The organism is Microbacterium sp. K2 (genome assembly GCF_051365005.1).
Taxonomy (GTDB): Bacteria; Actinomycetota; Actinomycetes; order Actinomycetales; family Microbacteriaceae; genus Microbacterium; species Microbacterium foliorum_B.
In genome coordinates this window covers 1,920,944-1,975,730 of sequence record NZ_JBLWII010000001.1, presented here as the reverse complement: position 1 = coordinate 1,975,730, position 54,787 = coordinate 1,920,944, and the positions used below count along the sequence as shown (strand labels likewise).

Annotated in this window: 58 protein-coding genes (1 of these 58 only partly in view); 32 read left to right on the top strand and 26 right to left on the bottom strand. The window is 68.7% G+C overall.

Annotated features, from left to right (window positions below; genetic code table 11):
* Window positions 1-9 precede the first annotated feature (9 nt).
* Window positions 10-282, top strand: coding sequence for a DUF1905 domain-containing protein (locus tag ACLKOY_RS09575; RefSeq protein ID WP_436453418.1), 273 nt, complete (start codon window positions 10-12; stop codon window positions 280-282).
* Window positions 283-288: 6 nt separating this feature from the next.
* On the opposite strand, the gene ACLKOY_RS09570 is transcribed toward ACLKOY_RS09575, so the two are convergent.
* The 6 genes from ACLKOY_RS09570 to ACLKOY_RS09545 form a co-directional block, all read right to left on the bottom strand.
* Window positions 289-960: a response regulator gene (locus ACLKOY_RS09570; RefSeq protein ID WP_436453417.1), complete on the bottom strand. Its 672-nt coding sequence runs from the start codon at window positions 958-960 to the stop codon at window positions 289-291.
* Window positions 957-3,494: an ATP-binding protein gene (locus tag ACLKOY_RS09565; RefSeq protein WP_436453416.1), complete on the bottom strand. Its 2,538-nt coding sequence runs from the start codon at window positions 3,492-3,494 to the stop codon at window positions 957-959. Before ACLKOY_RS09565 ends, ACLKOY_RS09570 begins: the two co-directional genes overlap by 4 nt.
* On the bottom strand, window positions 3,494-4,093 hold the full coding sequence (gene kdpC / locus ACLKOY_RS09560) for a potassium-transporting ATPase subunit KdpC (RefSeq protein WP_436453415.1): 600 nt from the start codon (window positions 4,091-4,093) through the stop codon (window positions 3,494-3,496). The genes ACLKOY_RS09565 and kdpC overlap by 1 nt, the downstream gene beginning before the upstream one ends.
* 119 nt (window positions 4,094-4,212) lie before the next feature.
* Window positions 4,213-6,357, bottom strand: coding sequence for a potassium-transporting ATPase subunit KdpB (gene kdpB, locus ACLKOY_RS09555; protein WP_436453414.1), 2,145 nt, complete (start codon window positions 6,355-6,357; stop codon window positions 4,213-4,215).
* Between the two features lies 1 nt (window position 6,358).
* A complete protein-coding gene (gene kdpA, locus ACLKOY_RS09550; RefSeq protein WP_436453413.1) occupies window positions 6,359-8,044 on the bottom strand; it encodes a potassium-transporting ATPase subunit KdpA in 1,686 nt (561 codons plus the stop codon).
* A complete protein-coding gene (locus ACLKOY_RS09545) occupies window positions 8,044-8,133 on the bottom strand; it encodes a potassium-transporting ATPase subunit F (RefSeq protein WP_056276367.1) in 90 nt (29 codons plus the stop codon). The genes kdpA and ACLKOY_RS09545 overlap by 1 nt, the downstream gene beginning before the upstream one ends.
* 289 nt (window positions 8,134-8,422) lie before the next feature.
* On the opposite strand from ACLKOY_RS09545, the gene ACLKOY_RS09540 reads away from it, so the two are divergent.
* The 6 genes from ACLKOY_RS09540 (at window position 8,423) to ACLKOY_RS09515 (ending at window position 13,264) form a co-directional block, all read left to right on the top strand.
* Complete coding sequence (locus ACLKOY_RS09540) at window positions 8,423-8,608, top strand: hypothetical protein (protein ID WP_436453412.1); 186 nt, start codon at window positions 8,423-8,425, stop codon at window positions 8,606-8,608.
* 106 nt (window positions 8,609-8,714) lie between these two features.
* On the top strand, window positions 8,715-10,013 hold the full coding sequence (locus ACLKOY_RS09535) for an RNA polymerase sigma factor (RefSeq protein ID WP_436453411.1): 1,299 nt from the start codon (window positions 8,715-8,717) through the stop codon (window positions 10,011-10,013).
* Window positions 10,010-10,363, top strand: a complete 354-nt coding sequence (locus ACLKOY_RS09530) for a YciI family protein (RefSeq protein ID WP_436453410.1) — start codon at window positions 10,010-10,012, stop codon at window positions 10,361-10,363. The genes ACLKOY_RS09535 and ACLKOY_RS09530 overlap by 4 nt, the downstream gene beginning before the upstream one ends.
* Window positions 10,364-10,434: 71 nt before the next feature.
* Window positions 10,435-11,613 (top strand): SLC13 family permease, encoded by a 1,179-nt coding sequence (locus tag ACLKOY_RS09525; protein WP_436453409.1) that lies wholly within the window; start codon window positions 10,435-10,437, stop codon window positions 11,611-11,613.
* Between the two features lie 213 nt (window positions 11,614-11,826).
* Window positions 11,827-12,561, top strand: a complete 735-nt coding sequence (locus tag ACLKOY_RS09520) for a GntR family transcriptional regulator (RefSeq protein ID WP_436453408.1) — start codon at window positions 11,827-11,829, stop codon at window positions 12,559-12,561.
* A 25-nt stretch (window positions 12,562-12,586) separates the two neighbouring features.
* Complete coding sequence (locus ACLKOY_RS09515; RefSeq protein WP_436453407.1) at window positions 12,587-13,264, top strand: GntR family transcriptional regulator; 678 nt, start codon at window positions 12,587-12,589, stop codon at window positions 13,262-13,264.
* On the opposite strand, the gene ACLKOY_RS09510 is transcribed toward ACLKOY_RS09515, so the two are convergent.
* From ACLKOY_RS09510 to ACLKOY_RS09500, 3 genes are read right to left on the bottom strand one after another with little or no spacing between them, the layout of a single operon-like run.
* On the bottom strand, window positions 13,251-13,856 hold the full coding sequence (locus tag ACLKOY_RS09510) for a GNAT family N-acetyltransferase (protein WP_436453406.1): 606 nt from the start codon (window positions 13,854-13,856) through the stop codon (window positions 13,251-13,253). The genes ACLKOY_RS09515 and ACLKOY_RS09510 overlap by 14 nt on opposite strands.
* A gap of 9 nt (window positions 13,857-13,865) precedes the next feature.
* Window positions 13,866-14,477, bottom strand: coding sequence for an FMN-binding negative transcriptional regulator (locus ACLKOY_RS09505; protein WP_436453405.1), 612 nt, complete (start codon window positions 14,475-14,477; stop codon window positions 13,866-13,868).
* Window positions 14,478-14,490: 13 nt separating this feature from the next.
* Window positions 14,491-15,426, bottom strand: a complete 936-nt coding sequence (locus ACLKOY_RS09500) for a DMT family transporter (protein ID WP_436453404.1) — start codon at window positions 15,424-15,426, stop codon at window positions 14,491-14,493.
* Here ACLKOY_RS09500 and ACLKOY_RS09495 point away from each other — a divergent pair.
* Window positions 15,425-16,831 (top strand): PLP-dependent aminotransferase family protein, encoded by a 1,407-nt coding sequence (locus tag ACLKOY_RS09495; RefSeq protein ID WP_436453403.1) that lies wholly within the window; start codon window positions 15,425-15,427, stop codon window positions 16,829-16,831. The two genes, ACLKOY_RS09500 and ACLKOY_RS09495, sit on opposite strands and share 2 nt — an antisense overlap.
* Window positions 16,832-16,837: 6 nt before the next feature.
* Here the strand turns inward: ACLKOY_RS09495 and ACLKOY_RS09490 are convergent, their stop codons facing one another.
* Together ACLKOY_RS09490 and ACLKOY_RS09485 are read right to left on the bottom strand one after the other, a co-directional pair.
* Window positions 16,838-18,925 carry an APC family permease gene (locus tag ACLKOY_RS09490; RefSeq protein ID WP_436454110.1) on the bottom strand — a complete coding sequence of 696 codons (2,088 nt, stop codon included), beginning with the start codon at window positions 18,923-18,925 and terminating at the stop codon, window positions 16,838-16,840.
* A 100-nt stretch (window positions 18,926-19,025) separates the two neighbouring features.
* Window positions 19,026-19,385, bottom strand: a complete 360-nt coding sequence (locus ACLKOY_RS09485) for a nuclear transport factor 2 family protein (RefSeq protein WP_436453402.1) — start codon at window positions 19,383-19,385, stop codon at window positions 19,026-19,028.
* Window positions 19,386-19,483: 98 nt separating this feature from the next.
* Here ACLKOY_RS09485 and ACLKOY_RS09480 point away from each other — a divergent pair, with 98 nt between their 5' ends.
* The 5 genes from ACLKOY_RS09480 to ACLKOY_RS09460 all read left to right on the top strand — a co-directional run bounded on the left by ACLKOY_RS09480 (window position 19,484) and on the right by ACLKOY_RS09460 (window position 23,208).
* A complete protein-coding gene (locus ACLKOY_RS09480) occupies window positions 19,484-20,182 on the top strand; it encodes a GTP pyrophosphokinase (protein WP_436453401.1) in 699 nt (232 codons plus the stop codon).
* A gap of 61 nt (window positions 20,183-20,243) precedes the next feature.
* On the top strand, window positions 20,244-20,516 hold the full coding sequence (locus ACLKOY_RS09475; RefSeq protein WP_436453400.1) for a hypothetical protein: 273 nt from the start codon (window positions 20,244-20,246) through the stop codon (window positions 20,514-20,516).
* Window positions 20,517-20,600: 84 nt separating this feature from the next.
* Window positions 20,601-22,241, top strand: coding sequence for a molybdopterin-dependent oxidoreductase (locus tag ACLKOY_RS09470; protein ID WP_436453399.1), 1,641 nt, complete (start codon window positions 20,601-20,603; stop codon window positions 22,239-22,241).
* Window positions 22,242-22,282: 41 nt separating this feature from the next.
* Window positions 22,283-22,771 carry a MogA/MoaB family molybdenum cofactor biosynthesis protein gene (locus ACLKOY_RS09465; protein ID WP_436453398.1) on the top strand — a complete coding sequence of 163 codons (489 nt, stop codon included), beginning with the start codon at window positions 22,283-22,285 and terminating at the stop codon, window positions 22,769-22,771.
* Window positions 22,768-23,208: a molybdenum cofactor biosynthesis protein MoaE gene (locus tag ACLKOY_RS09460; RefSeq protein ID WP_363572635.1), complete on the top strand. Its 441-nt coding sequence runs from the start codon at window positions 22,768-22,770 to the stop codon at window positions 23,206-23,208. Before ACLKOY_RS09465 ends, ACLKOY_RS09460 begins: the two co-directional genes overlap by 4 nt.
* Window positions 23,209-23,240: 32 nt before the next feature.
* On the opposite strand, the gene ACLKOY_RS09455 is transcribed toward ACLKOY_RS09460, so the two are convergent.
* The 4 genes from ACLKOY_RS09455 to ACLKOY_RS09440 are packed head-to-tail and all read right to left on the bottom strand — an operon-like array spanning window position 23,241 to window position 25,958.
* Complete coding sequence (locus ACLKOY_RS09455) at window positions 23,241-23,474, bottom strand: MoaD/ThiS family protein (RefSeq protein WP_436453397.1); 234 nt, start codon at window positions 23,472-23,474, stop codon at window positions 23,241-23,243.
* Entirely contained in the window at window positions 23,471-23,950 is a 480-nt protein-coding gene (gene moaC / locus ACLKOY_RS09450; RefSeq protein WP_436453396.1) for a cyclic pyranopterin monophosphate synthase MoaC, read from the bottom strand. The genes ACLKOY_RS09455 and moaC overlap by 4 nt, the downstream gene beginning before the upstream one ends.
* Window positions 23,947-25,194, bottom strand: coding sequence for a molybdopterin molybdotransferase MoeA (locus ACLKOY_RS09445; RefSeq protein WP_436453395.1), 1,248 nt, complete (start codon window positions 25,192-25,194; stop codon window positions 23,947-23,949). The genes moaC and ACLKOY_RS09445 overlap by 4 nt, the downstream gene beginning before the upstream one ends.
* Window positions 25,191-25,958, bottom strand: coding sequence for a HesA/MoeB/ThiF family protein (locus tag ACLKOY_RS09440; RefSeq protein WP_436453394.1), 768 nt, complete (start codon window positions 25,956-25,958; stop codon window positions 25,191-25,193). The genes ACLKOY_RS09445 and ACLKOY_RS09440 overlap by 4 nt, the downstream gene beginning before the upstream one ends.
* Before the next feature lie 150 nt (window positions 25,959-26,108).
* Here ACLKOY_RS09440 and ACLKOY_RS09435 point away from each other — a divergent pair, with 150 nt between their 5' ends.
* Genes ACLKOY_RS09435 through ACLKOY_RS09420 form a run of 4 tightly spaced genes read left to right on the top strand, consistent with a single transcriptional unit; the run spans window position 26,109 to window position 29,119 of the window.
* The gene (locus ACLKOY_RS09435; RefSeq protein WP_436453393.1) at window positions 26,109-26,501 is read left to right on the top strand and encodes a TOBE domain-containing protein; all 393 of its coding nucleotides are present in this window, start codon (window positions 26,109-26,111) and stop codon (window positions 26,499-26,501) included.
* A 1-nt stretch (window position 26,502) separates the two neighbouring features.
* The gene (gene modA / locus ACLKOY_RS09430) at window positions 26,503-27,282 is read left to right on the top strand and encodes a molybdate ABC transporter substrate-binding protein (RefSeq protein WP_436453392.1); all 780 of its coding nucleotides are present in this window, start codon (window positions 26,503-26,505) and stop codon (window positions 27,280-27,282) included.
* On the top strand, window positions 27,279-28,067 hold the full coding sequence (gene modB / locus ACLKOY_RS09425; protein ID WP_436453391.1) for a molybdate ABC transporter permease subunit: 789 nt from the start codon (window positions 27,279-27,281) through the stop codon (window positions 28,065-28,067). The genes modA and modB overlap by 4 nt, the downstream gene beginning before the upstream one ends.
* Entirely contained in the window at window positions 28,064-29,119 is a 1,056-nt protein-coding gene (locus tag ACLKOY_RS09420) for a sulfate/molybdate ABC transporter ATP-binding protein (protein WP_436453390.1), read from the top strand. Before modB ends, ACLKOY_RS09420 begins: the two co-directional genes overlap by 4 nt.
* A 45-nt stretch (window positions 29,120-29,164) precedes the next feature.
* Here the strand turns inward: ACLKOY_RS09420 and ACLKOY_RS09415 are convergent, their stop codons facing one another.
* On the bottom strand, window positions 29,165-29,695 hold the full coding sequence (locus ACLKOY_RS09415) for a hypothetical protein (RefSeq protein WP_436453389.1): 531 nt from the start codon (window positions 29,693-29,695) through the stop codon (window positions 29,165-29,167).
* Between the two features lie 299 nt (window positions 29,696-29,994).
* On the opposite strand from ACLKOY_RS09415, the gene moaA reads away from it, so the two are divergent.
* Window positions 29,995-31,080 carry a GTP 3',8-cyclase MoaA gene (moaA, locus tag ACLKOY_RS09410; protein WP_436453388.1) on the top strand — a complete coding sequence of 362 codons (1,086 nt, stop codon included), beginning with the start codon at window positions 29,995-29,997 and terminating at the stop codon, window positions 31,078-31,080.
* Window positions 31,081-31,196: 116 nt separating this feature from the next.
* Here moaA and ACLKOY_RS09405 read toward each other — a convergent pair whose 3' ends face one another.
* Together ACLKOY_RS09405 and ACLKOY_RS09400 are read right to left on the bottom strand one after the other, a co-directional pair.
* The gene (locus ACLKOY_RS09405) at window positions 31,197-32,411 is read right to left on the bottom strand and encodes an amidohydrolase (RefSeq protein ID WP_436453387.1); all 1,215 of its coding nucleotides are present in this window, start codon (window positions 32,409-32,411) and stop codon (window positions 31,197-31,199) included.
* A 10-nt stretch (window positions 32,412-32,421) separates the two neighbouring features.
* On the bottom strand, window positions 32,422-33,069 hold the full coding sequence (locus ACLKOY_RS09400; protein ID WP_140035918.1) for a TetR/AcrR family transcriptional regulator: 648 nt from the start codon (window positions 33,067-33,069) through the stop codon (window positions 32,422-32,424).
* 166 nt (window positions 33,070-33,235) lie between these two features.
* On the opposite strand from ACLKOY_RS09400, the gene ACLKOY_RS09395 reads away from it, so the two are divergent.
* The 6 genes from ACLKOY_RS09395 (at window position 33,236) to ACLKOY_RS09370 (ending at window position 41,104) form a co-directional block, all read left to right on the top strand.
* On the top strand, window positions 33,236-34,903 hold the full coding sequence (locus ACLKOY_RS09395) for an ABC transporter substrate-binding protein (protein ID WP_436453386.1): 1,668 nt from the start codon (window positions 33,236-33,238) through the stop codon (window positions 34,901-34,903).
* Between the two features lie 122 nt (window positions 34,904-35,025).
* Window positions 35,026-35,850 (top strand): ABC transporter ATP-binding protein, encoded by an 825-nt coding sequence (locus tag ACLKOY_RS09390; RefSeq protein ID WP_436453385.1) that lies wholly within the window; start codon window positions 35,026-35,028, stop codon window positions 35,848-35,850.
* Window positions 35,847-36,653 (top strand): ABC transporter ATP-binding protein, encoded by an 807-nt coding sequence (locus ACLKOY_RS09385; protein ID WP_436453384.1) that lies wholly within the window; start codon window positions 35,847-35,849, stop codon window positions 36,651-36,653. The genes ACLKOY_RS09390 and ACLKOY_RS09385 overlap by 4 nt, the downstream gene beginning before the upstream one ends.
* Entirely contained in the window at window positions 36,650-37,735 is a 1,086-nt protein-coding gene (locus tag ACLKOY_RS09380) for an ABC transporter permease (RefSeq protein WP_436453383.1), read from the top strand. Before ACLKOY_RS09385 ends, ACLKOY_RS09380 begins: the two co-directional genes overlap by 4 nt.
* Window position 37,736: 1 nt before the next feature.
* Window positions 37,737-38,858 carry an ABC transporter permease gene (locus tag ACLKOY_RS09375; RefSeq protein ID WP_436453382.1) on the top strand — a complete coding sequence of 374 codons (1,122 nt, stop codon included), beginning with the start codon at window positions 37,737-37,739 and terminating at the stop codon, window positions 38,856-38,858.
* Window positions 38,858-41,104 (top strand): glycoside hydrolase family 3 N-terminal domain-containing protein, encoded by a 2,247-nt coding sequence (locus tag ACLKOY_RS09370; protein WP_436453381.1) that lies wholly within the window; start codon window positions 38,858-38,860, stop codon window positions 41,102-41,104. Before ACLKOY_RS09375 ends, ACLKOY_RS09370 begins: the two co-directional genes overlap by 1 nt.
* Before the next feature lie 25 nt (window positions 41,105-41,129).
* On the opposite strand, the gene soxR is transcribed toward ACLKOY_RS09370, so the two are convergent.
* A complete protein-coding gene (gene soxR / locus ACLKOY_RS09365) occupies window positions 41,130-41,612 on the bottom strand; it encodes a redox-sensitive transcriptional activator SoxR (protein WP_436453380.1) in 483 nt (160 codons plus the stop codon).
* Window positions 41,613-41,691: 79 nt separating this feature from the next.
* Between soxR and fdxA the strand changes: the two genes are divergently transcribed.
* Genes fdxA through ACLKOY_RS09350 form a run of 3 tightly spaced genes read left to right on the top strand, consistent with a single transcriptional unit; the run spans window position 41,692 to window position 43,202 of the window.
* Entirely contained in the window at window positions 41,692-42,018 is a 327-nt protein-coding gene (gene fdxA / locus ACLKOY_RS09360; protein ID WP_042538086.1) for a ferredoxin, read from the top strand.
* Window positions 42,015-42,551, top strand: a complete 537-nt coding sequence (locus tag ACLKOY_RS09355) for a flavin reductase family protein (protein WP_436453379.1) — start codon at window positions 42,015-42,017, stop codon at window positions 42,549-42,551. The genes fdxA and ACLKOY_RS09355 overlap by 4 nt, the downstream gene beginning before the upstream one ends.
* A 21-nt stretch (window positions 42,552-42,572) precedes the next feature.
* Complete coding sequence (locus tag ACLKOY_RS09350; protein WP_140035927.1) at window positions 42,573-43,202, top strand: superoxide dismutase; 630 nt, start codon at window positions 42,573-42,575, stop codon at window positions 43,200-43,202.
* Window positions 43,203-43,351: 149 nt separating this feature from the next.
* On the opposite strand, the gene ACLKOY_RS09345 is transcribed toward ACLKOY_RS09350, so the two are convergent.
* The 4 genes from ACLKOY_RS09345 to ACLKOY_RS09330 form a co-directional block, all read right to left on the bottom strand.
* Window positions 43,352-44,047, bottom strand: coding sequence for a potassium channel family protein (locus ACLKOY_RS09345; protein ID WP_436453378.1), 696 nt, complete (start codon window positions 44,045-44,047; stop codon window positions 43,352-43,354).
* A 32-nt stretch (window positions 44,048-44,079) separates the two neighbouring features.
* A complete protein-coding gene (locus ACLKOY_RS09340) occupies window positions 44,080-45,435 on the bottom strand; it encodes a TrkH family potassium uptake protein (protein WP_436453377.1) in 1,356 nt (451 codons plus the stop codon).
* A 258-nt stretch (window positions 45,436-45,693) separates the two neighbouring features.
* Window positions 45,694-46,101 carry an arsenate reductase ArsC gene (locus tag ACLKOY_RS09335; protein ID WP_056510466.1) on the bottom strand — a complete coding sequence of 136 codons (408 nt, stop codon included), beginning with the start codon at window positions 46,099-46,101 and terminating at the stop codon, window positions 45,694-45,696.
* Window positions 46,098-47,435: an FAD-dependent oxidoreductase gene (locus ACLKOY_RS09330; protein ID WP_436453376.1), complete on the bottom strand. Its 1,338-nt coding sequence runs from the start codon at window positions 47,433-47,435 to the stop codon at window positions 46,098-46,100. The genes ACLKOY_RS09335 and ACLKOY_RS09330 overlap by 4 nt, the downstream gene beginning before the upstream one ends.
* 83 nt (window positions 47,436-47,518) lie before the next feature.
* On the opposite strand from ACLKOY_RS09330, the gene ACLKOY_RS09325 reads away from it, so the two are divergent.
* From ACLKOY_RS09325 to nhaA, 3 genes are all read left to right on the top strand, one after another.
* Window positions 47,519-47,860, top strand: coding sequence for an ArsR/SmtB family transcription factor (locus ACLKOY_RS09325; RefSeq protein ID WP_436453375.1), 342 nt, complete (start codon window positions 47,519-47,521; stop codon window positions 47,858-47,860).
* Window positions 47,861-47,892: 32 nt separating this feature from the next.
* Window positions 47,893-48,066 (top strand): hypothetical protein, encoded by a 174-nt coding sequence (locus ACLKOY_RS09320; protein ID WP_164481681.1) that lies wholly within the window; start codon window positions 47,893-47,895, stop codon window positions 48,064-48,066.
* Window positions 48,067-48,130: 64 nt separating this feature from the next.
* The gene (nhaA, locus tag ACLKOY_RS09315; protein ID WP_436453374.1) at window positions 48,131-49,405 is read left to right on the top strand and encodes a Na+/H+ antiporter NhaA; all 1,275 of its coding nucleotides are present in this window, start codon (window positions 48,131-48,133) and stop codon (window positions 49,403-49,405) included.
* Window positions 49,406-49,492: 87 nt separating this feature from the next.
* Here the strand turns inward: nhaA and ACLKOY_RS09310 are convergent, their stop codons facing one another.
* The 3 genes from ACLKOY_RS09310 to ACLKOY_RS09300 all read right to left on the bottom strand — a co-directional run bounded on the left by ACLKOY_RS09310 (window position 49,493) and on the right by ACLKOY_RS09300 (window position 53,771).
* A complete protein-coding gene (locus ACLKOY_RS09310) occupies window positions 49,493-50,965 on the bottom strand; it encodes an alanine/glycine:cation symporter family protein (RefSeq protein WP_436453373.1) in 1,473 nt (490 codons plus the stop codon).
* A 46-nt stretch (window positions 50,966-51,011) separates the two neighbouring features.
* Window positions 51,012-52,019: a LacI family DNA-binding transcriptional regulator gene (locus ACLKOY_RS09305; RefSeq protein WP_363572573.1), complete on the bottom strand. Its 1,008-nt coding sequence runs from the start codon at window positions 52,017-52,019 to the stop codon at window positions 51,012-51,014.
* Window positions 52,020-52,109: 90 nt separating this feature from the next.
* Window positions 52,110-53,771 carry a glycoside hydrolase family 13 protein gene (locus ACLKOY_RS09300; RefSeq protein WP_436453372.1) on the bottom strand — a complete coding sequence of 554 codons (1,662 nt, stop codon included), beginning with the start codon at window positions 53,769-53,771 and terminating at the stop codon, window positions 52,110-52,112.
* Window positions 53,772-53,909: 138 nt separating this feature from the next.
* Between ACLKOY_RS09300 and ACLKOY_RS09295 the strand changes: the two genes are divergently transcribed.
* Window positions 53,910-54,338 (top strand): DUF1761 domain-containing protein, encoded by a 429-nt coding sequence (locus tag ACLKOY_RS09295; RefSeq protein ID WP_042538072.1) that lies wholly within the window; start codon window positions 53,910-53,912, stop codon window positions 54,336-54,338.
* 269 nt (window positions 54,339-54,607) lie between these two features.
* Window positions 54,608-54,787 carry the start of a hypothetical protein gene (locus ACLKOY_RS09290; protein WP_436453371.1) on the top strand. 1,044 nt of this gene lie beyond the right edge of the window, so the window shows 180 of its 1,224 coding nt (coding positions 1-180); its start codon is at window positions 54,608-54,610; its stop codon lies beyond the right edge, outside the window.

Below are 54,787 nucleotides of genomic sequence, written 5' to 3'. Positions count from 1 at the left end.
CCTGTTCTCATGAGTGCGGATCAGCTGAGCTTTCACACGACGATCGGTGTCGAGGTCAAGGGCGAGACGTGGAGCTGTGTCGAGATACCCGGTTCCGCGGAGTTCTTCGGCACCGGGAAGACCGTCAGGGTCGACGCCCTGGTAGACGATGTGAAGCTCGAGAACGTCGGCGCGATGGTGACCGGTACGGGTGGACACATGGTGTCGCTGAATGCGAAGGCGCGGAAGTCACTGGGCAAGGACATCGGTGACACCGTCGAGGTCACCATCACCCGCCGGTAGGCCAGCTCAGAGGACGAGCCGGTAGCCCATTCCCGACTCGGTGAGCAGGTGCACCGGAGTGCTGGGCTCGGCCTCGAGCTTCTTGCGCAGCTGCGACATGTACAGGCGCAGGTAGCCCGAGTCGGAGACCTGCTCGCTGCCCCAGATCTCCTTGAGCAGATCCTGCCGGGTGACCAGGGCGCCGGGATGCCGGGCGAGGTGCTCGAGCATGCGCCACTCGGTGGGAGTGAGATGCACGCGCGCACCGGCGCGGGTGACGGTCTTCGTCGCGAGGTCGACCACGACGTCACCGAACCCGACGGTCGATTCGCCTCCGGCGGGCACCGACCGACGCGACAGCGCTCGCAGTCGCGCGAGCAGCTCGTCGACCTGGAACGGTTTGGTGACGAAGTCGTCGGCTCCGGCATCCAGTGCTTCGACCTTGTCGGCCGACCCGGTGCGACCCGAGACGACGATGATCGGCACGGTGGTCCAGCCGCGCAGCGCCTGGATCACCTCGATGCCGTCGAGTCGCGGCATGCCGAGGTCGAGCATGATGATGTCGGGGTGCGTCTGCGCGGCGGCGGCCACAGCAGCCGCACCGTCGGCGGCCACGACCACCTCGTAGCCGTGGGCGGCGAGGGTGATGCGCAACGCCCGCACCATCTGCGGGTCGTCGTCGGCGATGAGGAGCTTCACTCCGTCTCCTCCTGCGTGAGATCGGGTTCTCCTGCCAGAGGCAGTGAGATGACCATGGTGAGTCCACCACCCGGCGTGTCCTCGGGTGTCAGGGTACCGCCCATGCCCTCGGTGAACCCGCGCGACAGCGCGAGGCCGAGGCCGAGGCCGGCGGTGTTGTCGGTGTCGCCGAGACGCTGGAACGGCTGGAAGATGCGGTCGTGCTTCTCGGCCGGCACACCCTTGCCCCGGTCGATGATGCGGATCTCGGCGTGGTCTCCGATGGTGCTCGTCGACACGATCACGCGATTGTCGGTCGGAGCGTGGCGGTGTGCGTTCGCGATGACGTTCACGAGCACCCGCTGCAGAAGCACCGGATCGGCCGACACGGCCGGCAGGTCGGCATCCAACGCCAGCTCCACGTCGTCGGGACCGAGGGCGAGTTCGTCGACGGCCGCGAGCACGGGACCCGCGACGTCGAGCCGCATGTTCGAGACGGCGAGCACTCCGGCCTGCACGCGGCTGACATCGAGCAGATCGGTGACCAGTGACGACAGGGTGGCGAGGCTCTCATCCGCCGTGGCGAGCAGCTCTTCACGATCGGATGCCGACAGGCCGTGCGCCCCGCGGAGCCCGCCGATCGCCGCGACGGCCGAGGCCAGCGGGCGGCGCAGGTCGTGGCTGACGGCCGAGAGCAGGGCGCTGCGCACCTGGTCGGTCTCGGCGAGAGCAGCGACCTCGCGGGCAGTGGCGCGCAGGTCGGTGTGCTCGATCGCGGCGGCGAGCTGGGCGACGATCGCGTCGAGCAACCGCCGAGCCGGGGTGTCGAGGGGTTCGCCGTGCAGTTCGAGCACGGCGGGTGCCGATCCGCCTGCGCCGACCGGAATCGAGGTGGCCCGGCCGTCGGGAACGGGTTCGCCGTCGCTTGCCAGCACTTCGCCGTCGGCGGTGAGCAAGCGCACGCCGGTGAGACCGAATGCCTCTCGCGTGCGGCTGACCATGGCGAGCACGGCGTTGTCCCCGCGGAGCACATTGCCGGCGACGGCGGCGAGCAGCTCGGCCTCGGCGGCGGCGCGCTGGGCGGTGCGGGCTCGTCGAGCGGCCTGGTCGACGATGATGCTGACGAGAATGGCGATCACGACGTACAGCGCGAGGGCGAGCACGTGCAGCGGGTGGGCGATCGTGATGGTGAAGATCGGCGAGACGAACAGGAAGTCCAGCGTGATGCCCGACAGCACGGCAGCGAAGACGGCCGGTCGCAGACCTCCCACCAGAGCGACGATCACCACGAGCAGTTGGAACGCCAGCACCTCGACCGTGATCGACTCGGGACTGCGGAACGCGAACATCGCCCACGAGAGCAGCGGTCCGACGATGAGCGCGATCACGAAGCCCAGCACCTGACGGCGCCATCCGAGCGCGCCTCCGGTGATGCGGGGGAGTGCAGCGCGCCCGCCTGCGGCGGCGTGCGTCACGATGTGCACGTCGATGTCGCCGGAGCGGCGGATGACCTCCGATCCGATGCCGGGTCCGGTCAGGGCGGCCGCGAGACGTCCGCGGCGGCTGACGCCGATGACGAGCTGCGTGGCGTCGGCACCGTGCGCGAACTCGACGAGCGTGCCGGGGATGTCGTCGCCGATGATCTGGTGGAAGCTGCCGCCGAGCGACTCGACGAGCGACCGCTGAGCGGCCAGGGCGCCGGGCGTCTCGTCTCGGAGGCCGTCTTGAGCGGCGATGTGCACCGCGAGCAGCTCGCCACCGGCTGAGCGGGCGGCGATTCGGGCCCCTCGACGCAGCAGCGTCTCGCCCTCGGGCCCGCCGGTGAGGGCGACGACAACGCGCTCACGCGCCTGCCAGGTACCCTCGATGCCGTGGTCGGCGCGGTAGCTGCGCAGCGCGCTGTCGACCTCGTCGGCGAGCCAGAGCAACGCGAGCTCGCGCAGCGCCGTGAGGTTGCCGAGACGGAAGTAGTTCGACAGCGCGGCATCGATGCGCTCGGCCGGATACACGAGGCCGGCCGACAGCCGGTCGCGCAGCGACTGCGGCGCGAGGTCGACGACCTCGATCTCGTCGGCGGCGCGCACCACCGCATCCGGGATCGTCTCCTGCTGCGCGATGCCGGTGATCTTCTCGACCACCGCGTTCAGCGACTCGATGTGCTGCACGTTCACGGTGGTGACGACGTCGATGCCCGCATCGAGCAGCGCGTTGACGTCCTGCCAGCGCTTCGTGTTCTGCGAACCGGGGGTGTTGGTGTGGGCGAGCTCGTCGACGAGGGCGATCTCGGGGCGACGCGCGAGCACCGCCTCCAGGTCCATCTCGCTCAGCGGCACGCCGCGATGCAGGTCGATGCGACGGGGCACCTCGGGGATGCCGATGGTCTGCGCCGCCGTCGCCGCGCGCTCATGCGTCTCGACGATCGCGATCACGACATCGCGGCCCTCATCGAGCAGTCGGCGACCTTCGACGAGCATCTCGAAGGTCTTGCCGACACCGGGCGCTGCGCCGAGCAGCACGCGGAGTCGGCCGCGCCGCGGTATCCGCTCTGCCGTCATCAGCCCTCCTGCTCATCGAGCGCGAGATTGAGTTCGGCGACGTTGATGCGCTCTTCGCCGAGGAATCCCAGATCCCGCCCTTGAATCCTAGACTCCACGAGGTCGCGCACCTGCTGCTCGGGCAGGCCGCGCTCGTCGGCCACCCGCGGCACCTGCAGCAGGGCGTAGGCGACGCTGATGTGCGGGTCGAGGCCCGAGCCGGATGCCGTCACGGCGTCGGCCGGCACGGCGTCCGGGCTCACGCCCTCGCGATCGGCGATGGCCGCCTGGCGCTCGCCGATCGCCGTGACCAGGTCGGGGTTCTCCGGGCCGAGGTTGCTGCCGCTCGAGCTGGTCCCGTCGTAGCCGTCGCCCGCGGCTGACGGACGCGACTGGAAGTACTCGGGAAGGGCCTCGCCGTCGGCATCCGTGAAGGACTGGCCGATCAGCGAGCTGCCCTTGTCGTCGGCGAGCGGCGAGCCGTTCGACTGCCACGGAAGGAGCAGCTGCCCGATGCCGGTGACGACCAGCGTGTAGCCGACGCCGAGCACGAGGGTGAGCACGAGCATCGCGCGGATGGCCACGCCGGCGGTGCGGGCCATGGTGCGGGTGGAGGACATGAGATGCCTTTCAAAGTCGGAGGGTTGTATGTGTGACCACTGCGGGGGCCGACACGCCAGTCGGAGGACCGGCGACGGGGTTGCGTCCGACATCTGGAGTGTCGGCCCACGATCTGGGGTCAGAAGCCGGGGATGAGGGTGATGACGAGGTCGATCAGCTTGATGCCGATGAACGGAGCGATCACACCGCCGAGGCCGTAGACCAGCAGGTTGCGCTGCAGGATCTGCGAGGCGCTCGCCGGCCGGTACTTCACTCCGCGGAGCGCGAGCGGGATGAGGAACACGATCACGATCGCGTTGAAGATGATCGCGCTGGTCACGGCGGATGCCGGCGAGTGCAGCTGCATGATGTTGAGCGCCGCGAGCCCGGGGAAGACACCCATGAACATCGCCGGGATGATGGCGAAGTACTTGGCGATGTCGTTCGCGAGCGAGAACGTCGTGAGGGCTCCGCGGGTGATGAGCAGCTGCTTGCCGATGCGCACGATGTCGATGAGCTTGGTCGGGTCCGAGTCGAGGTCGACCATGTTGCCGGCCTCCTTCGCCGCCGACGTGCCGGTGTTCATCGCGACGCCGACGTCGGCCTGGGCCAACGCCGGGGCGTCGTTCGTGCCGTCGCCGGTCATGGCGACGAGTCGGCCGCCCTCCTGCTCGCGCTTGATCAGCTCGAGCTTCTGCTCGGGAGTCGCCTCGGCGAGGAAGTCGTCGACCCCGGCCTCCTTCGCGATCGCGGCGGCGGTCAGCGGGTTGTCGCCCGTGATCATCACCGTGCGGATGCCCATGCTGCGCAGCTCCTCGAACCGCTCGCGCAGGCCGTCCTTCACGATGTCCTTGAGGTGTACGACGCCGAGCACCTCGCCGGTGCCCTCGGCAGGCTTGACGGCGACGACCAAGGGAGTGCCGCCGCTCGAGGCGACACGGTCGGTGAGGGCGGTGAGCTCGGCCTCCGTGTCGAGTCCGAGCCAGGCGCTGATCGCCGAGCCTGCACCCTTGCGGATCTGCGTGCCATCGGGCAGGTCGAGGCCCGACATGCGGGTCTGCGCGGTGAACGGCACGACGACCGCTCCGGCCGGCTCGGCGATCCGGATGCCGTGCGACGCGGCCAGCTCGACGATCGACGCGCCTTCCGGGGTCGGGTCGGCGAGGGACGAGAGCGCGGCGACGCGCAACAGCTCCTCGGCGTCGACTCCTGCGAGAGGCAGCACCTCGTGGGCGCGCCGGTTGCCGTAGGTGATGGTTCCGGTCTTGTCGAGCAGCAGGGTGGTGACGTCTCCCGCGGCCTCGACGGCACGGCCCGACATGGCGAGCACGTTGCGCTGCACGAGACGGTCCATGCCGGCGATGCCGATGGCCGAGAGCAGGGCGCCGATCGTGGTCGGGATCAGGCACACGAGCAGGGCGATGAGCACCGGGATGCTGACGGGCGAGGCCGCATACGACGCGATCGGGTTGAGCGCGAGCACCACCACGACGAACACGATCGACAGGCTCGCGAGCAGGATGTTCAGCGCGATCTCGTTGGGGGTGCGCTGGCGGCTCGCGCCCTCGACGAGGGCGATCATGCGGTCGACGAACGTCTCGCCGGGCTTCGAGGTGATGCGCACGACGATGCGATCAGACAGCACGCGGGTGCCACCGGTGACGGCGCTGCGGTCGCCGCCGGATTCGCGGATGACCGGGGCGCTCTCACCCGTGATGGCCGACTCGTCGACGGTCGCGATGCCGGCGATGATGTCGCCGTCACCGGGGATCAGCTCACCCGCCGTGACGATCACGATGTCGTCGCGCTGCAGCTCGGCCGACGAGACGTCGACCGTCTCGGTGCGCTCTGCCGTGGCATCCGTGCCGGCGTCATACCTGACGACCTTGCGGGCCATCGTGCTGGTGCGGGTCTTGCGCAGGCTCGCGGCCTGCGCCTTGCCGCGGCCCTCGGCCACCGACTCGGCGACGTTGGCGAACAGCACGGTCAGCCAGAGCCAGATCGCGATGCCCCAGGTGAACGGCGCGGGCACCGGGGTTCCGCCCGAGTCGGCGGGTCCGCCGAGGAAAGGCTCGGCGACCGCGAGCACCGTCGTGAACGCGGCGCCGACCCAGACGAGCAGCATCACAGGATTGCGCACGAGGGATGCAGGGTTGAGCTTGCGCAGCGCTCCCGGCAGAGCCTGGGTCAGCTGCGCCCAGCCGAACGAGCGGGCGGGTGCAGCGGGCGTCGAGTCGGATGCCGCAGCATCCTGCTGTTCCGATGGTGTGGTGATGATGGTCATGTCAGACGAGTCCTTCAGCGAGGGGTCCCAGTGCGAGCACGGGGAAGTAGGTGAGTGCCGTGATGATGACCGTGACGGCGGTGAGGAGGCCGACGAACTGCGGTCGGTGCGTGGGCAGGGTTCCGGTGTTCTCCGGCACGCGCTGCTGCGCGGCGAACGATCCGGCCAGGGCCAGCACGAGCACGATCGGCACGAACCGGCCGAGCAGCATCGCGATGCCCAGCGCGGTGTTGAACCACGGGGTGTTCGCGGTGAGGCCGGCGAAGGCGGAGCCGTTGTTGTTCGATGCCGATGTGAAGGCGTAGAGCACCTCGCTCATGCCGTGCACGCCGGGGTTGAGGACGCTGGTCGCCTCGACGTCGGCACGGATGCCGGGGATCGCGAAGCTCAGGGCCGTGCCGATCAGCACGAGGGTGGGCGTCACGAGGATGTAGAGGCTCGCGAGCTTGATCTCCTTCGGACCGATGCGCTTGCCGAGGTACTCGGGGGTGCGGCCGACGAGCAGTCCGCCGACGAACACCGCGATGATCGCGAGCACGAGCATGCCGTAGAGGCCCGAGCCGACGCCGCCGGGGGCGACCTCGCCGAGCATCATGTTGAGCATCGGCATCATGCCGCCGAGTGCCGTGTACGAGTCGTGCATCGAGTTGACGGCACCGGTCGACGTCAGGGTGCTCGCGCTGCCGAACAGGGTCGAGCCGAGGATGCCGAAGCGCACCTCCTTGCCCTCCATCGCGGCGCCCGCGAGTTCGGGGGCGCTGCCGCGGCCGGCGAGCTCGAGGGCCGAGAGCGCGAAGGTCGAGATCAGGAAGATCGTTCCCATGACGGCGGCGATCGCGTAGCCCTGGCGGTCGTCGCCGATCATGCGGCCGAAGGTGCGGGGGAGTGCGAACGGGATCACGAGGATCAGAAGGATCTGCAGCAGGTTGGTCCAGCCCGTCGGGTTCTCGAACGGATGCGCGGAGTTGGCGTTGAAGAACCCGCCGCCGTTGGTGCCGAGCAGCTTGATGGCCTCCTGTGAGGCGACCGGTCCGCCGGGGATTGTCTGCGTGCCGCCCGAGACCGTGGTCACGTCGGTGAAGCCGGCGAAGTTCTGCGCCACACCGCCCGCGATCAGGGCGATGGCGGCGATCAGAGCGATCGGCAGCAGGATGCGTCCGAGCCCGCGGATCAGGTCGACCCAGAAGTTGCCGATCGTGGTCGAGCCGCGGCGTGAGAGGCCGCGGATCAGCGCGACCGCGACGGCCAGACCGACGGCGGCCGAGACGAAGTTCTGCACAGTGAGGCCCGCGAGCTGCACGGTGTAACCCATGGTCTGCTCGGGCGAGTACGACTGCCAGTTGGTGTTCGCGACGAACGACGCGGCGGTGTTGAAAGCGAGCCCCTCGGGCACGGCCGGGAGTCCGAGCGACTGGGGCAGGAAGCCCTGCAGACGCTGCAGCCCGTAGACGAGCAGCAGGCCGACGACCGAGAACGCGAGGACGCTGCGCGCGTAGGCCCGCCAGGTCTGCTCGGATGCCGGGTCGACGCCGATCAGGCGGAAGACGCCCCGCTCGGCCTTCAGGTCACGGGGCGTGTTGAAGACGTGCGCCATGTAGTCGCCCACGGGGCGGTAGAGCAGCACGAGGGCGACGACGAGCGCGGCCGCCTGGAGGATGCCGAACCAGAGTTCGGTGCCGGCGCCCATCAGAACTTCTCCGGGGCGACGAGAGCCACCACGAGGTAGACGACGGCGGCCACGGCGAGGGCGGCGGCGATGATCTCGAAGACGATCACAGTCGTTCCACCCCCTTCGCAACCAGGGAGACGAGGGCGAACAGCGCGAGAGTCAGCGCGATGTAGATGATGTCGAGCACGAGACTCGATACAACTCCCGTGCGGACCGGCATATCGCGATCCTCACGCTTTGCCTACGGGGGCGTGCGGGATGCATGCGAGTTGCTCACGTTCCGAGGTCGTGTGGACTTTCTCGCGCCTCGATGTCGCATCCCGCCGTCGTCGTTCGTGGTGCAGGTAGGAGGCGACCGTTTCGGGTGGTCTCGCAGATGAGAGGCACGGTGACGACGTGTACAACGATCCGATGATGGCGAGTGTTCTCTACCGGCTGGAGGCAGAGGAGGCAGAGCAGGCCATCGAGCGGCGCCGCGTCGCCCTCGAGCACCCCGGCATGGTCAGGCGGCCGTCGCTGTGGGCTCGCGCTCGCCGCGTCTGGGAGGGCGCCCCTTCTCGCCGAAGCCTCGAAGGGGAATGATCGTGATGACGGCCGGTTCGCTGCAGGTCCCGCTCGTCCGACCGGATGGAGAGAGCACGCATGACTCGAGGGGCGGCATCCAGGGGTCGCGGTGCGGAATGACGCGATGACGGCGGATGCCGGGCGGTCGCGAGCCGCTGATGTCGATGCGCGCGTCGCTCGGGTGTATCGCGAGGAGTGGGCGCGGATCGTCGCCGGGCTGACTCGGCGCTGCGGTGATCTCGGGCTCGCCGAAGAGATGGCCGCCGAGGCGTTCGCCTCCGCTGTCGAGCGGTGGCCGGGCGAGGGCGTGCCGCCGAATCCGGCCGGGTGGATCACCACCACGGCCTATCGCAAGGCCATCGATCGGCTGCGCCGGGAGTCGTTCCGCGACGCGAAGCAGCGGGAGGCGCTGATGCTGCACGACCCCGAACCTCCCGAGCCGACCGGCGCCATCGACGACGACCGGCTGCGTCTGCTGTTCACCTGCTGCCACCCGGCCCTGTCACTCGAAGGGCGCGTCGCTCTGACTCTTCGCGTGGTCGCCGGCCTCACGGTCGAAGAGATCGCGCGAGCCTTCCTGATGCAGGAATCCGCCGTGCGGCAGCGCATCACGCGGGCGAAGTCGAAGATCAAGACCGCGCGGATCCCCTATCGGGTTCCCGCGCCCGAAGACCTGCGCGTGCGCATCGACGGGGTGTTGGCCGTGCTCTATCTGGTTTTCAATGAGGGCTACTTCGCGTCCGGATCTGAAGTGCCTGCGCTGCGCAGCGAGCTGACCATCGAGGCGATCCGGCTCACCAGACTCGCCAGAGAGCTGCTGCCCGACGACGCAGAGGTCGCGGGGATCCTGGCGCTCATGCTGCTCAGCGAAGCGCGCTCCCCTGCCCGACTCACGGCAGAGGGGGAGCTGGTGCGACTCGATGAGCAGGATCGCGGGCTGTGGAATCGTGGGCTGATCGACGAAGGCCTCTCGCTTCTCGACCGACTGCGCGGCTCGGCGCCCGGCCGCTACACGTTGCTCGCCGAGATCAACGCGGTGCATGCCTCCACGGTGGATGCGGGGCGCACCGACTGGCAGCGCATCGTCGAGCTCTACGAGCAGTTGGAGCGCGTCGACCCGAGTCCCGTCGTCACTCTCGGCAAGGCCGTGGCGATCGCCGAACGGGACTCACCACAGCAGGCGCTGGTCATCGTCGAGTCGTTGCGCGATGAACTGGCGGACTTCCACGGCTTGCATGTGACTCGGGCCGAGCTGCTGCGCGCAGCGGGCAGGCCCGCAGATGCCGTGGACGCCTATGACCGCGCGATCTCGTTGGCGAGCAACGACGCCGAGATCACCCACCTGACCCGGCGTCGCGATGAGATCGCGGTGCCACTCGTGCCCGGACCCTCCGGCACCATGACAAACGGAGAGAGCAGATGAGCAACAAGTACCTCGTTATCCACATGACCGACCCGACCGGCGGCACGATGCCGCAGGGAGAGGATCAGCGCCTGCTCGAAGACTGGGCTGAGGAGGGCAGGGCGGCCGGCAGCCTGGGCGAGGGCGCTCCGGTCGCCGGCCCCGAGGAGGCGAAGTCAGTGGCCGTGCGAGACGGCAAGGTGCTCGTCAGCGACGGCCCGTTCCCCGAGTTCAAGGAGTGGTTCGCGGGTTACGACATCGTGACCGCCGAGTCGATCGATGAGGCAGCGAGCTTCATGGCGAAGCATCCGACCGCCGTCATGGGGCGGGTCTACATCCTGCCCGTGGTGAAGCTCCCCTGGGACGAGTGACCGCACCCGGCTGACAGGCCGCGAGACGGACACTCACCGGATCACACCCCCACCGGATCTACACTCAGCGAGTGAGTGCGACGCGACAGCGGCTGGGAGCAGGGACGATCATCGTCCTGGCACTCATCGCCGTGGCACTCGTCTGCATCGTCACGGGCGTCCTGCCATCAGCGGATTCCGGGGCGCTCGGTGCCCGCATCGCACCGGTGCTCGGGTTCGTCATCGCGATCACGATCGTCGCCGAACTTGCCCGGGATGCCGCGGTGTTCGACGTCGTCGCACAGCGTCTGGCTCGGTGGGGGCACGGGCGCGTGATCCTGCTCTGGTTGTCTGTCGTGGTGCTCGCCGTCATCAGCACGGTGTTCCTGTCGCTCGACACCACTGCGGTGATCGTGACGCCGGTCGTGGTCGTGCTGGCGCAGAGCGTCGGCATCCCTCCGCTCCCGTTCGCCCTCGTCACGGTGTGGTTGGCGAACACGGCATCCCTCGCCCTGCCCGTGTCGAACCTCACGAACCTGCTCGCCGCACGGTCGATCGGTGACGACCCCCTCGCGTTCCTCGCGCTGAGCTGGGCGCCGACACTCGTCGGGGTGCTCGTGCCCGTCGTGATCCTCACGCTGCGATACCGACGCACGCTCTTCGGCGGGTATCGCACTCCTGCAGGCGGTGGCCCTTCCGACCGGGTGCTCTTCTGGGCGGCCTCCGGCATCCTGCTGCTCCTGATGCCCCTGCTCGCAGTGACCCATGACGTCTGGATCCCTGCGACGGTCGCCGCGCTCGTGCTCATGGTCGTCTTCGGCATCCGGCGTCGTCATGTGCTGCGACTCTCGCTCGTGCCATGGCAGGCGATCGGCCTGGCGGCGGCCCTGTTCGTCGTGGTCGAGACCGCGCACGCGAACGGCATCCTCGACTTCCTGTCGGTCCTCGCGACCAGTGGACACGCGCCCGCAGAGCTGCTGCGTCTCTCTGCGGCGGGCGCGCTCGCCGCGAACGGCGTGAACAACCTGCCCGCCTACCTGATCCTCGAACCCACCGCCGGCGACCCGGTCGCGCTCATGGCACTGCTGATCGGGGTGAACCTCGGCCCGCTGATCACACCGTGGGCGTCGCTCGCCACGCTGCTCTGGCACCACAGAGTGGTGTCGCTGGGGGTCGAGATCCGCTGGGGCAGCCTGATGCTCTGGGGTGCGATCGTCGCCGTGCCGACGGTGCTGGTGGCCACGCTCGTGCTCGCGTTCGTCGCTGGCTGAGACCGTTCATCCCGGCGCTGGCCGGAGGGTAGGGAAAAGGGCAGCGACTCAGGTCACGGGATCTGGGGGAGGTCCGCAGCACGACATGGGGAGTGTGTGCCGGGTGAGGGTCGCTGCCCTACGCCTCCACGCTACGCACATGTCGCCGGATCCGGTGAAACTTCAGTGCCTGATGTATGGTGCGTGGGCATGACACCGGCATAAAGTGTGCCCGTGGGCGACATCAGCGCATCTCTGCCGATTCGGCCGCGGCAGCTGATCCGCGACCAGGTCTTCGCCACGCTCGCCGAGGAGATCATCTCTGGGCGCATGCAGCCCCTCGAAGAGATCCGCGACCAGGATCTGCAGGCCGAATACGGCGTCTCCCGCACGCCCATCCGCGAGGCCCTGAACCGCCTCGCCGACCTCGGGCTCATCGAAGTCAGCACCAACCGGTTCACTCGCGTCGCCCCGGTCGATCTCGACGCGCAGGCCGACCGGGTCGAGACCGCGGTCGCGATGATCGGATACTGCGCGGTCAAAGCCGTGCCGACCTACACCGACGAGCAGGTCGCGTCGCTGCAGGAGCGCATCGACGGACTGCTCGCCGCAGGCCTCGCAGGAGCCTCCAGTCGTGAGGGACTCAGCCTCTGGTATGCGCTCTGGGGTGAGGTCGTGCTGAGCGCCCACAACCAGACGATGATCGACATCCTCGACGGACAACTCGCCCTGCACCTGACCAGAACCGTGCCTGCGCAACCGGTCGCCGCAGAGCTCGTCGACTTCATGCGCACGGGTCTCGAACAGCTGCGCGCGCTGCTTGAGCGACGCGATGGCCAGGGGGTGCGCGAAGTCATCGAACCTCTGTTCCTGAGATCGACGATCGAGCCCCTCCGAGCGGCGGCTGCGCTCGCCACCGCATCCGCCTCCGGCGACCCGACACGCATCGGCCGATCACCCGGGGAATGACATGCCCGACCGGCGGATCGACAGATTGAACTCCACGCGACTGCTGGGAGGGGTCGAGCAGCCACTGCCTCTCTTCACCTCGAGAGCGGATGCCGTCGTCGACTCTCTCGCGCACTCGATCGAGTCAGGCGAACTCGCCCCCGGCGACCCCCTGTCGGTCACCGCTCTCGTGCAGCGCCTCAACGTCGCCGCCGGCACCGTGCGCTCGGCCCTCGGCGCGCTCGAGGCGATGCACCTGATCGATCACCGGCTCAACAGGGCGTCGGTCGTCGTGACGCCGACCCCCGCGTGGTTCGTCGCCGTCGCCGCCGAGTGCTCAGGCCTGTCGATCGCGGCGGCCGACCTCGGCATCGCGCAGGCGACCGAGGCGCAGATCGCCGAGTTCGCCACGAGGGCTGCGACCGTCAGAGAGCTCTGGGAGACCGGCGACAACGACCAGGTCGTCGGAGCAGAGGGGCTGTGGGAGCTGCTCGACCTGCTCGCGGTGTTCTCGCGCAATCGATACCTGAGCACCCTGCACGCGTCGAAGAGGCCCGCGCTGGTGCTCGGCATCCGCTCGCTCAGCCGACCTCGCAACCCCGCGATGCTGCGATCGGTCGTCGATGCGCTCGTCGCCGCGGCGCGCGACCGCGACCGTCTCGAGGCGACCGACCTGGTGAGAGACCTCTACACCTTCGTGGTCGACGGAGTCACAGCCCTCTGAGCGACGGCGTCCACTCTTCGGCGAGGATGCCGTAGTTCATGCCGTCGAGCCACTCGCCCGACCGGTGCAGAGCGGTCTTGCGGCTGAACTCCTCGCGCCGCATGCCGAGTCGCTCCATCAGGCGCCAGGAGGGCTCGTTGTCGGCGAAGCATCCGGCGTGCACCCGACGCAGCCCGAGCGGACCGAAGCAGACGTCGATCACCGCGCGGATCGCCTCGGTCGCATAGCCGCGCCCCGTGTGTTCCGGATCGAGCACCCAGCCGAGCTCGGCCTCGACGCCCTTCGCCTCGTCGGCGACCTCGAGCTGCGCCCATCCGTCGCCGATCCTGATCATGATGTCGCCGATCGGCACGGGTGCCGCATCGTCGCCTGCGGGAACCAGCTCGACGATGTGCATCGAGGCGAGCCGCTCGGGGTCGAGGTATCGCTCGCGGAACGCCTCGATCGACTCAGGAGCCAGCCCGAGCCAGCGGTTCACCTCGGGCAGGCGCCGCCACTGCCACATCGCGTCGACGTCGGGTGCGGTCATCGGCCGGATCTGCAGGCGATCGGTGCGGACGGGCCAGACATCGGTGTGCGGCGTAGCGGTCATCGACCCAGCCTATTGAGCCGTCTGATCCGCGACGCGCCGCATCTCGGCCGCGAGCGCCGCGTTCGTCTGCTCGAACCGCGCTGTGACGTTGTCTCGCACCTCGGCTGACTTGTTCTGGCTCAGCTTGGCGCGCGCATCGAAGCGGTCGACGCGCATTCTCAGGCCCACGGTGCCCTTCGCCGCGCGACGCGTGCCGGCCTCGTCCTCCGACAGGCTGCGCCCGTGCGGGGTGCCCTTCTCGAAGTGGTCGGTGAGCTGCGCGAGCATGGCGTAGTTCTCCTCCTCGCTGAGGATCTCGGGTGTGCCGTAGAGGTGGGCCGTGACGTGGTTCCAGGTCGGCACCAGGTCTCCCGGCGCGTAGAGGCTGGGCGACACGTAGTCGTGCGGGCCCTGGATGATCACGAGGATCTCGTGGTCGCCCAGCTCGTGCAGCTGCTCGTCAGGGCGGCCGAAGTGACTCGCGATCACGATCTCGTGCTCGTCCTCGATCAGCAGCGCGGGATAGTGCGAGGCGACCAGTCCGGTGGTTGCGGGCGACACGAACGTGGCCCACGGGTTGCCGCGGATCAGGCGCTTCACCTCGAGCGGGTCGGTCATCAGGTAGCGGGGTGTGTGGCGCATGAGAAATCCTCTTTCAGGGGGTTGTGGCGGGTCGGGGACGGTTCAAACGAGTGCGCACCGCGAGAGCGGCGCAGAGGATGACGGCTATGCCACCCAGTGCGGTGGGCCAGCCGATCTGCTCGTGAAGAAGCAGTGCGGCCCAGGCGATGCTCATCACGGGCTGAACCAGCTGGATCTGGCTGACGTGCGCCATGGGACCGATCGCGAGCCCGCGATACCAGGCGAAGAATCCGAGGAACATGCTGACCACGGCGAGGTAGGCGAAGGCGAGCCACTGCACCGGCGAAGCGGTGGGCGGGTCGGCGAGCGCCGATGCCAGAGTCAGCACGAGCATCAGCGGCGCCGCGAGCACGAGCGCCCACGACACGGTCTGCCATGAGCCGATCTCCCGCGCGAGCAGCCCGCCCTCGGCGTAGCCGACGGCCGCCGCGAGCACCGCCCCGAACAGCAGCAGATCGGTCCAGTGGAGTTCGCCGAGACCGCCGTTCTGCAGCGAGGCGAAGACGACGGCCGCGGCGGCGCCCAGGGCGGCGAACCACCAGAACGCCCGTCCGGGGCGCTCTCGGGTGCGCAGCACCACCATCACGGCTGTCGCTGCGGGCAGCAGGCCGATCACCACGGCGCCGTGGCTCGCAGGCGCAGCGGTCATGGCGAACGACGTCAGCAGGGGGAACCCCGCGACCACGCCGCCGGCGACGATCGCGAGGCGCCACCACTGCGCACTGGTGGGTGGATGCTGACGTGTCACCGCCAGCGCCAGGGCGGCGAGTGCGGCGGCGACGACTGCGCGGCCGGACCCGATGAACAGCGGCGAGAGGCCGCCGACCGCGATGCGGGTGAACGGGAGAGTGAAGGAGAAGGCGGTGACGCCGAGGAGACCCCACCAGAGTCCGGCGCGTGAGGATAGCGGTGTACGCGTCCGAATGATAACGCTACTCTGTTCTTTCATGAGCCAGGATAGCAGTGACCGGATCGTGGCCGGACTCCGTCGGTGGATCGCGTCGGCCCCGCCGGGCGCCCGCGTGCCGTCGAATCGAGCCCTCGTCGCCGAGTACGGTGCGAGTCCCGTCACGGTGCAGAAGGCCATGGCTCGCCTGGTGCGACTGGGTCTGGTCGAGTCGAGACCGGGGGCGGGCACGTTCGTGCGGGCGCAGCGACCGCCCCGCGCTGCGGACTACGGCTGGCAGACATCCGCCCTCGGGGCGCCTCCCGCCCGACTCGCCGGCCTCACCTCGACGCAGCGCACCGTCGCCCCCGATGCGATCGGCATGCACTCGGGGTACCCCGCCATCGAGCTGCTTCCCGAGCGGCTCGTCCGTCAGGCGATCACCCGCGCAGCACGCACCTCCTCTGCGCTCACCCGTTCGCCCGCCGCCGGGCTGCCGGAACTCCAGGCATGGTTCGCCGCTGAGCTCGCAGCATCCGCACCGGCAGACGTCACACCGGCATCGGCGAGGGACGCGCTCGTGATCGCGGGCAGCCAGAGCGGGCTGAGCTCGATCTTCCGGGCCGTGGTCGGCGCAGGCCAGCCGTTGCTGATCGAGTCGCCCACCTACTGGGGTGCGCTGCTCGCCGCTGAGCAGGCCGGGGTCGTCCTGGTGCCGATCCCCTCAGGTCCGCACGGCCCCGATCCGGATGCCGTCGAGCGAGCCTTCGTCGAGACCGGGGCTCGCGCGTTCTATGCGCAGCCCACGTTCGCGAACCCGTCCGGTGCGAGGTGGCCCGCGTCGACAGGCCTCGCTGTTCTCGAGAGCGTGCGACGACACGGTGCCTTCCTCATCGAAGACGACTGGGCGCACGACCTGGCGATCGACGGCGATCCGTCGCCGATCGCCGCGCTCGACGACGACGGCCATGTCGTCTATCTCCGTTCGCTGACCAAGAGCGTGTCACCGGCGCTGCGGATCGCCGCGGTGATCGCCCGGGGGCCGGCGCGCGAGCGCATCCTCGCCGACCGCGCCGCCGAGTCGATGTATGTGAGCGGGGTGCTGCAGGCGGCTGCTCTCGACGTGGTGACTCAGCCCGCGTGGCGGAGCCACCTGCGCGGGTTCCGCGATCAGCTGCGGACCCGGCGCAACCTGCTGCTCTCGAGCCTCGCCGAGCACGCTCCGACCGCGACCGTCGACGTGGTTCCCGCCGGCGGCCTCAACCTGTGGGCACGGCTTCCGGAGGGCACCGACGTCGACGCGGTCGTCCGGGAGTGCGAGTCCCGCGGACTCGTCATCTCGCCCGGGGCGGAGTGGTTCCCGGCCGAACCCTCGGGCGCCTATGTGCGCCTCAATTACGCCCACGCCGACCCGGCGCGGTTCAGCGAGGCGGCCGAGATCCTCGGCGGCGTGCTCGCGGCATCCTGAGCAGTGTCAGCTCTCCGGCGGACCCTCGGGGCGGTGCGCGCGACGACCCTGCACGACGACCGGCCGTCCTGCGCGCTCCTGCCCGGGCAGCGGGCGTGAGCGCCGGCCATAGATGAGCTCCGACGAGTCGAGCAGCCACGGCACCAGCGTGATCGAGACCCCGTGCACGAGCATCAGCTGGTTGGCGAGGCGACGCGAGCGCCGGTTGTGCAGGAACGTCTCCCACCAGTGCCCCACGATGTACTGCGGCAAGTAGACCGTGACCACCGACGAGCCGTGCTTCTCGCGGTACTGCGTGATGAACTGGGTCACCGGCTGAGCGAAGGACCGGAACGGCGACTCGACGATCACCAGGGGGATCGGCACGAGGTGGTCGGCCCATTCCTTCTGCAGCTGCGCGGCATCGTCGGATGCCACGGCGACGTGCACCGCCAGCGTCTTGCCGTGCTTGGCGGCGACCGCATAGTCGATGGCCTTGATGACGGGCTTCTGCAGACGGTTGACGAGCACGATCGCCAGATCGCCCGTCGCGCCGAACTTCGTCGTGTCGTCGATCGCGATCTCGTGCTCGACGTCGCGGTAGTACCGCTTCACGCCCATCATGAGGAACGCCAACACCGGGATCGCGAAGAACACCAGGTACGCGCCGTGCGTGAACTTCGTGATCGTCACGATCAGCAGCACGGCGACGGTCATCGCGGCACCCACCGAGTTGATGACCAGGCCGATCCTGGCCGAGCGGCGATCGGATGCCGAGGCGCCGTCGATTCCCGATCCTGGCGTCTTCTCGGCCGGTCCGCGCAGGATGCGCCTCCAGTGACGCACCATGCCGATCTGCCCGAGCGAGAACGACACGAAGACGCCGATGATGTACAGCTGGATCAGCGTGGTGAGCTTCGCCTGGAACACCACCAGCACCGCGATCGCGGCGATGCCGAGCACGATCATGCCGTTCGAGAACACCAGGCGGTCACCGCGGGTGTTCAGCGCCTTGGGCGCGTATCCATCGCGGGCGAGCACCGAGCCGAGCAGCGGGAAGCCGTTGAAGGCGGTGTTGGCCGCCAGCAGCAGCACGCACGCGGTCGCCGCCTGGATGATGAAGAACAGGATGCTGCCGCCACCGAACGTCGCCGAGGCGATCTGCGCCATCAGGCTCGGCTGCGGGTTCGAGCAGTCGAACCCGATCAGGTCGCACGGGTTCTCGGCGTAATGCACGCCGGTGATCAGCGCGAGCGCGGTGAGACCCGCGAACAGGCAGGCGGCGATCGAGCCCATCAGCACGAGCGTGGTCTGTGCGTTGCGCACCTTCGGCGTGCGGAAGGCGGGCACGCCGTTCGACACCGCCTCGACGCCGGTGAGGGCCGAGCATCCGCTCGAGAACGCGCGCAGGATCAGGAGGATGACCGCGGCCTGGCCGAGGTCCTCTGAGTGCACGGCGAACTCGGCGCTCGACGCCACCGGCGCATCACCGAGGAACGTGCGGAAGAGCCCCGTCACGATCATGAAGCCGACCGAGCCGATGAACACGTACGTCGGGATGGCGAAGACGAGCGAGGCCTCGCGCACCCCGCGCAGGTTCACGATGATGATCAGGATCACGAATCCGACCGCGAGCTCGACGCGCGCAGGGTCGAGCCCGGGCACGGCCGAGATGATGTTGTCGACACCGGAAGCGACCGACACGGCGACCGTCAGCACGTAGTCGACCAGCAGGGCCGCCGCCACGATGACTCCGGGGATCTCGCCGAGGTTCTTCGAGGCGACCTCGTAGTCGCCACCACCCGACGGGTAGGCCTTGATGAGCTGGCGGTAGCTGAGCACCACGACGATCAGCAGCACCACGACGGCCACCGCGACGATCGGCGTGAACGACAGGAAGGTCAGTCCGCCGATGAGCAGGATCATCACGAGTTCCTGCGGCGCGTAGGCGACCGAGCTCAGCGCATCCGACGCGAAGATCGGCAGTGCCATCTTCTTCGGGAGCAGTTGATCGTCGACCTGGGCACTCGTCAGCGGGTCGCCGATCAGGATGCGCTTCACGCGAGGAGGAGCGTCTGTGTTGCCGCGGGTTTCTTCTGACACGTCGGGCGACACTACGCTCACGAACGCCTTCCTCACGGGTTCCTCACGGAATCCCTACGGGTGCTCGGGCGTCCCTAACGGAATCCTCACGGCCCGCAACCTCCGGTCTCCGTCAGTCCTGATGGGGGCGGGGCATGTACCACTCGGTGAAGGAGGTCGCCCGCCCCTCCGCATCGAGTCGGACGATCCAGAGGTTCACATAGTCGCGCTCAGCCGGATACTTCGTGCGCCCCTCGATCACGACGAACTCCTCGTCCTCGCGCACTATCCACCAGTCGAACGTCCACGTGTCCGGTTCGTCGAGGTCCTCGAGCCAGCCGGCGACGATGTCGGCCCTGCCGACGCGCGGTTCGGCGTCTGGGCTGGTGAGATAGATCGCGTCTTCGCTGAAGAGCGCGGCGATCTGCTGAGGATCGTTCGACTTCCAGGCCTCGACGTACGCCTCGGTCCACTTCTCTCCTGCGCTGGTCATGCCCTCCGTTCTAGACCCGGCCTCCGACATCGTCAAGGTTCTCGACTCCATCGAAGATGCACAGCCACTTCCGATCACGGACGGATAACGTCGAAGGCATGACGTCTCTTCAGGTCACCGACGACGCGATCCAGCAGACTCGGGAGCTCCGCGACGAGTTCCAGCGCTTCCTGCGCGAGTACGAGTTCGGCATGCGGGAGGTCGAGACGAAGATCGGCATCCTGCGCGACGAGTTCACGCACCACCACGCCTACAACCCGATCGAGCACGTCAAGAGCCGGTTGAAGACTCCCGACAGCATCGTCGAGAAGATCGCCCGCAAGGGCATCGCCGAGCCGGACTTCGAGCGCATCCGCTCGGAGATCACCGACATCGCGGGCGTGCGCGTGACCTGCAGCTTCGTCGCCGACGTGTATCGCCTGTTCGACCTGCTCACCGCACAGGACGACGTCACGGTGCGCACCGTGAAGGACTACATCGCCACTCCGAAGGAGAACGGCTACAAGAGCCTGCACGCGATCATCGAGGTGCCGGTGTTCCTGTCGACCGGGGCGCTCGCGGTGCCGGTCGAGGTGCAGTTCCGCACGATCGCGATGGACTTCTGGGCCAGCCTCGAGCACAAGATCTACTACAAGTTCTCGAACCAGGTGCCCTCGCACCTCGTCGAGAGCCTGACCGATGCGGCCGAGGCCGCCGCCGAGCTCGACAGCCGCATGGAGCGACTGCACCGCGAGGCCCACGGAGTGCCGCAGCGCCAGCTCGCGCCGCCGCCCCCGCCGCGCGTCGTGCAGGTCTGACCCGCCGCCCGCGAGCGCGGCGGTGTTGCCCGCAGTCGCGTACCCCTGGGAACATGGGTAGGTGGTGAAAACGCAGCAGCCCCCGGTCTCCGACGTCGAGCAGATCCTCGGGGAGCTCCCCGGTCTCGACGATCGCGGACTCCAGCTCTGCGAGTGCGACCACGGTGACGACGAGGCGTATGCCGCGTGCGGACGCAAGGCCAAGTGGCGCGTGACCGTCGACTGCGTCTGCGGTGAGAACCACCCTCGTAGAGTCGAGATCCTCTGCTCCAGATGCCTGCGCACCCTGCGCCAACTGCAGGACCGCGACACCATCACCGCGCGCCGCCTCTAGCGACAGTGCCCGGGCGACCATCCGTTCGCGTCTCCGCTCCGAACAACCGCTGACCACACCGTCGGCGGTGCGAAGGAGCAGACCATGGCACAGCGCAGCAAGGACCCTCAGCGCAGCAAGGGCAGACGATTCATCTTCTGGGCCGCACTCTCGGGTGTGATCAGCGGAGCCGTCTTCCTCGCAGCCGCTGAGCTCTTCGCGCTGATCTTCGCGCGCTCGGCGAGTCCGATCCTCGCGGTCGGCGGGTTCGTGATCGACATCGTGCCGCAGCCGTTCAAGGAGTTCGCGATCGCGACCTTCGGCGAGTACGACAAGATCGCGCTGCTGGTCGGTCTCGGTCTCGCGGTGGTGATCGCGTCGGCGATCGCCGGAATCCTTCAGCTGCTCCGTCCCCCGCTCGGCGTGATCGCCCTGGTGGTCGCGGGCGCGCTCTCCACCGCGGCGATCGTGACCAGGGCGGGTGTCACGCCCCTCGCGTTCCTGCCTCCCGTGCTCGGAACCATCGCGGGCTCGATCCTCATCGTCCTCCTGATCCGCCGTCTGAAGACGTGGAAGGCGTCGGCCGTTCCTGCCGTGATGACCGACCGCAAGGGCGAGGGCCTCGTCGCGACCGGCTCGGAGACGGTGGGCCAGGATGCCGAGCAGACGCCGAAGGCCATGGGGCGCCGTCAGTTCTTCATCCTCGCGGGCATCGCCAGCGCGTCCGCCGTCGTGGTCGGCATCGCCTCGCGTGCGGTGAGCATGACCGTCGCCTCCGTCGCGACCATCCGTGAGGCGCTCACGCTGCCCTCGCCGAAGTCGACCGTGACCGTGCCGAACGGCGCCGAGCTCGACATCCCCGGCCTCACCCCGCTCTTCACCCCCAACAAGGACTTCTATCGCGTCGACACGGCGTTGACGGTGCCCACGATCGACCCCAGCACCTGGCGCCTCGTGATCGACGGAATGGTCGATCAGCGGGTCGAGATGAGCTTCCAGGACATCCTCGACATGGGCCTCGATGAATACGCGATCACCCTCACGTGCGTCTCGAACGAGGTGGGCGGCGACCTCGTCGGCAACGCGAAGTGGCTCGGTGTGCCCCTGCGCGATGTGCTCGCGAAGGCCGGCGTGAAGTCCGGAGCCGACATGGTGCTCTCGAAGAGCGTCGACGGCTACACCGCGAGCACGCCGCTGTCGGCGCTGACCGACGACAACATCGACGCGATCCTCGCGGTGGGCATGAACGGCGAGCCGCTGCCGCTCGAGCACGGGTTCCCGGTGCGCATGGTCGTGCCCGGTCTGTACGGCTACGTGTCGGCGACGAAGTGGCTCACCGAGCTGAAGGTCACGACCTTCGACAAGGATGAGGCCTACTGGACACCCCGCGGCTACAGCGCGGAGGCGCCGATCAAGTTCGCCTCGCGTGTCGACACCCCGAAGGTCGGCCAGGCGGTCGATGCCGGACGCATCCCGATCGCGGGTGTCGCCTGGGCGCAGACCGTGGGCATCGAGCGCGTCGAGGTGCGCATCGACGAGGGCGATTGGATGCCGGCGACGCTGTCTGCACCGGTCAACGAGAACACCTGGGTGCAGTGGTTCATGGAGTGGGATGCCACACCCGGCACGCACTATGTGGCTGTGCGGGCGATCAACAAGAACGGCGACATGCAGATCGAAGAGCGTGCGCCGATCGCCCCGAACGGCTCGTCGGGCTGGCAGCGGTCGCTCATCCGCGTTTCGTGATGTCGGCGCGTCCCGCCGGCTCCCGCCCTAGGGTGGGAGCCATGACGTCGCTCCCCGCCTGTGTGATCACCGTCTCCGACCGCTCGTTCGCGGGCGAACGAGAAGACCGGGGCGGACCCATCGCGGTCGGCCTGCTGAGGGATGCCGGGTGGCACTGCCCGGATGCCGAGGTCGTCGCCGACGGGTCGACCTCCGTCGCCGACGCGCTGCGCCGAGCGGTCGCCCGTGGCGTGCGGCTGATCGTGACGACCGGCGGAACCGGCGTGGGCCCGCGCGACCAGACTCCGGAGGGCACCCGTCGGGTGATCACCCGCGAGGTTCCGGGCATCGCCGAAGAGCTGCGTCGCAGCGGTCTGGCCGACACTCCGCTGTCGGTGCTGTCTCGCGGCGTCGCCGGCATCGTCGACCCGGCAGGAGTTCTCGTCGTGAATCTTCCCGGGTCGCCTCGCGCCGTGGCATCCGGGGTTCCCGTCGTACTGACCGTCGCCCGACACGTGGTCGACCAGGTCGAGGGCGGTGACCACTCGTGAACGAGGTGCGGATCGCCGCGATCTCAGACGAGCGTCTTGACGTCGACGCGCATCTCGCCGCCGTCGACGACCCTGCACTGGGCGGTGTCACGACCTTCATCGGACGCGTGCGCGACAACGACCCCGACGCGACGACTGCCGTGGTCGGGCTCGAGTACAGCTCGCACCCCGACGCCGAGTCGACGCTGCGACGCATCGCCGAGGAGGCGGCAGCGGATGCAGTCGGCGACGCCAGAGTGGTGGTGGCCGTGAGTCACCGCATCGGTCGCCTCGATGTCGGCGACGCGGCCGTGGTCATCGCGGTCGCCGCGGAGCACCGAGCAGAGGCCTTCGACGTGTGTCGCGCGGTGATCGAGGACATCAAGACGTCGCTGCCCGTGTGGAAGCGTCAGGTCGAGTCCGACGGGTCGACGTCGTGGAAGGGCATCGGCGGCTGAGCCGCGGCCGGCATCAGCCGCCGGCGCTCGGCTCAGCCTCCGGCGAAGGGCGGCAGCACGTCGATCAGCTGGGCGTCGTCGAGCGATCGGTCGTCGTCGCTGCGTACGCCGTCGACCATGACCGCGCAGCGCGGCAGGATGTCGGCGAGAGCCGGATGCTCCGCCACGACCGCGGCGCGGAGGGCCTCGAGCGAGGCCTCGTGCCGCTCCTCAGCGTCGACGCCCGCAGCCTCGGCTGCTGCGGCGAAGTAGCGCACGCGGGTCATCGCGATTCTCCCTCGCGCACCCAGTCGCCCGAACGACCGCCCGACTTCGCGACGATGCGCACGTCTTCGATGACGACGGACCGGTCGAGGCCCTTGATCATGTCGACGATCGCGAGCGCGCTCACCGAGACGGCCGTGAGGGCCTCCATCTCGACGCCCGTGCGGTCGGCGGTGCCGACGGTCGCCTCGACGTGCACACCGTCGTCGACGATCTCGAGCTCGACGTTGGCCCGGTGCACGCCGATCACGTGCGCGAGCGGCAGCAGGGTCGGAGTGGACTTCGCGGCCTGGATGCCGGCGATCCGGGCGACCGCGAGTACGTCGCCCTTGGGTGCGGTGCCGTCGCGCAGCGCCGCGATCACGTCGGCACTGCAGCGCACGAAGCCGCGCGCGGTGGCGGTGCGGACGGTCGGCTGCTTGCCGGTCACGTCGACCATGTGGGCGTGGCCGGCCGAGTCGAGATGCGTGAAGCTCATTCGACCAGCATGACATCGATCGCATCGCCCACGGCGACGGCCTCGACCTCTGCGGGCACGATCGCGAAGGCCTGCGCACGCGCGAGGCCACCGGCGAGGTGCGAGCCAGAGCCGCCGGCGGTCGCCGGGCGCACAGTCCTGTTCGCGAGGTCGACGACGGCGGGGAGGTACTGACGGCGGCCGGGAGGGGTGGTCCAGGCAGCATCGGCGGTGAACGATGCGCGGGGGCGATGGATCTCGGTGCGACCCTGCAGCGCGAGCAGCGCCGGCCGCACGAAGACCTCGAACGACACCGCGACGCTCACGGGGTTGCCCGGCAGGCCGAACACAAGGGTGCCGGTGTCGAGCACACCGAACGCCTGCGGCTTGCCCGGCTGCATCGCGACGCTCGCGAACTCGACCTCGCCGCGGCCGTCGAACGCTCCGCGGACGGGCTCGTAGGCGCCGGCGCTCACGCCGCCCGTGAACACGATCACGTCGGCACCGCGCTCGACCGCCGTCGCGGTGACGGTGCGCACGGCCTCGGCATCATCGGCGACACGGGCGGCGAGCACGACCTCGGCATCGGCATCCGCGACGAGCAGCTCGAGCAGGGGACCGTTGGAATCGGGGATGCGGCCGCGGGTCGCGGTCTCGCCCGGCTCGAGCAGTTCGCTGCCGGTCGAGACGACGGCCACCCGCGGCGCTCGGGTCACGGTCACGTTTTCGACCCCGGCGGCGACGGCAGCCGAGAGCTGGAAGGCGCCCAGACGCTCGCCGGCGTGCACCACGGCATCCCCGGCTCTCAGGTCGGTGCCACGGCGACGGATGAAGGCTCCTGCGGCGGCCGGCGCGCGCAGCACCCGCACGTCTCCCAGGGAGTCGGCGAGGCCGCCCGCTGTGTCTTCGAAGGGCACGATCGCATCCGCGGCGGTCGGGGCAGGGGAGCCGGTCATGATGCGCGCGGCCTCGCCTGCCGCGAGCGGCGGGTCGTCCGACACCCCGGCCGGCAGGTCTGCGACGACGCGCAGCACGACCGGGTTCTCTTCGGATGCCGAGGCGACATCGGCCGCTCGCACCGCGAAGCCGTCCATCGCGGAGTTGTCGAAGAGGGGGATGTCGTGGGCTGCCGTCGCGGGCTCGGCGAGGGTGCGGTGGGCGGCGTCGCGGATCGCCCGTGTCTCACCGGGCAGGGTGCGCGCGGCGTCGAGCACGCGCGCGAGCTGTTCCTCGACCGACCGGCGGCTGCTGCCTGAGGCGCTCATGCCGACACCGCCGAACGGATCGCGATCTCGTGCTGTCTCGAGGTGAGGGCGTCGATCATGGCGAGGCGTCCGAGCAGCGGCGCGCCCGCGCCGGTGACGAGCTTCACGACCTCGCCCGCCAGCATCCCTCCGACCTGCACGCACAGCGCGCCGAGCACGCCGACCTGCGCGCAGCTGGGTGGCTCGCCCTCGGTGCCGAGCGGGAAGAGATCGGTCAGCACGACCGGGTCATGCTCGGGCGGGTTCGACCAGAACACCGTGGCCTGGGCGTGCCACTCCTGCACGGCTCCCCAGACGAGAGGGATGCCGAGGGCCTCGGTCGCGGCCGCGACGTCGCGGCGGGTGGCGAAGGAGTCGCTCGTGTCGACCACGATGTCGGCGCCGGCGAACAGGCGCTCGGCGTTCTCGGAGTCGAGTCGCTCGGCGGCCAGCAGCACCTCGGCCCCGGGCGACAACGCGGTGATCGCACGCTCGGCTGAGGTGGTCTTGGGTCGGCCGATGTCCTCGACCCGGTGCGCGAGCTGCCGCTGAAGGTTGGTGAGCTCGACCACGTCGTCGTCGATCACGGTGATGGTCCCGATGCCGGCGGCTGCCAGCGCGAGCAGCACAGGTGAGCCGATGCCACCCGCACCGACGACCGCGACGTGGGCGGCCGAGAGCCGGCGCTGTCCCTCTTCGCCGATGCCCGCGAGCACTGCGTGCCGGGCGGTGCGGACGAGCTCCGCTGGATCGAGGGCGGGTGCGGGGGTGACGAGCGGCTGCATGGCACCAGGCTATGCCCGGGGTGCGACGTTGCGGTGAGCTGAGCGAGATTCGTCGTTGTTCAGGACTGAACGAATACGGACGAGATGCCATTCATCCGCAGATGCGGTCGATTCTGCCTCCAACACCCGCATTCACGGTAATGTTCACGCATGCAGACCTTTCGAATCGCCCGCGCCGCGCAGCTGCTCGGCGTGAGCGACGACACCGTGCGGCGCTGGGTCGATCAGGGCCTGCTCCCGACGACGGATGCCGTTCCTGCCGAGATCCCGGGCGATGCACTCGCGGCACGGGCAGTCGAGCTGGCCGATGAGGCACACGAGACGAGCGATGCCCACTCGAGCGCCCGCAACCGCTTCGTCGGCATCGTGACCCGTGTGCAGATCGACGGTGTGATGGCGCAGGTCGACCTGCAGTCCGGCCCGCATCGCGTCGTCTCCCTCATGTCGGCCGAAGCGGCACGCGATCTGCACCTCGAGGTGGGTTCGCTCGCCACGGCATCCGTCAAGGCGACGCAGGTCGTCGTCGACGTACCGAAGGCCTGACATGCTCCGCACGCCGCGCTCAACCATCGCGATCGCACTGGCTGCCGCCGCGCTGGCACTGACCGGGTGCGCGGGTGAGGCGCCGACACCCGCTGGCCCTGATGGCGCAGCCGGGGGCGCGGTGAGCGGCGAGGTCACGGTCTATGCGGCCGCGTCGCTGTCCGACGCCTTCGACGAGATCGGCGACGCGTTCGAGCAGGAGAATCCCGACGTCGGGTTCACCGGCGTGTACGACGGATCGTCGACGCTGGTCACCCAGCTGCTCGAGGGTGCACCCGCCGACGTGTTCGCCTCGGCGGACGAGGCCAACATGCGCAAGCTCGAGGATGCCGCGGTCGACCCGACCCTGTTCGCCTCCAACACGCTGGTGATCGCGGTTCCCGTCGGCAACCCCGGCGGCGTCGAGACCCTCGCCGATCTGGCCGACGTCACGACGGTGCTCTGCGCGCCCGAGGTGCCCTGCGGTGCGGCATCCACGAGCCTGTTGTCGTCGGCCGGAGTCGATGTCGACGCAGCGAGCCTCGAGCAGAACGTCACCGCGGTGCTCACCAAGGTCGCAGCCGGTGAAGCGGACGCCGGGCTCGTCTATGCCACCGACGTGGTCGGGCGGGACGATGTCGAGGCGATCGTGCCCGACGGCGCCGACGAGGTCGTCAACCACTATCCGATCGCAGCGCTGTCTGAGGCATCGAACTCGGCCGGCGCTGAGGCGTTCATCGTGTTCGTGCTCTCCGAAGAGGGCCAGCGGATCCTCGCCGACCACGGCTTCGGGGCGCCGTGAGCGCCGCGGTCTCGCACGGATACGCGCCGCGCACGCTGGCGATCCCGGCACTGATCGGCTTGGCGTTCCTGATCCTGCCGCTCGCGGCTCTCGTCGCCCGCGTCGAGTGGTCGACCTTCATCGCCGACGTCACGTCGGAGGCCGCACGCTCGGCGCTGCTGCTCTCGCTCGGCACGGGGCTGATCGCGACACTGCTGTGCATCGTGATCGGCGTGCCGCTGGCTCTGACGATCGCCCGCTCGGGCCCGCGCCTCGCCGCCGTGCTGCGGGCGGCCGTCACGGTGCCGCTCGTGCTGCCGCCCATGGTCGGCGGCGTCGCGCTGCTCTACCTGTTCGGACGAGCGGGGTGGTTCGGCGGTCTCGGCCTCTCGTTCAGCACTCCGGCCGTCGTGCTCGCGCAGACTTTCGTGGCGCTGCCATTCCTGGTGCTGGCCGTCGAGGGTGCCGTGCGCACCTCCGGGGTCGAGTACGAGCGCACGGCGGCGGCTCTGGGCGCCGGACGCTGGACGATCCTCCGCCGCATCACGCTGCCGCTCGCCGCGCCCGGCATCGTCGCCGGAGTGGTGCTGTGCTTCGCCCGGGCCATCGGCGAGTTCGGAGCCACTGCGCTGTTCGCGGGCAATCGCCCCGGGGTCACACAGACCATGCCGTTGGCGATCTACACCGCCTTCAACGGCGCAGGAGTGACGCAGGGGGCCGCCGTCGCGCTGGCGCTGCTGCTGCTCGCCACCGCGATCCTCGTGCTGCTGCTCGTGCGCGGCTGGCGGCCGGGGGCGGCGCGATGACCGGCACAGAGGGCCTTCGTGCCCGCGTCGTCGTGCAGCGTGAGCACTTCGTCGTCGACGTCTCGCTGCAGGTGCCCGTCGGTGCGACCGTGGCTGTGATGGGTCCGAGCGGCGCGGGAAAGTCGACGCTGCTGCAGGCGATCGCCGGACTCCAACAGCTAGATGCCGGAGAGATCAGCGTCGAGGGACGCGTAGTCGATCGCGTCGCCAAGCCTCGGGTGCGGACTGAGCCGATGCACCGAGGTGTCGTCCTGCTGGGGCAGAAGCCGAGGCTGTTCCCGCATCTGTCGGCGCGCGAGAACGTCGCCTTCGGTCCGCGTGCGGCGGGCGTGGATGCGCGCGCGGCCCGTGCGGGTGCCGACGACTGGCTCGACCGTGTCGGGCTCCCCGGGTCCGGAGAGCGGATGCCGCACGAGCTGTCCGGGGGTGAGCAGCAGCGCGTCGCCGTAGCTCGGGCACTCGCCGCATCTCCTCGCGTCGTACTGCTCGACGAGCCGCTCGTCGCCCTCGACCCCGAAACGGCCGGCGACATCAGGCGGATGCTGCGCGACCAGCTCGTCTCGACCACGACCGTCGCGGTCACGCACGATGCGGCGGATGCCGTCGCACTCGCCGACAGGTTGACCGTCGTCGAGTCGGGCCGCGTCACACAGTCGGGGTTGGTGCGCGATGTGCTCGCCGCCCCGGCATCCGGTTTCGTCGCCTCCATCGCCGGGGTGAATCGCCTGGTCGGGGTCGCGAGTGGGGGATCGTGGCGCAGTGGCGATGTGCGGCTGACCAGCGCGGATCCTGCGTCGCGTGCGCGCGCTGCGACGGACGGTGCCGCGCTCGCCGCGGTGTTCCGTCCGGGAAATGTGCGGGTCGCCGAAGCTGGCCCTGAGTCGTGGCCGGCCGTGGTGACTCGCATCGAGCCCACGCTGGGAGGCGTGCGCGTGCACACCGATGCGGGTGCGGTCGACCTGTCGCTGGATGCCGCCGAAGGGGTGGCGGTCGGCGATGGGATCCGTCTGCGGATCGACCCGGCGCTGGTGAGGTTCGTCGCGGTGCTCTGAGCTGCAGCCAGCTTCGTGATCAAGCACCCCGCCGTGCTGAAGAAGCTATTCCTTCATGCCCTCGTTGACAGCCTCGGCACGAAGGGTGAATCCGCCGAGCTCGATCGCCTTCGTGGCAGACCGCATCGACTCTTCGATGCTGTCTGTGGACGCACGCACCGTCTCCGACTGCACGTACTCGACGACGATCTCATGGTCCCCCGGCATCGGAACGACCGCGATATCGAAGTCGCTGCCGTGCGTTTGCAGAAGTGAAGTGAAGATCAGATCTACCGCCGTGGAGATGTCCTTTTCGCTCATCCCGAGGTCACCCCGCAGTTCGACCCCAGACAGGTTCGCGACTACCTCCCTTGCGTCGCCGGGGACAGCACCTTCGAAGGCGATCCATCCAGAGGCCTGATCCGCGTGCACTTCAGCGGCACCGAACTCGTCAGGGAACGCCTCTTTGACACGATCGACGGCATAGGAGAACTCAACTGCCCACGGTATCTCGCCACTCTTCGCCGCAGCTTGGTCGAGGGCCTCGATCTCCTCAGCGCTCGGTGTGCTTGTTGCCTGGGCTGCGACACCCGGCAAAGGGCCAGGTGCGGCCCCTGCGCGATCAGCCGATAGTGGCGCCAATGTCGCCGCGACTAGCGCGAGAACACCAGTCCCGACTAGAGCTGACCGAAATCTGGTCATGTTTCCCCCTGAGCCTCAACACTGAATATGGGTTCAAGCTATCCAGGTCTCTGGGGGCGAGCAAGAGGGAGGGAAGAGTCGACCGAGTTGATGACCCGTGGAGACCTGGCAATATGCCGGTGCTCTCGGCGGTGCGGACCCCCGTGCCTCACGCGCGGGTAGTCTCGGAACATGTCAGGGAGTGGGGAAGCGCGATGACGGCCGTGCCGGTCGTGATCGGTGTGCGCTCACCGAATCCCGTGATCGCAGCTGACGCCGCGCCCGCATCGCAGGGCCTCGTCGACACGCACGGCCGAGTCCACCGCGATCTGCGCATCTCGCTGACCGATCGCTGCTCGCTGCGCTGCACGTACTGCATGCCCGAGCAGGGCAACGAATGGCTCGCGCGCACCAGCATCCTGTCGACCGACGAGATCGTCGAGGTGGCGCAGGTCGCCGCATCCCTCGGCATCCGTACCTTCCGCCTCACCGGCGGTGAACCGCTGCTGCGCGCCGACATCGTCGACGTGGTGCGACGTGTCTCGGCTATCGAGGGCGAGGACGGCCCCGTCGAGGTCGCGATGACCACGAACGGCATCACCCTCGCAAAGCATCTGCCCGACCTGATCGAGGCCGGTCTCACCCGTCTGAACATCAGCATCGACACGGTCGACCGTCAGCGCTTCGCCGACCTCACCCGCCGCGACCGCATCGACGACGTGTTCGAGGGCATCGCGGCAGCGGCGGCATCCGAGCTCCGCCCGCTCAAACTCAACACCGTCGCGATGCGCGGCGTGAACGACGATGAGCTGCCCGACCTGGTCGCGTTCGCGATGGAGGTCGGCGCGCAGCTGCGCTTCATCGAGCAGATGCCGCTCGACGCCGGGCACACGTGGGATCGCGCATCGATGGTCACGCGCGAGGAGATCCTCGAGAAGCTCGGCGCGCGGTGGAGTCTCGAGCCCGTTCCCGGACGCGGCGGAGCACCGGCCGAGAAGTGGCGCATCGACGGCGGACCGCACGAGGTCGGTGTGATCGCCTCGGTCACCGCACCGTTCTGCGGAGCGTGCGACCGACTGCGGCTGACGGCCGACGGACAGCTGCGCAACTGCCTGTTCTCCAATGCCGAATACGACCTGATCGGGGTGCTGCGCGGGGACGAGGCCCCCGATGCGGGTCACCGTGCAGAGGGGATCGGCGCCATGCTGCGCTCCTGCGTGCACGGCAAGCTGCCGGGGCACGCGATCAACGACCCGTCATTCCTGCAGCCCGCCCGCGGCATGAACGCCATCGGCGGCTGAGTCAGCCCCGCTTCGCGTTCACAATTCAGCAGAGAACGCGCGTTCCGCGCGTTCAGAGTGCGGATCCGGCGCAGTTCCGGCTGTTCATGCTGAATTGTGAACGGCGAGAAGCCGCCTCAGCCGAGGAACTCGCGCGCCGCCGCTGAGAGTGCCGTGACGCCGACGTCGATCGTCGGGTGGATCTCCGGTGCGAAGAAGGGCGAGTGGTTCGTCGGGATGTCCTTGTCGAGGGTCCCGGCCGCCGATGCCGCGGCGAACTTCGCCGCATCGACGCCGCCCCAGAACCAGAACACCAGGGGCGCCCCGGTGTCGCGTGCGAACCACGAGACGTCCTCGCTGCCGGTGAACATGCCGGGGTCGATGACCGCAGCCTCGCCCAGCGCGCGCTGCAGCGCCGACGTGACGCGTGCCGTGGCATCCGCATCGTTGATCGTCGGCGGCAGGGTGTGGTCGGTGCGGATCTCGGGCTCTCGCTCTGCTCCCGATGCGGCGGCCTCGGCGCGCACGATGCGCTCGACGCTCGCGAGCACCTTGTCGCGCATCTCGTCGTTCGGGTAGCGCAGGCTGAGCTCGAGCTTGGCTTCTGCGGGGATGATGTTGTTCTTGAGACCCGCGTGGATCGAGCCGACCGTCACGACGGCGACGTCGCGGGGGTCGACCTCGCGCGAGGTGATGGTCTGCAGTCGCATGACGGTCGCGGCCGCCATGACGACGGGGTCGATCGTCGAGTGCGGGCGCGAGCCGTGTCCGCCGCGGCCGTGCAGCACGACGGTGAGGCCGTCGGATGCCGCCATCTGCGTGCCGGGGCGCACGCCGATCGTGCCGGCGGGCAGGGGAGTGACGTGCTGGCCCAGGACGACGTCGGGGTGCGGCACGAGGTCGCGCAGCCCGGCGTCGAGCATGGCGCGGGATCCGGCGCCGTACTCCTCGGCGGGCTGGATCAGCACGACCACGGTTCCCGACCAGTCGGCCTTCTCGGCGACGAGCTTCTCGACGGCGCCGATCATGGCGGTGACGTGCATGTCGTGACCGCAGGCGTGCATGACGGGCACGGTGTTGCCGGCGGGGTCGATGCCGGTCGCGGTGCTGGCATAGGCGAGGCCTGTCTCTTCGCCGACGGGCAGCGCGTCCATGTCGGCGCGTGCCCAGACGACCGGGCCTTCGCCGTTGCGCAGGATGCCGACCACGCCGGTGACGCCGATGCCCTCGTGCACCTCGAGGCCGAGATCACGCAGGTGACCGGCGGCGATGCCAGCGGTGCGCGTCTCCTGGAACGACAGTTCAGGGTGCTGGTGCAGGTCTGTGTAGAGCGCTTCGAGGTCGATCGTCATGGCCCCGAGCCTAGTCGCGGCGGTACGACTCCAGTGTCGGTCCGGGGTGCAGCACGCCGTTGACGATCGAGCGGATCGCGAACTCGCTGGCCTCGCCCAGATCGAAGACATCGCGGTGCAGCAGCCACTGCAGCTGCAGGCCGTCCATCACCGCGAGGATGCTGGCCGCGGCGGTGGCCACGGTGTCGGGCTCTGTCACACCCTCCTGCGCGCACAGCAGGTGGAACGCGTCGGTCACCTCGCGCCGCAGCGTCGTGTAGCGCTCTTCGAAGTACTCGCGGCCGGGGTGGTTGTCGGTCACCGACTCCGACGACAGCACGGTGTAGGCCTGCACGATGCCGGGACGCAGCTCGTTCGCGACTGCCGTGCGCACCAGGTGCAGGAAGAGCTCGGGCCCGCCGGGGATGTGCTTCTCGGCGAGGTCCTCGACATCGGCCTGGTCGCGGTAGGCGAGCACCTCGAGCAGCAGCTTCTGCTTCGAGCCGAAGTGGTGCAGCACACCGGCGTGGGTGATGCCCACCTGCTCGGCCACATCGGCGAGGGTGCCGTTCGTCGAACCCTTGTTGCCGAAGATCTCGACGGCGGCTTTGAGGATCTGCTCGCGCTTCTCGCGGGTGGCAGGCCGGACGGACGTGTGGGCGACAGCATCCTTCGACATGGTCCATCCTCTTCTGCACCGAATCCTGCACTGGATCGTACTTGCCAACTCTACTTACTGGCGGGTAACCTCGCACCAGCTTACTTTCTCGCCAGTAAGCGAATGAGGTCGGATGCCCGCGCACCGACAGCCACACAGCACAACGACCCGTGCCCAAGGAGAAGCAATGAAGCTCAGAAAGTCCATGATCGCTGTCGCGGCGATCTCCGCCCTCGGCGTCTCGGCCCTCGCCGGCTGCGCAGCCGGCGGATCGAACGACGCAGACAGCGGAGCCGGTGGTGCGGCCCTGACGATCGCCAAGCCCGACGGTGCGATCACCACCGAGTCGAACAACCCCTACGTCGGCGACTCGTCGGCGTCGAAGTACGGCTACGGCAAGGTCATCTTCGAGACCCTCGCCCTCGTGAACCAGACCGGCGATCGCGGGGTCACCCCCTGGCTCGCCGAGAGCATCGAGTGGAACGACGACTACACGGCCCTCACCGTCGTGCCTCGCAAGGACGTCACCTGGAGCGACGGCGAGCCCTTCACCGCCGACGACATCGTCTTCACCTACGAGCTCGTCTCGACCCCGGCGCTCGACACCGCGGGCCTCAAGTTCGAGGGCGCGACCGTCGACGGCGACGCCGTGACTCTGAACTTCGGCGAGTCGAAGTACGTGAACCAGGCCCGCGTGCTGCACGTGCCGATCGTGCCCAAGCACATCTGGGAGAACCTCGACGAGCCCGCCACCGACCCCGTCAAGGGCGACGACCTGGTCGGCACCGGCCCCTACGCGCTGTCGAACTGGTCGACAGAGTCGGTCACCCTCGAGGCGCGCGACGACTACTGGGCCGGCGACCTCGCTGTTCCCGAGCTGCACTACGTCTCATACGGCGACAACACCGCTCTGACCACCGCACTCGCGCAGGGCGAGGCCGACTGGGCGCAGGCGTTCATCCCGCAGATCCAGGAGCAGTTCCTCGACGCCGACCCCGAGCACAACAAGTTCTTCGTGGCGCCGACCACCGGCTCTGCGACGCTGTTCATGAACCTGCAGCAGAAGCCGTTCGACGACGTGGCGTTCCGCCAGGCCCTCGCCTGGGTCATCGACCGCGACGCCTACGTCGACATCGCCCGCGAGGGCGCGAGCGAGCCGGTCTGGTCGGTCACCGGACTCTCGTCGATCCTCGAAGACGAGATCCAGCCCGAGTTCCAGGGCCAGGAGTACTCGGTCGACGCCGAGAAGGCGCGCGATCTGCTCGAGAGCGCCGGCTACACGTGGAAGGACGACGCGCTGATCGACCCCGACGGCACGCCTGTCTCGTTCACGCTCTCGGTGCCCTCGGGCTGGAGCGACTGGAACACCGCACAGGAGCTCATCGCTGAGGACGTCAACGAGTCGATCGGCGCCGAGGTCAAGATCGACATGCCCGACTGGGGCGGCTGGGCAGGACCCCGCGACGATGGCTCGTTCTCGGCCATCATCCACTGGCTCGAAGACAGCGGCACGGCCTACGGCCTCTACACGTCGACGATGGACCCGCGCTGGATCTCGCCCGAGGGCATCGCCGGATTCAACTTCGGTCGCTTCGAAGACCCCGCGGCGACCGAGGCGCTCAACACCTACGCCAACGCGTCGTCCGATGACGAGCGCACCGCGGCCATCACGACGCTCGAGCAGATCTTCGTCGAGCAGGTTCCGGCGATCCCGCTCGGCGCGCACCCGCTGCTCGGCGAGTACAACACCCGCAACTACGTCGGGTGGCCTTCGGAGGAGGACCCGTATGCCTCGGGCGACCCGACTCAGCAGAACATCGTGCAGATCCTCACGAAGCTGAAGCCGGCCGAGTAATAAGTCCCGAGGGCGCGTTTCGTCTCGGTGCTTCGCTCCTCGCTCAACGACCGGTGATTCCCGGTCGTTGAGCGAGCGGAGCGAGACGAAACGCGCCCCACCCGACCGACGAAGGACCCCTCATGCCAGAACCCCTGCTCACCGTGCGCGACTTCTCCGTCGTGTACGACGTCGACCCACCTGTCGAGGCGGTGAAGAACGTGACGCTCGAACTGCAGCGAGGAGAGATCCTCGGTCTCGCGGGAGAGAGCGGATGCGGCAAGACCACTCTCGCGTACGGCGTGCAGCGCCTGCTGCGGGCACCGGCCGTGATCGCGGGCGGCAGCGTGACCTTCCACGATGCATCCGGTGCCGATGTCGACATCAACGCGCTCGACGTCGATGCGATGCAGAAGTTCCGCTGGGACAAGGTGTCGATGGTGTTCCAGGGTGCGATGAACGCACTCAACCCGGTGGCGACGATCGGCTCGCAGCTCGAGGACGTGTTCGAGATCCACCGTCCCGGCATGAATCGCAAGCAGCGCAGGGCCGAGGCCGAGGAGCTGCTCGAGATCGTCAAGGTCGGCCGTCAGCGCACACGCTCGTTCCCGCACGAGCTCTCGGGCGGCATGCGCCAGCGCGTCATGATCGCGATGGCGCTGGCTCTTCGCCCTCAGCTGATGGTCATGGACGAGCCGACCACCGCTCTCGACGTGCTCGTGCAGCGCGAGATCCTCAAGCAGATCTCGCAGCTGCGTCATGAGTTCGGCTTCTCGGTCATCTTCATCACCCACGATCTGCCCCTGCTGCTCGAGATCAGCGACCGCATCGCGATCATGCGCGAGGGCGAGATCGTCGAGCTCGCCTCTGCCGAGCAGATCTGGACGAACCCGCAGAACGACTACACGAAGACCCTGCTGTCGTCGTTCCCCCGTCTCACCGGTGCGAGAGGAGTGCTGACCCGATGACCACTCTCGAGTTCGCCGAGGTCACCAAGGTCTACAACGTCAGAGGAGCCGGTCAGCTCAAGGCTCTCGACAACGTCAGCTTCACCCTGAACTCCGGCCAGACCATCGGTCTCGTCGGTCAGTCGGGCAGCGGCAAGTCGACCATCGCGAAGATCCTCACCCAGCTGGAGACGCCCACGTCGGGCGAGGTGCGGCTCGACGGCAAGCCCATTCCCCGGCGCGGCAAGGGCCTGCGGAAGTACCGCCAGCAGCTGCGCATGGTCTTCCAGGATCCCTTCGCCTCGCTCAACCCGTACCACTCGATCAGATACCACCTCGAGCGGCCGATCCGGCTCGACGACGTGGTGCCCAAGAACGAGACCGAGGCCGAGGTGCGCCGGCTGCTCGAGCGCGTGCGCCTCGATGCGGATGCCGTGATCGACCGTCGTCCGCACGAGCTCTCCGGCGGCCAGCGTCAGCGCGTCGCCATCGCGCGTGCCCTCGCGTCACGCCCGTCGCTGCTCGTCGCCGACGAGCCCGTGTCGATGCTCGACGTGTCGATCCGCCTCGGGGTGCTGAACCTGCTCGCCGACCTGCAGCGCGAAGAGGGACTCGGAGTGCTCTACATCACGCACGACCTCGCCACCGCGCGGCACTTCAGCGACAAGATCATGGTGCTCAACCAGGGTCGCGTCGTCGAGTACGGCGATGCCGACGACGTCATCCTCAACCCGCAGGACCCTTACACGCGCGAGCTGCGGGCGGCGTCTCCCGACCCCGACAAGCACTTCGCGACGACCGGATCGCACGGAGGTGCACTGTGACCACCGCATCCCCTCAGCTTCCGCTCGCCGACGACGACCGCGACGCACTCGAGGTCGGCACCACCGCGACCACCGCGCAGAAGGGGAGGAAGCTCGTGCCCTGGCGGTTCTTCGCCGGACGCGCCGGGTTCTACCTGTTCACCCTGTGGGCGGCCATAACGATCAACTTCTTCCTGCCCCGGTTCATGAAGGGCGACGCGGTCAGCTCGTATCTCGCGCGCAACCGCAACGTCAGCCCCGAGGCGGCCGACTCGCTGCGCGTCCTGCTCGGCATCGACACCGACAAGTCGATGTGGCAGCAGTACCTCGACTACTGGGCCATGCTGTTCCGCGGCGATCTCGGCATCTCGACGCTGCACGGTCTGCGGCCCGTGACCGAGGTGCTGGCATCTGCTCTGCCGTGGACGCTCGGCCTGGTCGGCATCGCGACGATCATCTCGTTCGCGCTCGGCACGGTGGGCGGCGCGATCGTCGGCTGGAAGCGCGGCAGCAGGCTCGACGCGCTCATCCCGATCACGACCTTCTTCAACACCATCCCCTACTTCTGGCTCGGACTCATCGCGATCGCGATCTTCTCGTCGACGCTCAAGTGGTTCCCGTCGTCGCACGCCTACGACAAGGGCCAGTCACCCGAGTGGAGCCTCGACTTCATCGGCCAGGTGATCATGCACGGCACCCTGCCGGCGGTCACGATCATCATCGCGTCGCTCGGCGGATGGATGCTGGGCATGCGCAACATGATGCTCACGGTGCTCGACGAGGACTACATCACGGTCGCACAGGCCAAGGGCATGCCGAACAGGCGCGTTCTGTGGGCCTACGCCGCCCGCAACGCGGTGCTGCCGCAGATCCAGAGCTTCGCGCTCTCGATCGGATTCATCGTCGGCGGCACGATCGTCATGGAGATGGTCTTCAGCTACCCGGGTGTCGGCAAGCTGCTGCTCGACGCCACCAATGCGAAGGACTTCGCCCTCATGCAGGGCGTGTTCCTGGTGATCACGCTGTCGGTGCTGGTCGCTAACATCCTGGCGGACATCGTCTACGCATACCTCGACCCGCGCACGCGCCAGACGGAGGCCTGACATGAGCGTTCCCACCTCGACCGACACCACGGCCCCGGACGGCAGCACGATCCCCACCGGGATGCCGGAGACCGCGACGTTCCGCACTGCGAGCGACGCGACGCCCCCGCGCAAGACGTTCTGGTCGCAGCTCGCGCAGTCGTTCGCGATGTTCCGCAACCCGAAGTCGATCGCCGGCCTGATCATCCTCGGGGTGTTCGTGCTGATCGCGATCTTCGCCCCGCTGCTCGCGCCGTACGGGCCCACGCAGAAGGACCGCACGGCACTTCGCCAGCCGCCGTCACTCGATCACTGGCTCGGCACCACGCACATGGGTGAAGACGTGCTCAGCCAGCTCATCTTCGGCACGCGCGGCGTCGTCGTGGTCGGCTTCCTCTCGGCCATCATCGCCACGATCATCGCCATCACGATCGGTGTCATCGCCGGATACGTGCGCGGGTGGAAGAGCGAGTCGCTCTCGGCGCTCACCAACGTTTTCCTGGTGATCCCCGGCATCCCGCTGATCATCATCGTCGCCTCGCAGTTCGAGAACCCACCGCTGATCGTGATCGCCGCGGTGCTCGGGCTCACGGGGTGGGCGTGGGGTGCGCGCGTGCTGCGCGCGCAGACCATGTCGCTGCGCAACCGCGACTTCATCCAGGCGGCCCGCGCCAACGGCGAACCGCTGCACCGCATCATCACGGTCGAGATGCTGCCGAACCTCATGGCGCTGATCGCGTCGAGTTTCGTCGGCACGGTGACCGCGGCGATCCTCGGCCTCACCACCCTCGCCTTCATCGGCGTGATCCCGGTGAGCAACCTCAACTGGGGCACGATCCTCTTCTGGGCGCAGCAGAACGGCGCCTTCCCGCGGCTGTGGTGGTGGTACGTGCCCGCCGGCCTCTGCATCGCGATCATCGGCGTCGCGCTGTCGCTCATCAACTTCGGCATCGACGAGTACGTCAACCCGAGGCTGCGGTCGGCGGGTGAGCGCGCCCGTGCGATGAAGAAGAAGGGGCTCAACGTGAACGACCCGGTGACGGCGGTGCGCAGCGTTCCGATGACCGACTCGGGTACCGTGCAGAGCGCCGCGGACTCCAAGACGAACCAGACACACGATACGAAGACACAGAACACGAAGTGATGACCTCTCAGACTCTGACCGAATCCCTGCCCTACCTCGACCCCGAACTGCCGATCGCCGCGCGCGTGGCCGACCTGCTCGACCGCATGACCGTCGAGGAGAAGGTCGGGCAGATGCTGCAGCTCGACGCCCGCGACGACCTCGACGACCATGTGCTGGGCAAGCACGTCGGCTCGATCCTGCACACCTCGCCCGAGCGCATCATCCGGGCGAACGAGCTGACCTCCCAGACGCGGCTCCGCATCCCGCTGCTCGTGGCCGAGGACTGCATCCACGGCCACTCCTTCTGGCCCGGCGCGACCATCTATCCCACTCAGCTCGGCATGGCGGCGACGTGGGATGCCGAGCTGGTCGAGAAGGTCGCGCGGGCGACCGCGGTCGAGGTCGCGGCCACCGGCATCCACTGGACGTTCTCACCGGTGCTCTGCATCGCGCGCGACCTGCGCTGGGGCCGCATCGACGAGACCTTCGGCGAAGATCCGTTCCTGATCGGCGAGCTCGCCTCGGCCATGGTGCGCGGCTACCAGGGCGACGGCCTCGACGACCCGACCGCGATTCTCGCGACGGCCAAGCACTTCGCCGGGTACTCCGAGACGCAGGGCGGGCGCGATGCGAGCGAGGCCGACATCTCGCGGCGCAAGCTGCGGTCGTGGTTCCTGCCGCCGTTCGAGCGCGTCGCCCGCGAGGGATGCCGCACGTTCATGCTCGGCTACCAGACCACCGACGGCGTGCCGATCACGGTCAACGACTGGCTGCTCAGCGACGTGCTGCGCGGCGAGTGGGGCTACACCGGCACCCTCATCACCGACTGGGACAACGTCGGCCGCATGGTGTGGGAGCAGCACGTGCAGCCCGACTACGCGCACGCCTCGGCGGCTGCCGTCAGCGCCGGAAACGACATGGTCATGAACACCCCTGGCTTCTTCGAGGGCGCACTCGAAGCGGTGTCGAACGGGCTCCTCGCGGAGGACGCCTTCGATGACGCGGTCGCCCGCATCCTCACCCTGAAGTTCGAGCTCGGCCTGTTCGAAGACCCGCGGCTGCCGCAGGACGACCTGGATGCCGTGGTCGGCAGCGCCGCGCACGCCGAGCTCAACCTCGAGACCGCCCGCCGCTCGATCGTGCTGCTCGAGAACGACGGGACTCTGCCGCTCGACGCCGCGTCGCCCCTGAAGGTCGCCGTGGTCGGGCCGCTCGCCGACGACGCGCAGACGCAGCTGGGTGACTGGGCGGGTGGCTCGGGTCAGGCCGGGTGGCTCGACGGACAGCCGCGCGAGATGATCACCACCGTGCTCGACGGCATCGCGGGTGTCGACGGATGGGCGGTCACGCATGCGCGCGGCGCTGAGATCCTCACGCTCGAGGAAGACCCTCGCGGTGCGAAGTTCCCCGACGGACAGCCCCGCCCCTCGGTCGTCGTGCCGAGCGCACCCGACGAGGCGCTGATCGCCGAGGCTGTGGCGGCTGCCGCGGCATCCGATGTCGTCGTCGCTGTGGTCGGTGACCGCATCGAGCTCGTCGGCGAAGGGCGCTCGACCGCGACGCTCGAACTGATCGGCGGGCAGAACGCCCTGCTCGACGCGCTGATCGCGACGGGCACGCCCGTGGTGGTCGTGCTGCTCGCCTCGAAGCCGCTCGTGCTGCCGGCATCCGTGTCGCAGGCCGCGGCCGTCATCTGGGCGGCGAACCCGGGCATGCAGGGCGGCCGCGCGCTCGCCGAGATCATCTCGGGGGCGGTCGAGCCGTCAGGGCGCTTGCCGATCTCGTTCGCACGCCACGTCGGCCAGCAGCCGACCTACTACAACCAGATCCGCGGACAGCACGGCGACCGCTATGCCGACCTCACGCAGTCTCCGGCCTGGGCGTTCGGTGAGGGGCTCTCGTACTCGACGGTGTCGTACGGCGAGCTGACGCTCGCATCGACGACGCTGGGCCGTGACGACACGATCGTCGCCGATGTGACGGTGACGAACACGGGTGCGCGTCCGGTGCGCGAGACAGTGCAGGTCTATGTGCGCGACTCCATCACGAGTGTGAGCTGGGCCGACCGGGAGCTCAAGGCCTTCCGTCAGGTCGACCTCGCACCGGGGGAGTCGGCGCGCGTGCGCCTCGAGCTGTCGGTCGCGGAGTGCTCGATCGTGGATGCCGCCGGCATCCGTCGCGTCGAATCCGGCGCGTTCGAGCTGCTCGTCGGCCCGAGCTCGCGCGACGAGGTGCTCTTGAGCGCCGGGTTCACCGTGGCTTGACTCGCGATCGCGACGGGGGCGCTGCTCAGGCGTCCTCGTCGCGCAGGCGCTGCGGGCCCGCGCCCTGGCTGCTGAGCGTGTCACCCGGGTTGAGCAGGCCGCACGCCTTCATCGACAGGCAGCCGCAGCCGATGCATCCGGTGAGCTCGCGTTCGAGGCGCTCGATGCCCTCTCGGCGCTTCTCGAGCTCCCGCTTCCAGCGTCGTGATGCGCGCCGCCAGTCCTCGTGGCTCGGTGTCTGCGTCAGCGGCACGTCGGCGAACGCGTGCTGCACGTCGGCGAGGGGGATGCCGAGGCGTTTCGCCACCGTGATGAGTGAGACCCGTCGCAGCATGTGGCGGGCGTAGCGACGCTGGTTGCCGGCCGTGCGGGTCGAGGCGATGAGGCCGAGACTCTCGTAGAAATGCAGGGCCGAGGGAGCTACCCCGGTGCGCCTGCTCATCTCGCCGATCGTCAGCGGCTCGTCAGGGCCGTGGGCGCTGCGGTCCGTGTCGGCGTCTGCGGTCATCCCGACCTCCTCGATTTGACCTCAAGTGTACTTGAGGTCATACGGTTGCAACCGTGACCCGAACGGAGACCGCCACCCTATGACCTACGTGATCGCCCTTCCCTGCGTCGATGTCAAGGATCGTGCGTGCATCGACGAGTGCCCTGTTGACTGCATCTATGAGGGCGAGCGTTCGCTGTACATCCACCCCGACGAATGCGTCGACTGCGGTGCGTGCGAACCCGTCTGCCCCGTCGAGGCGATCTACTACGAAGACGACTTGCCGGAAGAATGGCAGGACTACTACAAGGCCAACGTCGAGTTCTTCGACGAACTGGGATCCCCCGGTGGCGCCGCGAAGCTCGGCATCATCGAGCGCGACCACCCGATCATCTCCGCACTTCCGCCCCAGGAGGCACCCGAATGAGCAGTCAGCAGCATCCCGCAGCGCCGGTCCCCTCCGAGGTCGGTGAAGGACTCAAGGCCGCGTTCCGTGCGCATCCGGCGGGAGTCGCGATCATCACGGCGTCGACGCCCGCGGGCCCGGTCGGGCTCACGGCATCCAGCGTCGCGTCCGTCGCGGTCGACCCCGCAGCGATCGTCTTCTCGGTCACGAGGGCGACCGGCAGTGCAGGGTCGATCCTCAACGCCGAGTCGTTCGTCGTGCACCTGATCGACGACGAGCATTCGGCCCTTGCGCAGAGCTTCGCGGTGAGCGGCGCCGACCGTTTCACGCCCGAACAGGGGTGGAGCACACTTCCGACCGGCGAGCCGTACCTCGCCGAGGCCCGCGCCGCGATGCGCGGCCACACGATGTCGACGGTCGCGGTCGGCTCATCGACCGTCGTGGTCGCCGAGATCGACGAGGTGCTGCTCGGGCGGCCGGGCCGACCGCTCGTCTACCTCGACCGCCGATTCCACTCGCTGTCGAACGACCAGAACTCGCACGACCAGCACTGAAACCCCACCGAAAGGAACAGCATGACCTCTGCGTACACCCTCCCCGAGCTGCCGTACGACTACTCGGCTCTCGCCCCGCACATCTCGGGCAAGATCATGGAGCTGCACCACTCGAAGCACCACCAGGCCTACGTGACCGGCGCAAACACCGCCCTCGAGCAGCTGGCCGCGGCCCGCGACTCGGGCGACTTCGCCGCGGTGAACAAGCTCGAGAAGGACCTCGCCTTCAACCTCGGCGGCCACATCAACCACTCCGTGTTCTGGGAGAACCTCTCGCCCGACGGCGGCGGCAACCCCGAGGGTGAGCTCGAGGCGGCACTGACCGACGCGTTCGGCTCGATCGACGCCTTCCGCGCCCACTTCACGGCCACCGCGCTCGGCGTGCAGGGCTCGGGCTGGGCCGTGCTCGCGTGGGACAGCGTCGGCGCCCGTCCGGTCATCTTCCAGCTCTTCGACCAGCAGGGCAATGCGCCGCTCGGCGTCACCCCGCTGCTGCAGCTCGACGTCTGGGAGCACGCCTACTACCTCGACTACCTCAACGTGCGCGCCGACTACGTCAAGGCGTTCTGGGAGCTCGTCAACTGGTCTGACGTGCAGCGTCGGTTCCAGGCGGTGCAGGAGAAGACCGCCGGGCTCATCGTCGCCCGCTGAGTCACGAACACCCCGTCGACAGCCCATTCGGCTGACCGATTCCCGGTGGGCTGGCGAATGCCGCGGCATCCGTCAGCCCGCCGGGCGATTCCCAGCCATCCGTACCGTGCCGTGCCGCGCCATCCGTGCCGGCGGCGGCACCTCACCGATCAGCGCAGCTGGGCGAACCTCTCGACCTCGCGCGTGGGTCCGACCACGAGCACGACGTCGCCGTCGCCCAGCACCGTGGTCGCCTCGGCATTGCGCCACTCGCCATGCGTCGAGCGGTACGCCGCGATCGTGACGCCGTAGGACGAGCGCACCGCGCCGTCTGTGAGGGTGATGCCCTGCAGGTGCGAGGGCGCGACGGTCTTCACCACGGCGTAGCCTCGATCGATCTCGAGATAGTCGGCCGCGGCGCCGCGCACGAGGTGTGCGACGCGACGCCCCATGTCCTTCTCGGGATAGATGACGCGGTGCACACCGAGCTGTTCGAGCACGGCGCCGTGTCGTTCATCGACGGCTTTCGCCCAGATCACGGGCACCTTCATGGTCAGCAGCAGCGAGGCGGTGAGGATCGATGCGGTGACATCGCTGCCGATCGCGACGACGACCCGGTCGAACTCGCCGATCGCCAGCTGCTCGAGCACGTCGATGCGCGTCGAATCGGCACGCACCACCTGGGTGAGCTGGCCGTTGAGCGATTGCACCAGATCTTCGTCGGCGTCGATCCCGAGCACCTCGGTGCCCGACGCCATCAGCTCGAGGGCGAGCGAGGTGCCGAATCGGCCCAGGCCGATGACGGCCACGGAGTCGGCCTCGGCGATCCGCCGGGCATCCTGCCTGAAGGAGAGGAACTTGGACACGAGGGTCCTTTCGTACGTGGTGAGTGCGTCGATCAGCCGATCGCGGGGCGCTCTTTAGGAAGATCGTAGGCGGTGGGTCTTTCGCGCAAGGCCAGAGCAGAACCCAGCGTCAGGGGTCCGAGCCTGCCGAGGAACATGAGTGCGACGAGGATCAGGTGCGCGGCCGGCGGCAGATCTGCCGTGATCCCCGCCGAGAGGCCGACGGTGCCGAAGGCCGACACCACCTCGAACAGCACGCGGTCGAGATCGAAATCGGTCATCGCCAGGATCGCGATGACCCCGGCCATGACCGCGCCGAGTGCGACGATCACGACGGTGATCGCCTCACGGTGGACGGCGCGAGAGAGCCGCTTTCCGAAGATGTTCACCGCCGCACCGCCGCGCAGCTCCGTCCACATGATGAAGAAGAGCACCGCGAAGGTGGTGACCTTGATGCCGCCGGCCGTGCCGGCCGGTCCGCCGCCGATGAACATCAGCACGTCGGTTCCGAGCCAGGTCTCATCGTGCATCTGCGTGATGTCGACGGAGTTGAAGCCGGCCGTACGCGCCTGCACGGAGTGGAAGAACCCAGCGAGGATCCTGTCGCCGGGTGAGAGCGCACCGAGCGTTCCCGGATTGTCCCACTCGAACAGCAGTACGTACGCGGTGCCGATCACGAGCAGCGCGATCGTCGCCGACAGGACGATGCGGGTGTTCATCGTCCAGTGCAGCGGGCGGCGGAACTCCCGTCGTAGCTGCCGAAGCACCGGAAATCCGAGGCCGCCGAGGATGATCGCCCCACAGATCGGCAGGCACACCCACGGGTCGCCGACGAAGCCCATCAGGCTGTCTGTGTAGAGGGCGAATCCCGCGTTGTTGAATGCGGAGACGGCATGGAACACGGCATGCCATGCCGCACGCGCGGGGTCGTAGCCATAGCCCGTGAGGAATCGCACGAACAGCACGACCGCCACGATCACCTCGATCACGAGGGTGGTGACGAGGATGCCGGTGGCGATGCGCTTCATGCTTCCCGCGCCCGGTGTCTTCGTCTCGGTGCTCGCCAGCACCCGCGATCGGACGGACAGGCGTCGAGCGAGCACGAGGCCGACGAGCGCCGCGAAGAGCATGATGCCCAAGCCGCCGAGTTGGATCAGTGCCAGGATCACGACCTTGCCGAAGGGGCTCCAGAAGACCGCGGTGTCGACGACCACGAGCCCCGTCACGCAGACGGCGGAGGTCGCGGTGAACAGGGCATCGATGGGCGGCGTCCAGGTGCCGTCGCTCGACGAGATCGGCAGCATGAGCAGCAGCGTCCCCGCGATGATCACCGCTCCGAACCCGGCGGCGATGACCTGGGCGGGGGCGAGACTACGACGCCGACCGGCGGCGCGACGGAGCAGGGTCACGGATGGACACTACCCGTATCCGGGGGCACGACGGAACGACGCACCCGGGGCGTGCCGCTGCCCGAGGTCGCCCCTGGGGGAGGAGATCCCCCGTCGGGAGGAGATCCCCCTCGAGAGCAGGGCGCCCCTGCGGGAGGAGGTCAACCCTTCGGGAGGAGGATGCCACGGCATCCGTCCTCCCGAGGCGCAGTTCTCCTCCCGAGGCGCACCTGATGCCGCGGCCCGAGGCGCAGCTGACGTTGAGGCCGAGCCCCGGCGTCAGGCGAGCAGCTCGCCCGTCAGCTCCTCGATGCGGCGGCGGATCTCATCGCGGATCGGTCGCACGGAGTCGATGCCCTGGCCGGCCGGGTCGTCGAGCTTCCAGTCCTCGTAGCGCTTGCCGGGGAAGAACGGGCAGGCGTCGCCGCATCCCATCGTGATGACGACATCGGATGCCTGCACGGCCTCGGTCGTGAGCACCTTGGGCTGCTCGGCGGTGATGTCGATGCCGAGCTCGCCCATCGCCTCGACTGCGATCGGGTTGATCTGGTCGGCGGGCATGGAGCCGGCCGAGCGCACTTCGATGCGGTCTCCGGCGATGTCGCGGAGGAAGCCCGCGGCCATCTGCGAGCGGCCCGCATTGTGCACGCACACGAAGAGGACGGAGGGCTTGGTGGTGGTCGTCATGATGTCTCCAGGGTAAGCGAGCGCGCGGGTTCGGGCGACGTCGACGGAATCCTGCCGATCTGGAGCACGCTCGGTGCAGCGCAGCAGCTTCCGGCATCCGCTTCACCGAAGTCGCCCGATCCGCCGCAGACGCCGGTGTCGGGGAGCGTGAGGTCTTTGCGCGCTGCGGCCTCATGATCTCCGGCCAGGTGTGCGGCGACGCTGCGCACCTGCTCGTACCCCGTCAGCGCGAGGAATGTCGGCGCGCGGCCATACGACTTCGCACCGACGATGAAGAGCCCGGGCTCTGGCTGCGCGAGCTCGCGTGCGCCGGTCGCCGACACCGAGCCGCACGAGTGGATGTTCGGGTCGATCTGTGCGGCAATGCCGGCGACGGCCTCGAGAGAGGAGTCGAGGTCGGTGCGCAGCTCCCGCAGGATGCCGGTGTCCGGCCGGAACCCGGTGAGCGCGAACACCCGTCCGACAGCCGCCACCTCGCGGCCGTCCTCAGCGACGATCGTCATGCCGTCGCCCCCCGCGCGGAACTCCGCGACGCGGAATCCCGTGACCAGCTCGACCACGCCCGCGTCGATGACCTTGCGTGCGCGGGAGCCCAGTGCGGCGCGCTCCGGCAGCTCGTCGCCGGTGCCGCCACCGAAGACGTTCGCGGCGCTGCCGCGGCGCAGCAGCCAGGTCACGCGGGTTCCCGGCGCCCGGCGAGCGAGCTCACTCAGGCGCAGCACTGCATGGGTGGCGGAATGTCCCGCCCCCACGACGACGACGTGCTCGCCGGCGAGCTCTGACACGTCGTCCGGGATGCGATACGAGATGAGGTCGGATGCCGCCCTCTCGCCGACCGCGGGGAAGCCGTCGGCGCCTGCCGGATTCGGCGTGCCCCACGTGCCGCTCGCATCGACGACGGCACGGGCGAGGATGCGGGACTCGATTCCGTCGACGTCGACGGTGTGCACGACGAACGGCGAACTCTTGCGCCCTGCGTCGACGACCTTGTCGCGCCCCTGGCGGGCGACTCCTGTGACGGTCGTCGCGTAGCGGATGCGGCCTCCCAGGGCACCCGCGAGCGGCGCCAGGTAGCCGCTCACCCACTCCGCCCCGGTCGGGTAGCCCGACGCCGGAGCGCTCCACCCCGTCGGCTCGAGCAGGCGACGCGCGGCGTCGTCGGTCAGCTCCGGCCATGCCGAGAACAGGCGCACGTGGCCCCACTCGGAGACGGCGCTCGCAGGCTCGCGTCCCCGTTCGACGACCACGACGTCTTCTCTGCGCTCGACCAGATGTGCTGCTGCGGCAAGGCCCTGCGGCCCCGCTCCGATCACGACGACGGGCAGTTCAGACATCGCACCTCCTCAGATTGAAAATCATCAATATGAGAAGCGTCGCGCACGTATCGAAGAATGTCAATGCGTGCGAGGATGGTCGCATGACGCTTCCGGTGACCATCCAGCAGACTTCGTGCTGCGCGCCGGGTGCTGCAGCCGCCCTGCCCGTCGCCGAGGCCGAGCGCATCGCGCACCTGTTCAAAGCGCTCGGAGACCCGACGCGCATCCGCCTGCTGTCACTCATCTCGTCGGCAGAGGGCGGCGAAGCCTGCATCTGCGATCTCACCGATCCGGTCGGCCTGTCGCAGGGCACCGTCTCGCACCACATGAAGCTCCTGTCCGATGCCGGCCTCGTCACTCGCGAGCAGCGCGGCAAGTGGGCGTACTTCTCCCTCGCCGATGGCGCGCTCGACGCGGCGGGCGAGGCGCTGCGACAGGTCTGATTCGCTCAGGCGCTCCGCGGTAGGCTGGCTCTGTGGCCCTTCTCTCGATCGCAGGCTCGACGCGCGCTCCGCATGAGCTGCGTTCGGCGACCCCGATGAGGAAGTCGATGCGGGTCGTCATGCACCCGGGCACGAACGGCTGGACCAGCGTCTGGGGCACACTCTCGCACGGTGAGATCGCGGGCTGCCCGCCGCCACGCGACTAGATCACGCCTCGATGGGGTGTGGTCTTCCGCGCCGTTCACCCCTTCTCCCGCGTGAGGTCTCTTCGTGTCCATTTCTTCCACCCGTTCCCGCTTCCGTCTGGCTCCGCATGAGCTGTGGCGTGGCATCCGCAACAACGCCCGCAGCGACGTCCTCGGTGGCTCGCTCCTGCTCGCCGCCACCGTCGCTGCGCTGATCCTCGCCAACACCTCCGCGGTGTCGTGGTACGAGTCCGTGCGCGACTTCACCTTCGGCATCCCCGAACTGCACCTCGACCTCAGCGTCGGCGCCTGGGCGGCCGATGGGCTGCTGGCGATCTTCTTCTTCGTCGTCGGTCTCGAGCTGAAGGAGGAGTTCGTCACCGGCCGCCTGCGCGACCCGCGTCAGGCAGCCCTGCCGATCGCCGCGGCCGTCGGCGGGGTGATCGTCCCGGCGGTCATCTTCGCCGTGATCAACGCCGGCGACGGTGACGCCCTGCGCGGCTGGGCGATCCCGACCGCGACGGACATCGCCTTCGCCGTGGCCGTGATCGCCGTGGTCGGCAAGTTCCTGCCGCCTGCGCTGCGCGTCTTCCTGCTGACGCTCGCGATCATCGACGATCTGATCGCGATCACGATCATCGCGACGTTCTACACCGACACGATCAGCTTCCCGTGGCTCACGCTCGCGCTGCTTCCGCTCGCCGGATTCGCCTTCCTCGTGCAGAAGGGCGTCCGTGCGTGGTGGATCCTCCTGCCCCTCGCGGTAGCGGTCTGGGTCTGCATCCACGCCGCAGGAATCCACGCGACCGTCGCCGGTGTGCTGCTGGGCTTCGTCGTGCCCGTGGTGCCCACCGAGCGCGCACGCGTGCACCGCGGCGAGGATGCCGACGGCGAGCCGATCTACGACGGCCTGGCCCCTCACTTCGCCGATCGGTGGGGCGTCGTGGCGACGCTGTTCGCGGTGCCGGTCTTCGCGTTCTTCGCCGCCGGAGTCACCATCGGCGGGGTCGAAGGACTGCGATCGGCACTCACCGACCCGATCGCGATCGGAATCATCGTCGGACTCGTCCTGGGCAAGCCGATCGGCATTCTCGCGACCACCTTCCTGCTCAGTCGCGTGCCGGCGCTGCGTCTCGACGAGACGCTGCGCTGGCCCGACCTGACGGGCATGGTCTTCATCGCGGGAATCGGATTCACCGTCTCGCTGCTCGTCGCCGAGTTCGCCTACAGGTCGAGCTCGGTCGCCGACGAGCACGTCACGATCGGCGTCCTGCTCGGGTCGCTCAGCGCAGCGGTCGTCGGCGGCGGCATCCTCGCCCAGCGGCATGCCGTGGCACGACGGACGCGACTCGAGGTCTGACCAGACAGGGGCTCGCAAAAGGTACAGGGGCGCCGCGACCCCCGGCGAGATCGGTGTCGGGCAGTGTCGGCCGGCGGCTGAATCCGCTCAGCCGCGGCGCGAGCGCTGCTCGCCCTGCACCGGGATCGGGCCGGTGACGCTCAGCTCGTCCTCCCAGCACTGGATGCCGGTGACCTCGGGCATGCGCGCCCGGGTGAAGACGGGGTCGAGTCCTGCACGGCGCTGATCGGAGTAGTCGCGCAGCAGCTTGAACGCGATGCCCGACAGCAGTGCGATGGCGACGAGGTTGACGACCGCCATCAGCCCCATGATGCCGTCGGCCGTGTTCCAGATGATGTCCGCCGAGGCGATCGAGCCGAGGAAGATGATCGCGACCACGAGCACGCGGTAGGCGGTGAGGACCGAGGGCTTGCTGCTGATGAACTCGATGTTCGATTCGCCGTAGTAGTAGTTGCCGAGGATCGAGCTGAACGCCAGCAGGAAGATGATGATGCTCAGGAGCACGTTCGACCACTCGCCGAGGTTGCCGACGATCGCGTTCTGAGTGAGGCCGATCCCCCGGGTCGCGTTCGCGAGGTCCGGCGTCGAGACGAGGATGATGAACGCGGTGATCGAGCACACGAGGAACGTGTCGAAGTAGACGCCGAGCGTCTGCACGAGCCCCTGCTTCACCGGGTGCGTCACGGCCGCGCTGGCTCCGGCATTCGGGGCGGAACCGAGTCCGGCCTCATTCGAGAACATGCCGCGCTTGACGCCCGTCATGATGATGGTTCCGAGCGCGGCGCCGACGACCTCGTTGAATCCGAACGCCTGGGTGTAGATCGAGGCGAAGACCTCGGGGAGGCGCTCGAAGTTCATGCCGACGATCACGAGGCCGAGCAGCAGGTAGCCCAGTGCCATCGCCGGAACGACAGCCTGAGTGACGCTGGCGATGCGACGGATGCCGCCGAAGACGACGAGGGCGGTGAGCACCGCGAGCACAGCGCCGATGACCCACGGGATCCACCCGATCTCGCCGCCGAAGCTCGATGAGATGGTCGCACTGATCGTGTTCGCCTGCAGGGAGCTGAACGCGAACGGGAAGCAGATGATCAGGATCACTGCGAACAGGATGCCCATCCAGCGGGCCTTGAGGCCGTGCTGCATGTAATACGCGGGACCGCCGCGGAAGCCGTCCTTGTCACGCACCTTGAACGCCTGGCCGAGCGTCGACTCGATGAAGCTCGATGCGCCGCCGATGAACGCCATGGACCACATCCAGAAGATCGCGCCCGGTCCGCCGATGGCGATCGCGGTGCCCACGCCTGCGATGTTGCCCACGCCGACGCGAGACGCCGCTGAGATGGTGAACGCCTGGAACGCCGAGACGGACTGCGGCTCGCCGTTCTCCTTGCGCGGGGTGCGATCGGTGAGAGTGCGGAACATCTCGGGGATCATCCGGAACTGGACGACACCTGACCTGGCGGTGAAGTAGAGGCCGAGGACCACGAGGATCGGCAGCACCACCCACGTCCAGAGTCCGTCGCCGGCGGAGAGCACGAAGTCGTTGAGCGCGTCCATTGCATCAGTATGGCGGGATGCTGCAGGGCGCTGGGATATTTCGGTGCTAGACCAGTCGCGCGGTCGTCCCGCGGACGTTCAGTTCGTAGGGGAGCTCTGCGGGTATTCCCGTGGACTCTCCGTCGGCGAGCTTGGCGAGCACGGCATCCGCTGCACGTTCACCCTGGCCGAGAGGGAACTGGTCGACGGTGCTGAGGCGGAAGAACTCGCCGAGCTCATGGCCGTCGATGCCGACGATCGAGAGGTCGTCCGGCACGGCGAAGCCGAGGTCGCGGGCGGCGAGGATCGCACCGATCGCCATCTCATCGGATGCCGCGAACACGGCGGTGGGCCGGGGCCCCGGGCGTCCGAGCAGCTGCTTCGCCGCTCGGTACCCGCCCTCGACGGTGAAGTCGGCGGGTTCGAGGAAGGCGGGGTTCAGGGGGATGCCGGCCTTCGCCAGTGCCTTCTCGAACCCGAGGCGACGATTCGTCGGGATGTGGAAGTCGATGTCGAACTCGGGGTTCGCGCCGATGTGGGCGATGTCGTGATGCCCGAGACCGATCAGGTGCTCGGTGGCGAGCTGTGCGACGGCGACGTCATCGACGGTGAGGGTGTCGAGCTTGGGGTTCGGGCCGCCGATCGCGATCACCGGCAGGCCGAGGTCGAGCAGGTGCTGCGTCTCGTCGGCGTCGAGCTCGATCGACACCGCGATCACGGCGTCGACCCGCTGCCGCCGCAGGAAGGTGTCGAACACGTGGCGGCGCACGTCCTTGTCGGCGGTGATGTTGTAGAGGGTGATGTCGTAACCCTCGCGCATCAGCGCGGACGACACCCCCGACAGCACCGTGCTGAAGAACCAGCGGTCGAGAAAGGGCACCACCACGCCGATGTTGCGGGTGCGACCCGAGGCCAGGCTCGAGGCGCGAGACGACACCACGTAGCCGAGCGCCGAGGCCGCCTCCTGCACGCGCTGGCGGGCCGACTCGGACACGTGGCCCCGGCCGCTCAGTGCGCGCGAGACCGTCGCGGTCGAGACGCCGGCGAGCCGGGCGACCTCATCGATGCTCGCCATGGGAATCCTCTCTGAACCGTTCCGGTCGCAGTTCGTGCCGTCGGCTGGTGCCGTGGGCGGCGCGAACTGCGACCGGAGCGTGATGCGAAGTTACGCCGTGGTGTACCAGACAGCCGTGTCGACCGGCACAGCGCCGCCGTCGAACAGCTGGCTCTGCAGGATCACGAAAGCGCCGGCGGGCAGCGGGATCGGCTCGGTGCCCAGGTTGGCGAGCACGTGCACGTCACCGCGGCGGAATGCCACCGCATCCGCTCCTGCGTCTTCCCACACCAGCGAGCCGCTGCCGAAGCCGTACTCGCGGCGTCCGGCGAGCAGGCGCTTGTAGAGCGCGAGCGTCGAGGCCGGGTCGACCTCTTCGACATCGCGCGAGTACGACGCCCAGTCGGCCGGCTGTGGCAGCCACGACGCACCGGTCTCGTTGAAGCCGAACGCCGGAGCATCCGCCTCCCACGGCAGCGGCACGCGGCATCCGTCTCGTCCGTAGCGCTCGCCGTTGGTGCGGAACCACGTCGGGTCCTGACGGAACGCGTCGGGGATCTCCATCGCCTCCGGCAGACCGAGCTCCTCGCCCTGGTACAGGTAGGCCGACCCGGGAAGTGCGAGCATCACGGTCGTCGCCGCGCGGGCGCGGGCGAGGCCGATGGCGGTGTCGGGCTTGTGCGGGGTGTTCGGGCCGATGCCCTCACCCTGCGGGTTCTCGGCGGTGAGCGCGAGACGCGAGGCGTGGCGCACGACGTCGTGGTTCGACAGGACCCAGGTGCTCGGAGCGCCGACCGCGCCGAACGCGTCGAGGGATTCGCGGATCACGTCGCCGAGGGCCTTCGCGTCCCACTCGGTCATCAGGTACGGGAAGTTGAACGTCTGGTGCATCTCGTCGGGGCGCACCCACAGAGCGGTCTGCTTCAGCGTCGGCATCCAGGCCTCGCCGCACAGTGCGCGGTCGCCGTCGTACTCGGCGAGCACCTTGTGCCAGTCGCGGTAGATGTCGTGCACGCCGTCCTGACCCCAGTACGGCACGTTCGCCTCGCCGCCGCCCATCGAGTCGGCGTCGGCCGGCGGGGTGTAGTCGGGCAGGCCCTCGGCCTTGATCATGCCGTGAGCCACGTCGACGCGGAAGCCGTCGACGCCGCGGTCGAGCCAGAACCGCAGGATCGAGCGGAACTCCTCGCGCACCTCTTCGTTGTTCCAGTCGAAGTCGGGCTGCGTCGGGTCGAAGATGTGCAGGTACCACTGGCCCGGCGTGCCGTCGGCCTCGGTGACGCGCTCCCACATGCCGCCGCCGAAGACGGACTCCCAGTTGTTCGGGGGGAGTTCGCCGTTCTTGCCCTTGCCGTCGCGGAAGATGTACCGCGCGCGCTCGGGGCTGCCGGGGGCTGCCTTCAGCGCCTCCTGGAACCAGGCGTGCTGAGCGGACGAGTGGTTCGGGACCAGATCGACGACCACGCGGATGCCGCGGGTGTGCGCCGCGTTGAGCATGGTGTCGAAGTCGTCGAGCGTGCCGAAGAGCGGGTCGACGTCGCGGTAGTCGGCCACGTCATAACCTGCGTCGCGCTGCGGGCTCGTCATGAACGGGCTCAGCCAGATCGCGTCGACGCCGAGCTCCTTCAGGGAGTCGAGCCGGCTGGTGATGCCGGGCAGGTCGCCGATGCCGTCGCCAGAGGCGTCGGCGAACGAACGGGGGTAGATCTGGTAGATGACCGCGGTGCGCCACCACTCGGAACCGGGGGCTGCGATCTGCTCAAGCTGTGCCATGGCATCAGGTTAGTGCAAACGCTTGCAGGTCTGCCACCATTGCGATCGAATCGATTCGGGCGAGCAGTATTCCGCGGCGTTCCGCAGCGACTTGCAGCCCGGGAGTATGCTTCGGGCATCCGACGACTGGAGGCTGTCATGGTTCCCGAGATCAACTACTGGGCCGTTCTGCTCGCGACCGCTTCGAGCATGATCGTCGGCACGATCTGGTACTCCCCGAAGGTGTTCGGCACGCGCTGGTCGAAACTCGCGAACGTCGACATGGACCGGCCGGGTTCGAGCGCGACGATGGCGATCATCACCACCGTGTTCGTGAGCTTCGCGACGGCGTGGGTGCTGGCCGGAGCATCCGCCATCGCCTGGCACTTCTACGACGGGTCGTTCTTCTGGGCCGCGGTCGTGACGGGTGTGCTGCTGTGGGCCGGGTTCACCGCAGCCCGGTTCATCACGCACGATGCGTTCGAGGGGCGCCCGACCGCGCTGACCACCATGAACATCGCTCACGAGCTCGTCACGATCGTGGTCATGGCGCTGATCATCGGGGTCTGGCCGCCGGCGCTCGGCTAGCTCGTCGCGGGTCGCGCTGGGGCTCGCTCGTCCTCGCGGGTCTCGCGGGTCTCGCGGGTCTCACGGGTCGCGCTGGGGATCGCGTGGCACGCGGGGTCGACACGCCGGATGCGCCGAAAGTCTAGACCTTTGCTCCTTCCGCCGTTACTTCCTGGTATGCCAGCATTTTGGGTAGTGGCCTCCTGGTCGCCAGCGGACCGCGTTCTCGGGCCGCGGTTCCGACCGAGGGGGTCTTGATGTCCGGTTCGTCGCGTCGATCGGCTCCATGGATGATCGCCGCCGCGCTCATCGCTGCAGCGCTGGTCGCGGGCGCGACGACCGCAGCCTCCGGTGATGGCCCCGCCGACGACCCCACGGCCGCGCCCGACCCCAGCCTGTCGGTCGCACTGGCCTACGAGTTCCTCGATGCCCGCGTCGACGAGTTCTGCGATGGCGCCGGGCACTGCCTC

Excerpts from the sequence above, each read along its gene's own strand:
- ACLKOY_RS09575 (WP_436453418.1), top strand. The coding sequence starts at position 10 with ATGAGTGCGGATCAGCTGAGCTTTCACACGACGATCGGTGTCGAGGTC.
- ACLKOY_RS09565 (WP_436453416.1), bottom strand. The coding sequence starts at position 3,494 with ATGACGGCAGAGCGGATACCGCGGCGCGGCCGACTCCGCGTGCTGCTC.
- kdpC (WP_436453415.1), bottom strand. The coding sequence starts at position 4,093 with ATGTCCTCCACCCGCACCATGGCCCGCACCGCCGGCGTGGCCATCCGC.
- kdpB (WP_436453414.1), bottom strand. The coding sequence starts at position 6,357 with ATGACCATCATCACCACACCATCGGAACAGCAGGATGCTGCGGCATCC.
- kdpA (WP_436453413.1), bottom strand. The coding sequence starts at position 8,044 with ATGGGCGCCGGCACCGAACTCTGGTTCGGCATCCTCCAGGCGGCCGCG.
- ACLKOY_RS09535 (WP_436453411.1), top strand. The coding sequence starts at position 8,715 with ATGACGGCGGATGCCGGGCGGTCGCGAGCCGCTGATGTCGATGCGCGC.
- ACLKOY_RS09530 (WP_436453410.1), top strand. The coding sequence starts at position 10,010 with ATGAGCAACAAGTACCTCGTTATCCACATGACCGACCCGACCGGCGGC.
- ACLKOY_RS09510 (WP_436453406.1), bottom strand. The coding sequence starts at position 13,856 with ATGACCGCTACGCCGCACACCGATGTCTGGCCCGTCCGCACCGATCGC.
- ACLKOY_RS09505 (WP_436453405.1), bottom strand. The coding sequence starts at position 14,477 with ATGCGCCACACACCCCGCTACCTGATGACCGACCCGCTCGAGGTGAAG.
- ACLKOY_RS09495 (WP_436453403.1), top strand. The coding sequence starts at position 15,425 with ATGAGCCAGGATAGCAGTGACCGGATCGTGGCCGGACTCCGTCGGTGG.
- ACLKOY_RS09500 (WP_436453404.1), bottom strand. The coding sequence starts at position 15,426 with ATGAAAGAACAGAGTAGCGTTATCATTCGGACGCGTACACCGCTATCC.
- ACLKOY_RS09485 (WP_436453402.1), bottom strand. The coding sequence starts at position 19,385 with ATGACCAGCGCAGGAGAGAAGTGGACCGAGGCGTACGTCGAGGCCTGG.
- ACLKOY_RS09480 (WP_436453401.1), top strand. The coding sequence starts at position 19,484 with ATGACGTCTCTTCAGGTCACCGACGACGCGATCCAGCAGACTCGGGAG.
- ACLKOY_RS09470 (WP_436453399.1), top strand. The coding sequence starts at position 20,601 with ATGGCACAGCGCAGCAAGGACCCTCAGCGCAGCAAGGGCAGACGATTC.
- ACLKOY_RS09465 (WP_436453398.1), top strand. The coding sequence starts at position 22,283 with ATGACGTCGCTCCCCGCCTGTGTGATCACCGTCTCCGACCGCTCGTTC.
- ACLKOY_RS09455 (WP_436453397.1), bottom strand. The coding sequence starts at position 23,474 with ATGACCCGCGTGCGCTACTTCGCCGCAGCAGCCGAGGCTGCGGGCGTC.
- moaC (WP_436453396.1), bottom strand. The coding sequence starts at position 23,950 with ATGAGCTTCACGCATCTCGACTCGGCCGGCCACGCCCACATGGTCGAC.
- ACLKOY_RS09445 (WP_436453395.1), bottom strand. The coding sequence starts at position 25,194 with ATGAGCGCCTCAGGCAGCAGCCGCCGGTCGGTCGAGGAACAGCTCGCG.
- ACLKOY_RS09440 (WP_436453394.1), bottom strand. The coding sequence starts at position 25,958 with ATGCAGCCGCTCGTCACCCCCGCACCCGCCCTCGATCCAGCGGAGCTC.
- ACLKOY_RS09435 (WP_436453393.1), top strand. The coding sequence starts at position 26,109 with ATGCAGACCTTTCGAATCGCCCGCGCCGCGCAGCTGCTCGGCGTGAGC.
- modA (WP_436453392.1), top strand. The coding sequence starts at position 26,503 with ATGCTCCGCACGCCGCGCTCAACCATCGCGATCGCACTGGCTGCCGCC.
- ACLKOY_RS09420 (WP_436453390.1), top strand. The coding sequence starts at position 28,064 with ATGACCGGCACAGAGGGCCTTCGTGCCCGCGTCGTCGTGCAGCGTGAG.
- moaA (WP_436453388.1), top strand. The coding sequence starts at position 29,995 with ATGACGGCCGTGCCGGTCGTGATCGGTGTGCGCTCACCGAATCCCGTG.
- ACLKOY_RS09405 (WP_436453387.1), bottom strand. The coding sequence starts at position 32,411 with ATGACGATCGACCTCGAAGCGCTCTACACAGACCTGCACCAGCACCCT.
- ACLKOY_RS09400 (WP_140035918.1), bottom strand. The coding sequence starts at position 33,069 with ATGTCGAAGGATGCTGTCGCCCACACGTCCGTCCGGCCTGCCACCCGC.
- ACLKOY_RS09395 (WP_436453386.1), top strand. The coding sequence starts at position 33,236 with ATGAAGCTCAGAAAGTCCATGATCGCTGTCGCGGCGATCTCCGCCCTC.
- ACLKOY_RS09390 (WP_436453385.1), top strand. The coding sequence starts at position 35,026 with ATGCCAGAACCCCTGCTCACCGTGCGCGACTTCTCCGTCGTGTACGAC.
- ACLKOY_RS09385 (WP_436453384.1), top strand. The coding sequence starts at position 35,847 with ATGACCACTCTCGAGTTCGCCGAGGTCACCAAGGTCTACAACGTCAGA.
- ACLKOY_RS09375 (WP_436453382.1), top strand. The coding sequence starts at position 37,737 with ATGAGCGTTCCCACCTCGACCGACACCACGGCCCCGGACGGCAGCACG.
- ACLKOY_RS09370 (WP_436453381.1), top strand. The coding sequence starts at position 38,858 with ATGACCTCTCAGACTCTGACCGAATCCCTGCCCTACCTCGACCCCGAA.
- soxR (WP_436453380.1), bottom strand. The coding sequence starts at position 41,612 with ATGACCGCAGACGCCGACACGGACCGCAGCGCCCACGGCCCTGACGAG.
- fdxA (WP_042538086.1), top strand. The coding sequence starts at position 41,692 with ATGACCTACGTGATCGCCCTTCCCTGCGTCGATGTCAAGGATCGTGCG.
- ACLKOY_RS09355 (WP_436453379.1), top strand. The coding sequence starts at position 42,015 with ATGAGCAGTCAGCAGCATCCCGCAGCGCCGGTCCCCTCCGAGGTCGGT.
- ACLKOY_RS09350 (WP_140035927.1), top strand. The coding sequence starts at position 42,573 with ATGACCTCTGCGTACACCCTCCCCGAGCTGCCGTACGACTACTCGGCT.
- ACLKOY_RS09335 (WP_056510466.1), bottom strand. The coding sequence starts at position 46,101 with ATGACGACCACCACCAAGCCCTCCGTCCTCTTCGTGTGCGTGCACAAT.
- ACLKOY_RS09330 (WP_436453376.1), bottom strand. The coding sequence starts at position 47,435 with ATGTCTGAACTGCCCGTCGTCGTGATCGGAGCGGGGCCGCAGGGCCTT.
- ACLKOY_RS09325 (WP_436453375.1), top strand. The coding sequence starts at position 47,519 with ATGACGCTTCCGGTGACCATCCAGCAGACTTCGTGCTGCGCGCCGGGT.
- ACLKOY_RS09310 (WP_436453373.1), bottom strand. The coding sequence starts at position 50,965 with ATGGACGCGCTCAACGACTTCGTGCTCTCCGCCGGCGACGGACTCTGG.
- ACLKOY_RS09305 (WP_363572573.1), bottom strand. The coding sequence starts at position 52,019 with ATGGCGAGCATCGATGAGGTCGCCCGGCTCGCCGGCGTCTCGACCGCG.
- ACLKOY_RS09300 (WP_436453372.1), bottom strand. The coding sequence starts at position 53,771 with ATGGCACAGCTTGAGCAGATCGCAGCCCCCGGTTCCGAGTGGTGGCGC.
- ACLKOY_RS09295 (WP_042538072.1), top strand. The coding sequence starts at position 53,910 with ATGGTTCCCGAGATCAACTACTGGGCCGTTCTGCTCGCGACCGCTTCG.